Source organism: Collinsella sp. AM41-2BH, assembly GCF_003468085.1.
GTDB lineage: Bacteria > Actinomycetota > Coriobacteriia > Coriobacteriales > Coriobacteriaceae > Collinsella.
Window position 1 is genome coordinate 14770 of record NZ_QSGH01000011.1, and the last position, 56999, is coordinate 71768.

At 60.2% G+C, this 56999-nt stretch carries 45 protein-coding genes and 4 tRNA genes; 22 read left to right on the forward strand and 27 right to left on the reverse strand.

Annotation, left to right across the window (positions count from 1 at the left end):
* The 4 genes from DW899_RS06735 to DW899_RS06750 all read right to left on the reverse strand — a co-directional run.
* A partial coding sequence (locus tag DW899_RS06735; RefSeq protein WP_199570292.1) for an N-acetylmuramoyl-L-alanine amidase occupies positions 1-1850 on the reverse strand: 1850 nt, incomplete at its 3' end.
* A 173-nt stretch (positions 1851-2023) separates the two neighbouring features.
* Positions 2024-3100 (reverse strand): hypothetical protein, encoded by a 1077-nt coding sequence (locus DW899_RS06740; RefSeq protein WP_117800419.1) that lies wholly within the window; start codon positions 3098-3100, stop codon positions 2024-2026.
* 70 nt (positions 3101-3170) lie between these two features.
* Positions 3171-4199 carry a glycosyltransferase gene (locus DW899_RS06745; RefSeq protein WP_117800420.1) on the reverse strand — a complete coding sequence of 343 codons (1029 nt, stop codon included), beginning with the start codon at positions 4197-4199 and terminating at the stop codon, positions 3171-3173.
* 7 nt (positions 4200-4206) lie between these two features.
* The gene (locus DW899_RS06750) at positions 4207-5310 is read right to left on the reverse strand and encodes a glycosyltransferase (RefSeq protein WP_117800421.1); all 1104 of its coding nucleotides are present in this window, start codon (positions 5308-5310) and stop codon (positions 4207-4209) included.
* 111 nt (positions 5311-5421) lie between these two features.
* Here DW899_RS06750 and DW899_RS06755 point away from each other — a divergent pair, with 111 nt between their 5' ends.
* Positions 5422-6567: an acyltransferase gene (locus DW899_RS06755; protein ID WP_117800422.1), complete on the forward strand. Its 1146-nt coding sequence runs from the start codon at positions 5422-5424 to the stop codon at positions 6565-6567.
* 156 nt (positions 6568-6723) lie between these two features.
* Complete coding sequence (locus tag DW899_RS06760; protein ID WP_117800423.1) at positions 6724-7743, forward strand: glycosyltransferase; 1020 nt, start codon at positions 6724-6726, stop codon at positions 7741-7743.
* A 24-nt stretch (positions 7744-7767) separates the two neighbouring features.
* Here the strand turns inward: DW899_RS06760 and DW899_RS06765 are convergent, their stop codons facing one another.
* The 3 genes from DW899_RS06765 to DW899_RS06775 form a co-directional block, all read right to left on the reverse strand.
* Positions 7768-9564, reverse strand: a complete 1797-nt coding sequence (locus DW899_RS06765) for an AAA family ATPase (RefSeq protein WP_147349733.1) — start codon at positions 9562-9564, stop codon at positions 7768-7770.
* A 202-nt stretch (positions 9565-9766) separates the two neighbouring features.
* Positions 9767-11380, reverse strand: a complete 1614-nt coding sequence (locus DW899_RS06770; protein WP_117800425.1) for a hypothetical protein — start codon at positions 11378-11380, stop codon at positions 9767-9769.
* Between the two features lie 139 nt (positions 11381-11519).
* A complete protein-coding gene (locus tag DW899_RS06775; protein WP_117800426.1) occupies positions 11520-11951 on the reverse strand; it encodes an Rrf2 family transcriptional regulator in 432 nt (143 codons plus the stop codon).
* A 224-nt stretch (positions 11952-12175) separates the two neighbouring features.
* Here DW899_RS06775 and sufC point away from each other — a divergent pair, with 224 nt between their 5' ends.
* Genes sufC through sufU form a run of 5 tightly spaced genes read left to right on the forward strand, consistent with a single transcriptional unit; the run spans position 12176 to position 17421 of the window.
* Positions 12176-12976: a Fe-S cluster assembly ATPase SufC gene (gene sufC / locus DW899_RS06780; RefSeq protein ID WP_117800427.1), complete on the forward strand. Its 801-nt coding sequence runs from the start codon at positions 12176-12178 to the stop codon at positions 12974-12976.
* Between the two features lie 12 nt (positions 12977-12988).
* The gene (gene sufB, locus DW899_RS06785) at positions 12989-14401 is read left to right on the forward strand and encodes a Fe-S cluster assembly protein SufB (RefSeq protein WP_117800428.1); all 1413 of its coding nucleotides are present in this window, start codon (positions 12989-12991) and stop codon (positions 14399-14401) included.
* Positions 14401-15672 carry a SufD family Fe-S cluster assembly protein gene (locus DW899_RS06790; protein ID WP_117800429.1) on the forward strand — a complete coding sequence of 424 codons (1272 nt, stop codon included), beginning with the start codon at positions 14401-14403 and terminating at the stop codon, positions 15670-15672. Before sufB ends, DW899_RS06790 begins: the two co-directional genes overlap by 1 nt.
* Positions 15669-16994: an aminotransferase class V-fold PLP-dependent enzyme gene (locus tag DW899_RS06795; protein WP_199411429.1), complete on the forward strand. Its 1326-nt coding sequence runs from the start codon at positions 15669-15671 to the stop codon at positions 16992-16994. Before DW899_RS06790 ends, DW899_RS06795 begins: the two co-directional genes overlap by 4 nt.
* Positions 16987-17421 (forward strand): Fe-S cluster assembly sulfur transfer protein SufU, encoded by a 435-nt coding sequence (sufU, locus tag DW899_RS06800; protein ID WP_117583738.1) that lies wholly within the window; start codon positions 16987-16989, stop codon positions 17419-17421. Before DW899_RS06795 ends, sufU begins: the two co-directional genes overlap by 8 nt.
* 65 nt (positions 17422-17486) lie before the next feature.
* On the opposite strand, the gene DW899_RS06805 is transcribed toward sufU, so the two are convergent.
* Positions 17487-18287: a transposase gene (locus tag DW899_RS06805; RefSeq protein WP_117800430.1), complete on the reverse strand. Its 801-nt coding sequence runs from the start codon at positions 18285-18287 to the stop codon at positions 17487-17489.
* A 403-nt stretch (positions 18288-18690) separates the two neighbouring features.
* Here DW899_RS06805 and DW899_RS06810 point away from each other — a divergent pair, with 403 nt between their 5' ends.
* The 4 genes from DW899_RS06810 (at position 18691) to DW899_RS06825 (ending at position 22755) form a co-directional block, all read left to right on the forward strand.
* A complete protein-coding gene (locus DW899_RS06810; RefSeq protein WP_006235554.1) occupies positions 18691-19425 on the forward strand; it encodes an iron-sulfur cluster assembly scaffold protein in 735 nt (244 codons plus the stop codon).
* 18 nt (positions 19426-19443) lie between these two features.
* Positions 19444-20448, forward strand: a complete 1005-nt coding sequence (locus DW899_RS06815) for a GGGtGRT protein (protein ID WP_117800431.1) — start codon at positions 19444-19446, stop codon at positions 20446-20448.
* A 256-nt stretch (positions 20449-20704) separates the two neighbouring features.
* A complete protein-coding gene (locus DW899_RS06820; RefSeq protein ID WP_117800432.1) occupies positions 20705-22231 on the forward strand; it encodes an FAD-dependent oxidoreductase in 1527 nt (508 codons plus the stop codon).
* A gap of 161 nt (positions 22232-22392) precedes the next feature.
* Positions 22393-22755, forward strand: coding sequence for a BRO family protein (locus DW899_RS06825; protein WP_117800433.1), 363 nt, complete (start codon positions 22393-22395; stop codon positions 22753-22755).
* A 284-nt stretch (positions 22756-23039) separates the two neighbouring features.
* On the opposite strand, the gene DW899_RS06830 is transcribed toward DW899_RS06825, so the two are convergent.
* The 3 genes from DW899_RS06830 to DW899_RS06840 all read right to left on the reverse strand — a co-directional run bounded on the left by DW899_RS06830 (position 23040) and on the right by DW899_RS06840 (position 23333).
* A tRNA-Lys gene (locus DW899_RS06830) sits at positions 23040-23115 on the reverse strand.
* Between the two features lie 43 nt (positions 23116-23158).
* Positions 23159-23234 (reverse strand) — tRNA-Lys (locus tag DW899_RS06835).
* A 22-nt stretch (positions 23235-23256) separates the two neighbouring features.
* Positions 23257-23333: transfer RNA gene (locus DW899_RS06840), tRNA-His, on the reverse strand.
* Between the two features lie 166 nt (positions 23334-23499).
* Here DW899_RS06840 and DW899_RS06845 point away from each other — a divergent pair.
* Positions 23500-24681: a pyridoxal phosphate-dependent aminotransferase gene (locus DW899_RS06845; RefSeq protein WP_117800434.1), complete on the forward strand. Its 1182-nt coding sequence runs from the start codon at positions 23500-23502 to the stop codon at positions 24679-24681.
* A gap of 17 nt (positions 24682-24698) precedes the next feature.
* Positions 24699-25136, forward strand: coding sequence for an ROK family protein (locus DW899_RS06850; protein ID WP_233539934.1), 438 nt, complete (start codon positions 24699-24701; stop codon positions 25134-25136).
* 114 nt (positions 25137-25250) lie between these two features.
* On the opposite strand, the gene DW899_RS06855 is transcribed toward DW899_RS06850, so the two are convergent.
* From DW899_RS06855 to argS, 4 genes are all read right to left on the reverse strand, one after another.
* Positions 25251-25700, reverse strand: coding sequence for a VanZ family protein (locus DW899_RS06855; RefSeq protein ID WP_117800435.1), 450 nt, complete (start codon positions 25698-25700; stop codon positions 25251-25253).
* Positions 25701-25707: 7 nt separating this feature from the next.
* Positions 25708-27108 (reverse strand): hypothetical protein, encoded by a 1401-nt coding sequence (locus DW899_RS06860; RefSeq protein WP_117800436.1) that lies wholly within the window; start codon positions 27106-27108, stop codon positions 25708-25710.
* Positions 27109-27421: 313 nt separating this feature from the next.
* Positions 27422-29968 carry a transcription termination factor Rho gene (gene rho / locus DW899_RS06865; protein WP_233539935.1) on the reverse strand — a complete coding sequence of 849 codons (2547 nt, stop codon included), beginning with the start codon at positions 29966-29968 and terminating at the stop codon, positions 27422-27424.
* Between the two features lie 529 nt (positions 29969-30497).
* Positions 30498-32351 carry an arginine--tRNA ligase gene (gene argS / locus DW899_RS06870; protein ID WP_117800437.1) on the reverse strand — a complete coding sequence of 618 codons (1854 nt, stop codon included), beginning with the start codon at positions 32349-32351 and terminating at the stop codon, positions 30498-30500.
* A gap of 342 nt (positions 32352-32693) precedes the next feature.
* Between argS and DW899_RS06875 the strand changes: the two genes are divergently transcribed.
* Positions 32694-33179: a CarD family transcriptional regulator gene (locus DW899_RS06875; protein ID WP_022094807.1), complete on the forward strand. Its 486-nt coding sequence runs from the start codon at positions 32694-32696 to the stop codon at positions 33177-33179.
* A 117-nt stretch (positions 33180-33296) separates the two neighbouring features.
* Positions 33297-33896 (forward strand): HD domain-containing protein, encoded by a 600-nt coding sequence (locus tag DW899_RS06880; protein ID WP_117800438.1) that lies wholly within the window; start codon positions 33297-33299, stop codon positions 33894-33896.
* Between the two features lie 71 nt (positions 33897-33967).
* On the opposite strand, the gene DW899_RS06885 is transcribed toward DW899_RS06880, so the two are convergent.
* Complete coding sequence (locus DW899_RS06885) at positions 33968-35254, reverse strand: glutamate-5-semialdehyde dehydrogenase (protein WP_117770210.1); 1287 nt, start codon at positions 35252-35254, stop codon at positions 33968-33970.
* Between the two features lie 112 nt (positions 35255-35366).
* On the opposite strand from DW899_RS06885, the gene DW899_RS06890 reads away from it, so the two are divergent.
* The gene (locus DW899_RS06890; RefSeq protein ID WP_117800439.1) at positions 35367-36785 is read left to right on the forward strand and encodes an alpha/beta fold hydrolase; all 1419 of its coding nucleotides are present in this window, start codon (positions 35367-35369) and stop codon (positions 36783-36785) included.
* A 198-nt stretch (positions 36786-36983) separates the two neighbouring features.
* Here the strand turns inward: DW899_RS06890 and proB are convergent, their stop codons facing one another.
* The 5 genes from proB to DW899_RS06915 form a co-directional block, all read right to left on the reverse strand.
* Positions 36984-38111 carry a glutamate 5-kinase gene (proB, locus tag DW899_RS06895; protein WP_117800440.1) on the reverse strand — a complete coding sequence of 376 codons (1128 nt, stop codon included), beginning with the start codon at positions 38109-38111 and terminating at the stop codon, positions 36984-36986.
* An 81-nt stretch (positions 38112-38192) separates the two neighbouring features.
* The gene (locus DW899_RS06900) at positions 38193-39698 is read right to left on the reverse strand and encodes a nicotinate phosphoribosyltransferase (protein WP_117635036.1); all 1506 of its coding nucleotides are present in this window, start codon (positions 39696-39698) and stop codon (positions 38193-38195) included.
* An 84-nt stretch (positions 39699-39782) separates the two neighbouring features.
* Positions 39783-40223, reverse strand: coding sequence for a hypothetical protein (locus DW899_RS06905; protein WP_117635034.1), 441 nt, complete (start codon positions 40221-40223; stop codon positions 39783-39785).
* Positions 40224-40287: 64 nt separating this feature from the next.
* Positions 40288-40360 (reverse strand) — tRNA-Ala (locus DW899_RS06910).
* A gap of 151 nt (positions 40361-40511) precedes the next feature.
* Positions 40512-41450 carry a radical SAM protein gene (locus DW899_RS06915; protein ID WP_117757743.1) on the reverse strand — a complete coding sequence of 313 codons (939 nt, stop codon included), beginning with the start codon at positions 41448-41450 and terminating at the stop codon, positions 40512-40514.
* 524 nt (positions 41451-41974) lie between these two features.
* On the opposite strand from DW899_RS06915, the gene DW899_RS06920 reads away from it, so the two are divergent.
* Complete coding sequence (locus DW899_RS06920) at positions 41975-43174, forward strand: MraY family glycosyltransferase (RefSeq protein WP_117800441.1); 1200 nt, start codon at positions 41975-41977, stop codon at positions 43172-43174.
* Positions 43175-43333: 159 nt separating this feature from the next.
* Complete coding sequence (gene trpS / locus DW899_RS06925) at positions 43334-44383, forward strand: tryptophan--tRNA ligase (protein WP_117800442.1); 1050 nt, start codon at positions 43334-43336, stop codon at positions 44381-44383.
* Positions 44384-44714: 331 nt separating this feature from the next.
* Here trpS and DW899_RS06930 read toward each other — a convergent pair whose 3' ends face one another.
* The 5 genes from DW899_RS06930 to pckA all read right to left on the reverse strand — a co-directional run bounded on the left by DW899_RS06930 (position 44715) and on the right by pckA (position 49329).
* Positions 44715-45035, reverse strand: coding sequence for an MGMT family protein (locus DW899_RS06930; protein ID WP_089572047.1), 321 nt, complete (start codon positions 45033-45035; stop codon positions 44715-44717).
* A 79-nt stretch (positions 45036-45114) separates the two neighbouring features.
* Complete coding sequence (locus tag DW899_RS06935; protein WP_117800443.1) at positions 45115-45969, reverse strand: DegV family protein; 855 nt, start codon at positions 45967-45969, stop codon at positions 45115-45117.
* Between the two features lie 119 nt (positions 45970-46088).
* Positions 46089-46538: a MarR family winged helix-turn-helix transcriptional regulator gene (locus tag DW899_RS06940; protein WP_022093866.1), complete on the reverse strand. Its 450-nt coding sequence runs from the start codon at positions 46536-46538 to the stop codon at positions 46089-46091.
* Positions 46539-46711: 173 nt separating this feature from the next.
* Positions 46712-47431, reverse strand: coding sequence for a B3/4 domain-containing protein (locus tag DW899_RS06945; RefSeq protein WP_117635003.1), 720 nt, complete (start codon positions 47429-47431; stop codon positions 46712-46714).
* Positions 47432-47658: 227 nt separating this feature from the next.
* Positions 47659-49329 (reverse strand): phosphoenolpyruvate carboxykinase (ATP), encoded by a 1671-nt coding sequence (pckA, locus tag DW899_RS06950; protein WP_199570294.1) that lies wholly within the window; start codon positions 49327-49329, stop codon positions 47659-47661.
* Between the two features lie 379 nt (positions 49330-49708).
* Here pckA and DW899_RS06955 point away from each other — a divergent pair, with 379 nt between their 5' ends.
* The gene (locus DW899_RS06955) at positions 49709-51283 is read left to right on the forward strand and encodes a lipopolysaccharide biosynthesis protein (RefSeq protein ID WP_233539936.1); all 1575 of its coding nucleotides are present in this window, start codon (positions 49709-49711) and stop codon (positions 51281-51283) included.
* A 354-nt stretch (positions 51284-51637) separates the two neighbouring features.
* Here DW899_RS06955 and DW899_RS06960 read toward each other — a convergent pair whose 3' ends face one another.
* A complete protein-coding gene (locus DW899_RS06960) occupies positions 51638-52477 on the reverse strand; it encodes a metallophosphoesterase family protein (protein WP_117790707.1) in 840 nt (279 codons plus the stop codon).
* A gap of 253 nt (positions 52478-52730) precedes the next feature.
* On the opposite strand from DW899_RS06960, the gene DW899_RS06970 reads away from it, so the two are divergent.
* The 3 genes from DW899_RS06970 (at position 52731) to DW899_RS06980 (ending at position 56919) form a co-directional block, all read left to right on the forward strand.
* The gene (locus DW899_RS06970) at positions 52731-54332 is read left to right on the forward strand and encodes a potassium/proton antiporter (RefSeq protein ID WP_117800444.1); all 1602 of its coding nucleotides are present in this window, start codon (positions 52731-52733) and stop codon (positions 54330-54332) included.
* 226 nt (positions 54333-54558) lie between these two features.
* The gene (gene serC, locus DW899_RS06975; protein WP_117800445.1) at positions 54559-55683 is read left to right on the forward strand and encodes a 3-phosphoserine/phosphohydroxythreonine transaminase; all 1125 of its coding nucleotides are present in this window, start codon (positions 54559-54561) and stop codon (positions 55681-55683) included.
* 72 nt (positions 55684-55755) lie between these two features.
* Positions 55756-56919 carry a phosphoglycerate dehydrogenase gene (locus tag DW899_RS06980; protein ID WP_117800446.1) on the forward strand — a complete coding sequence of 388 codons (1164 nt, stop codon included), beginning with the start codon at positions 55756-55758 and terminating at the stop codon, positions 56917-56919.
* The last annotated feature ends 80 nt before the right edge of the window (positions 56920-56999 follow it).

Here is a 56999-nt window from a genome sequence, read left to right on the forward strand (position 1 = left end):
CTAAACGAGCCTTCGCCGCAAGAGAACGCTTCGGCCCCATCCAGAATGCACCAAGCTTTGACAGTCTTCTTTCCAAAGACATCTTGTAAATCATTTAACTGGATAGTAGAAATCCAAGAATCGCCAGACCGTTTAGCCGGAATCCATTGGGACTTTCCACCCTCGGATAATATTTGATATGAAACCGCATTCGGCTCTATTGCCCATTGTCCAGCGTCAACGGTAACTTGAGTCTCAGTTAAATCGAAAGACAGCGAGCACTTATTGTCACCAAACGTCTTAGAATCCGCTTCAAAAGTCTCATTGTTCACCGTAACGTAAGCGCTGACTTTAAAAACGCCATATTCCCTATCAAAATCAAAGGACGCACTCCACCTGTGGTCCTTCTGATCGTATGCTTGAACCCAATCAACGCGCCCCGAGGGAGATTCAACCTTAAACGCAGCATTTGTGGGCTCTCCACCAGAGCATTTCAAGGTCATATCGATCTTTTTACCTGATTTTTTATATTCAAGCGAGCCATTAAACCATGCTGATTTGGGGAACTGGGAAATGATGGCATCCGCGTCAGCTTCGCCAAGTCGCTTGCAGCCTTCGTCGCTAAAATAATTCCAGACATCACCGGCATTTGAAATGAAGCCATGTTCAATTAAGATGCCAGGAATACCCTGTTCACGCGCGCAGCGAATGACAGCAAACTCATCGCCAACCTCCATCTGAAAGACGCCACGATAGCTTAATCCAAGGGCCTGCAGGTTATTCATCACTTTTTGAGCGAGCTCAACAGAAGCCTGTGTATAGCTAGTGCCGTTTGCCGTAGGCGCATACACCTCCGCTCCATGGGCTCCAGCCCCACCAGAATTAATGTGAAAGCTAACGAATGCCTGCGCTCCCTGACTTACACAACGCTGGACACGGTAAAGGAAATCGTTTCCACTATATGAACCGCTTTGTTCGCGAGACATTATTACTTTAAAACCATATTGTTCGAGCTTAGCTTTGCACGCAACCGCAATCTTCCAAGTAAGATCAGCCTCACTCTTTCCATTGCCCTGAGCACCAGGATCCGTGCCGCCATGACCTGGATCAAGCGCTATCACACGAATACCTCTTGATACCGAATCAGCGGCCGAAATCGAGCTGTCCCCATTCGCGGCAGCAAGGGCGTCACCAATCGTGGCAGCCTGAACAACGTTGTCAGAATCATCTAAATAGTAGAAGGATGCATCGTCGCTGCCTTCAGCCTGATCGTCGTCCGCAACGGCATTTGCATCGATGTCGAACATATATCCGCATTGCATCAAATCGACTTTGTGCTCCACATCGTCGCCCTGCAAATGATATGTAATCGAAATCAAATCATATCCGCACTCGGCATAATCCTTTCCGAACTGGAAAGCGGCTGTATTGGCATTAACTGCAGAAGATTCAACGAAAAAGGTATGACCCGTAGTGGACTCAAGCTCGAGCGTCGCATCAGCAACAACATCAGAATCATTTGGAGTAGCAAAGGCAATCACCTGGTCTACGCCAACTGGAAGCTGCGGGTAAGCGATATATAGATACTGATACGAGTCGTCCGAAACATCGCCGCTCTCTTCCGTTCCAACGGAAGCACTATTATCTTCTACGGCAAGGTCATCAACCTTATCCTGATCATCGGAAAGAGATGATCCGGAGCCGCTTGCCGAGTTTGAATTGCTTGCACTATCAGCGACCTCAGCAGATGAATCCTGCTGAGCAAGCTCTGCATTGATTGCACAGGCGGTAGTAACCGGCCCAATCATAGGATTGAGTCCAATAACCAACATTGCAACGAATACAACAAGTAGTTGCAGGTGACGTTTCATGCCAGCCCCCATCAAATTCAGCTTCAAATGATGCGCGTAAATTATATTACAGGCGATACCTTAGAAAGCTGTTTGCGCCAAGTCCCCATTCCATTCTGGCCAGCGAAGAACCTAAAGGCACTAAGTGTATCGACCCAGAAATCGAAGCCAGCGTAATAGGGACAAAAAGCAGCCTAATAATTCATCGCGAGCCAAGTCGCAAAATCAACGATAACGGTCTCTAGAAGATCGCCCAACAATCGCTTTTTTAACATCGCATTGGAATTGAATACAGGATATTCCCTGTTAGCGTGAACGCCATCGCATCGCAATATATAGGCATAACGACACACCAAAAGGGCAACCCTTCTAGTGCGAAGCCTGTCAGTTCCGGCTTCAGGCAGAAGTTCAGTTATCTTGGTTTTTAGGAAACTCTTGCTTGGATAATCAGCACAACCCCTGTCACGCATATAGATTAGAGACTGCCTATCAATACAGCGCAGATTATCCAATTGATATGGCTTTACTTTCTTCTTATCCTTATTCGCAATATGCAATGCACTTGAACGCGCGGCCGTCAGCAATTTCCATCCGACGAAGTCCTCATAGCTTATATCATCAAAAATGTCATCAAATTTAATTAAAGAGCGTGATAACACATCATGCTCAATGAATAGCTGATTCACTTTGTTCAGCATCTGAATATCCCTCGTTGCGCCAGAATCAGCTGCCCCAGCATAGCCGCGATAAAGAGCATTAAAAGCGCCCCAAAGGAGCTTAAGTCTCTCTTCCGGATAACCGGCTCCCGATGCAGCCCATGAGTAGCTAATTGCTATATGCAGAGATTTTGCAACCGCATCGTTTTGAAGGCTTCGTCCTACAACTCTGTCTGGATATCCTGCTCCGCTAAATGTAGAAAGGGCATCGCTAAGTTCGTGCGGGACCTCAAGCTCTATAGCGTCTTTCCTATCAACCGAGCACGACACGGCGGCAATGCCAACCGATTGTTCCATCCCTTCCATACACGCCAAAGACAGAAGCAGCCAACGAAGATAGCCAACCCTAGTTTTACAAAGATACTTCGCTTTGGAATAACTCCGTACGCGTTCAAACGAAATCACAACAGCCCTGTCGTTTATCGTGACGATATCAGGGTTAGTTTTTGATATGGCCTTTTCGAAATGAATTGGTTTACTGAGTCCAATGGGATGCTCGAATGGGAGCACGATTTCAATCTGCACTCTTTGTTTACGTTTCCCCAATTCGGCCATTCCATCACCGTCCAGTTAGTAAGCGCTGCCAGAAAAACTGATAGAAACAAAAGAATGGAATCAATTAACCCTACGCAAACCGCTCGATACAAGCTTTTAGCCCACGGGTCGCGAGATACAGCTGTGCGGCGTCAACGATCGAAATCTTTGACCCGTTCGCCAGCTTGCGCGCAACATGACGAACGGCTCCCTTAGCAGGCAAACTAGTCCAATCTTGGCCCGCATGATTCGCGAACTCGTCCTTAACGCGAGCGGCAACCGCGGCATAATCCTCGGCATCCAATCGCGCGAGATCAAACACAATCAAATCCAGGAACCACGTCACAAGCTCTCCGGGGCACAAACCCAAAAGCCCGCGCCTGTCCCAGCGCTCCAGTACTTCATGCAGCACCAGCAAATGAGCATTGACCTTGTCCATGCGCTTGGCGCCGGCGTTAAACACATGCGTCAGCGACTTCTCCTGCATCACGTAGTGATACAGACGATCAGGTGCAAGAACCGTCCTGGCAGACAACGGATACGATTCAAACTGAAACACAACGTCCTCGGCAAACCGGACATTTTCGGCAAAACGCAAAGACTCACGCTCAATCAGCTCGTGAGAGTATGCCGCACGCCAGACATAGGGCTGCGCATTCGCCGAAAACAGCAGCGCTGGATCAAATGGCTCAAACACGCACGCCTCAGGAGAAAGCAATTGCTTAATGCGCTTCGAGGCCAGCTCGGCAGGCTCGCACTCGGCTCCAAACACAACAATCTCTGGATGCTCCTCGGCAAACGTACCAACCAATAATTCGGCAAGATTAGGCTCGACGTAATCGTCCGAGTCAACGAAATCGATAATGTCGCCGCGCACGACATCCATGCCGGCATTACGGGCAGACGACAGCCCCCCGTTAGACTTCTCGACAACGCGCACGCGAGAATCCATTCGAGCATATTCATCAATAATCGCTGCGGAACCATCCGGCGAGCCATCGTTCACGACAATGATCTCGATATCCGTACAAGTCTGATTCAAAAGGGAGTCAAAACAACGAGGTAGGAATTCCTGGGTGTTATAAACGGGGACGATAAATGAGACCTTCGGGTTTACCATAATTCCCCTATTTCTTAATTGCGTCCAGGACGAATGCCACGACCACGCCCGGGCCACCGACGCGCGCATAATGCTTCGCGCGGCCCATCGCGCCGGCACTAGCAAAGCCCGAAGACTCAGCTAGCCACTTTTGCGGATCGTTGACAATGGCCTTCAGGTTTGCGCGCTTCCACGGTTTAAGATCCGTGAGCTCAAACTCATGGGCCTCAAGCGCCCCACGGAATTCCTGAGCCATACGGCCCAAAAACTCAGCATAAAACTTGGGATTCAGGCGAATGTAGCTCCACATATACGAATCGTATTTAATGATATTTGCAAACCTAAGCAGCTTGGCAACGTCCTGCGAAGAGTGCGTCTCGGCATAATCCTCAACAATCCAGCGATGAATCTCGGCATACTCATCGTTAACGCAATGAACTTTATTGGGCGAATTGACCGAAGAGCCCTCGTTATCCTGGCGATATGAAAGCACGGAATCATGCAGGTAAACCGCAGTATCGGCAAGGGCGAGCACCTTAAAGGTAAACGAGGCGTCCTGAAACGCAGCGCCAGGCGTCGGCAAGAAACGAATGGCATTACGGTTCAAAAAGTCTCGACGATACACCGCAGACCAAATCGATGGCTTAAGCGAGAAGGCATCGACGGCGTCGCTCGGGTGAACCGGCTTGCCGCAGTCCTTGGCTTTAAAGAGCTCCATCAGCTCTCGGCGCTCCTCGGGCTTCGACCAATACAGGTCAAAATTCGCCTTCGCAAAGTCAGCGCCATTGCGCTCGGCCGCTGCTACGAGCTTCTCCAGCGCATCGGGCGCCATGAAGTCATCGGACTCCAGAATGCCTACGTACTTGCCGCGCGCCATCTCGAGCCCGCGGTTCATCGAGTCGCCGTAGCCGCTGTTGGCCTTGTCGATCATCTTCACACGCGCGTCGCGCTCCATGTACTCGCGGATAATCGACGGCGAATTGTCGGTAGAGCCGTCGTTGATGCAGATGATTTCGATGTCCTCGAGCGACTGCGCCACGGCGGAATCGAGGCACTCGCGCAGGTAGCGTTCAACGTTGTAGATGGGAATAAGCAGCGACAGGACAGGGCTGCCAGAGGAATTAGTAGACAAATGTGCTCCTTAGGAAATACCTGACGTTAATGGTATCAAAGGGTCGTCCCGCCCGCGGGCGTTTATATAATCTATGGAGCCCGCGGAGGCAAACCGATACGAAAGGACGTCATGCAGCCCAAAGCCGCACGCAACATATCCATCGAGGCACTGCGCTTGGTCGCGGTCGCTGGGATCGCCATATTCCACACGTTTCAGTGGACCTTTCAAGCCACTTGCGTCGGCATCGTGGAATATGCGCCGCTTGCCGCCTTTCCCTATTCGGGACTGCTGGGGTTCATTAACCTGCTGGGCTGTTGGGCCAATGAGGTCTTCTTTATGATCTCGGGTTACTTTCTCATCGCTTCTTCCGCGCGTGCTTGGGACGGTGGAGCAACGTGGAAGTCGCAAATGCAACGGACGGCGCAGCGCCTGGGCAAGGCCATCTTGCCCACTGTGTTTTATTGCCTCGTGGCGCTCGCGTGGTCCACGGTCGTCTCCCCCATTCCCGATGTAGCCCTCAACACGCACTACTGGTATACCCTGGGACTCGAGTTTATTTGGGTCTATGCCGCCACGGTCTTCATGGCGCAATGGTTTGGACTGGCTAAGAGTCGACTCTCCCAAAAGAGCTGCACGATGACGGTCATCGCCGTTGGCATCCTCGCATTTGTTGTTAACGGGTATTTGGCCGCCATGAGTGCGACAAGCGGCGGTGAGTTTTCTTGGCTGCAGAAGCTCATGAGCGCCGTCACGTACGTTATCGCGTTTTTGATCGGCGGACTGCTCCGCGACGTAACCGACGCCATGGATTCGGACAGGGCGGGCACCTTGGGCATGCGCTCGCTCGGAACGGTTTTGGTGCTCACCATCGTCCTGGAAGGCGAACTCTCCTTCACCGGCAACCTCACGGCGATGGCAACCCTCTCCTACAAATCAACCTCGTTGATCTCGTTTGCCCTCGCTGCCGTCTCCTTGCTCTTTGCGGCAACCCGACGCAGTGCCTCAGGCAATCCGCGGACTGCAGATGCCATCGTCGCCTTATCGACCGCCACGCTCGGTTTCTATGTGATGCAGTCGCTCACCAGTAGCCTGTGGCGTCCCGTATTCAATGCGTTGCTCGTAAACATATTGGTCATCCAAAACAGCCCGGCAGCTATATGCATCGTCACGGGTACCGTCATTAGCATCGTCTTTGCCTTAGCGCTCCTCATCATCGATGCAGCTAGAAGCCTAATCGTTCGCAAGCTCAAGCAGCGATCAACACATCAACGTTGAGTATCGCAGCCGTCACGCCCGTGGCAGGTTCCTGCGTTTTATCCAAACCTTGCCAACATGGCGCAGCGACCCTTTACAATAGGTGCCGTCCAATGGACGTAATCGATAGCTTCCGCGCGACGCATGTCTGCCGTGCGTGAAAGGATATATTGCCCCATGCCTTCAACTCTCCCCGCTCCCATCGACAAGCTCGCCATCGTCGTCGTCACTTATAAACGCCAGGAACTCTTGGCCAACCTGTTCGACTCTATGACCGAGCTCACGGCCGCGCCCTGGCGCATCGTGATCGTCGACAACGAGAATTCGCGCGAGACCGAAGCCATGTGCGCCGCACTCAACGAGCGCCTGGCCAACCTGTGGGGCATCGACACCGAGCAGCCCGACGCGCAGGGCGGCACCGACCGTGTTATCTACGCGCCGCAGCTTGAAAACGGTGGCGGCGCGGGCGGCTTCTCCGCCGGCACCAAATGCGCCTACGACCTAGGCGCCCAGTGGTTCTGGGTGATGGACGACGACGTGCTCGTCATCCCGGAGGGCATCGAGCGCCTGGCCAAGTGGACCGACCGCTACGACGTCATCCAGGGTTCGCGTCTAGACTTCGACGGCGGCGCCTTCTTTTGGCAGTACCAGCTCATCCTTTCGCTCGGCATCCCCAACCCCGTCGCCAAGTGGGACCTGGGCCCCGAGGGCTACCGCGCCATGAACCAGCTGTGCTTTGAGGGCGGCCTGTTCTCGCGTCGCGTAGTCAACAAGATCGGCCTGCCCGACGCGCGCTTCTTCATCTACGGCGACGACGCCTGTTACGGCTATGTCGCCAGCCAGCACTTCCCCGCCGCCGTGGTAGCCGACGTGGTGCTCAAGCGCGCCCGCGCCGTCTCCAACTGGGACATCGCCGGCAAACGCCAGCTCAACTCCACGAGCGACACCAACCGCTACTACATCATGCGCAACCGCGGCTTTTTGGCCCGTTACATGCAAATCTACGGCGACTACCACCCCGTGCTGTTCCGCTTGGGCAACGCCGCGACCTTCTGCAAGGAAGCCATTCGCTTGGCTGCGGTCGACAAATGCTTTAAGACCGGCATCCCAGCGCTGCGCCGCGGCATGAAAGACGCCCGCAAGATCATCAAGGATCCCGACTGGAAGCCCATGCCGCCCCTGGAGGACGCGAAGTAACAGAAGCCGAAAACACCCCGCCGTTTAAAGCCTCTGGCACACTACGGATACATGCCGCCCGTCAAAGCCAAAGCCCCAGCGCACGCGGCCGATACCTGGTCGCGGCACGCGAATCTCGTCGATACGCTCGCGTTCTATGTCGAGCAGCGCCTGGACAGCCAGCAACTCCAGGCCCAGCGCGTCCACACCGGGGTCGTACATCAAGTTGATCGTTATCAACGGACGTTCGTCGAGCATGCCGAGGGTATCGGCCACATCGAGCATCCTTCCCGTAGGGAACACCTGCATATCCCAGCGATCCGCCCCGCGCTTTCGATTGGATGACGGATTGGCATACCCCGGCATACCAAAGCAGAGCCCTTGCAACAGCAGGTGGTATGGCAACGGCGAATCCGTCTCGACCACGCCGACTCCCGCGTCACCTAGAATTCGTCGCAGCGCCTGTCTCACCGTGTCTTCGTCACCGCGACACAACCCGTCACAAAACGAATCGACGTCGCGCACATCCTCGGCGGCGCAATCAAACCATTCAATAATCACGAGGCGCAGCGCCTGGCGAAGCTCGCTATTGGGCAGCCGCAGAGCGCGGAGGCGAGCGTCATGCTCCGGCTCCTCAGTCATATCCGTCGTTAGGAAGCCGGACAGGTATAACGCGGTCCACAGGTCATCGTCAGTCGAGGCATCCGACCCGACGGCACCCATTCGAAGCGAAACTTTAACGCTTCCATGAGCCTCGAGCAAATTGAACAAAGTCGCAAGCTGATCGAGACTCCAATCACCAACCGTCCTGCTCAGGCTATCAGCGTATCCGTATAAATCAGCCCGCACCGGCGGCGTGCAACCGCGGTTCAAGAAATCAATCACGCGCGCCGGACACGAGCAATAAAACCCGCCAAATCGGTATCCCTCGAACCATTCACGCGCGTCATCCAGGAATTCCCCGCGTCCAGCATGGCCTAGCAGAGCCTGAATCTCAGCATCCGAAAAGCCAAACCACCGATCGCACCACGTCGAGAGCGACGTCGACAGACAATACGAGCAGCCGCGCGAAGAAAGTGCCGTCTCGGCAGGACCGGGATACTCCCCCATAAGACACGCCAGCCGCAACGAATCCCCCGCAGCGGCAATGGCGTCGAAAATCACGCGGTCGAATAGCCAAGCTGGATCGGTGCCAGAAGCACCCCTCGCGATCGCACGGCCCAAGCACGCCGCGTCGTACCCATCAACGAGCAATACAACCTGCTCATCGCAGGCCGTCTCCAGCAGCTCAATGAGCACACCAAGCGCCGAGTCAACCTCGGCCTCGCTCGCCACGCCACGCGCAACGCGTTCGATGTGACGCACCTTATCTCGAACTAAATCCGGAGCCTCCAAGAGCGCCAACAGACGAGCGCATTCGCCCGAAAGAGTATCGCGCACGACGTCGGCAACAGCGGCGCCACGCCTCGCAGCACCAGAAAAGTCCAGCGATATCACCGGATAGCAGGCGTACTCGTCCCGATAGCGCCCGCCGTCCGCGTCCCAAATCAAAGTATCGGCAAACAAGCTCCGACCAGCGAGACCGACCGCGGGACGCTCCAGAAAGGCCTTGAGCATCGACAAGTTCATACTTTTGCCAAAACCATCGGGTCGGCAGCACACCATAACGGACGCATCGCAATCCAGCACATCGGCAATAAACATGGTCTTGTCGACCAGTGTGCAGCGACCAAGAGCCTCCACATAGTCGTGCATACCAATGGGTAAAACCGCATCATCGGCACCACCGATCAAACGCGCACCAAACCCGGTGGCACCACCATCATTTGCCTGTTCAAGCACCAAAACGTTCCCCCTAAATCACAGCACGACGCCAATTGTAATGACCAGCTCGCACGTACTGATGCCGCCACGCAAACATATCGGGCAACGGTAGCAACATGAGGCGTGAGGGGGCATAACTAATCGTTGCACAACAAAACGGGGCCCGATGCATTCGCACCGGACCCCGTCCCGACTCTTTAGTTATCTGGTAACCGAGAGGTTACTCCTCCGAGCCGTCCTCCCCAGCAGCCTTACGCTGCTGATCGAGCTTATGCTTGCCACTCACAATAGACGTGGCGCCCAGCGTGGCCAAGCTTGCACTGGCAAGGCTCGCCATCACGATGAGGTCGCCCGTCTTGGGCATGTTGCCGCCCGAGGAATTGGTCGTGGTCGAAGTCGCGGTGGTCGTAGTAACGACCTTATCCTTACCCTCAGTCTTCTGAGGGTCGGCGTCAGACTGCTTCGCGTCCTTAGCGGCGGAAGCATCAGAAGCACCGCCGGCTTTGGAGTCGGATCCCTGGCCAGACGCTCCCCCACCAGAAGAAGAGCCGCCGTTAATGCCCGCCATTAAAGACGATCCCAGCATGGAGCCAAGCTGCTCTCCAGTAGAAGGCTTGTTTTCCGTCGAGGAATCGCCGGCATCGGAGCCCTCGCCAGAACCGCCCTCGGAAGCATCGGAGCCAGAACCGTTAGAGGACCCAGCATCGGCAGAAGAATCGTCGGCGCCACCCGAAGCCCCCGCACCGCTGGAGCCAGAAGTCGACGAATCGCCCGGGGCATCGCCGCCCGCAGTGCCACCAGACGTCGCCCCACCGTTACCGGCGCCATCAGTGCCCGCATCAGTCGAGGGCGCATCCGCATCGTCGCTATCGCCCGCATCGCCATCGGTACCAGGCGTCGGTGCGGCGGGAGCGGCCGGCGCCATGCTCGGACCGGGCGCCGGCGTAGGCTCAGGCTCCACGGGCGTTGCCGCAGCGGCCTCGTCCTCGGCAATATAGACCAGACAGTCCTTGAGCTCGTTGCGGTAGCGGTTCTTCCAGCCCTCATGATACTGGGGCTGGCTCGAATACTTGGTCGCCACGTTATTGACCACACTGTTGGAAAGCGCCGTCACAAACTCGCGATCAGTCATACTGTTAGAAAGGTTTGCCCAACGGAAGAAGTCCCTGCAACCACCGGTGCCGCACATGTTGGTGATGCTCCACACCATGCCCTTAACGCAATCGGCACGGCCCGAAATATCAATGCCCAGGCCGCTCTTGAGCCACGCCTCGGTCACCGCATAGTACGAGTTGTACGCATACGCATCCTGCAGAGCCGAGAACTCAACAGGGTCGGTGTTATAAGCACCTTGGAAAGCCTCCTGCGCAATACGGCCCAACTCGGTGAGCTGGCCGTTCTCGTACATGGCATTGCTCGTGTTGGAAATCTCGCTGCCGCGATCAATCGCATCCTTGAGCATGCTGTATTTTTCGGGGTTGTAGTTGTAGGCCTGCTTCATAAACGGAATGAGCGACCAACGACGGTCGAACTGGTAATAACCCAGCGCGTTATAGCCGTCGCCATACGAAAAGCCCTGGTTATAGTTGCCATGGCTCTCGTACTTGGTAAAGTACTTCATCTCGGGGGTCACGTTAACAAACGAAACGCCCTGGACCGACCTCAGCACGCCCGAGAAGGACTGCTGGGTATAGAGACCCTTATCGATATCGGTCGCATCCGAGGCAACGCCCGGTGTGGGCTCCTCGGCGGCAGCGGGTGCGGGTGCGGTAACGGCGCCAAACGAAAGCGCCAGCGTCAGGCCCGCGACAATAGCAGAATGCTTGGGCTGCATAAGATCCTCCCTGCATTGGTGTAGTTAAAGTGCAGTTTGCAAAGATAGAAATAAGTATTGCAGCTCGCCCGTTGTTGCACAACAACCCCTCGGTAAACGGCAACAACCCTCCGCGAAATCTTAAGGAATTGCGCTCAACCTACAGCCTGATGTCAAAGTTAATCTCGGGGACGGCAGCAAGGTCGGCTAACGTCACGCCGTCGACGTACTTTTCGATCACGTCGTCCAGACCGCGCCAGAATTTGACGGTCGAGCAAAGATCGCTGCGGGCGCAGCTGTTGTCGATGCCATCGCACGCCACCGGAGCCGTGCTGCCCTCGACGGCGCGCAGGATGTCGCCGGCACGCACCTCGGCCGGGTCCTTGGCCATCATGTAGCCGCCGCCCTTGCCGCGCACGCTCTTAAGTAGGCCCGCCTTCATGAGCGGACGAACCAGCTGCTCCAAATACTTTTGCGAGATATGCTCGCGGTCGGCGACCTCGCGAAGGGCAATCTTGCCCTCGGCGTCACCAAGCGCCGCGATATAGATCATCAGTCGGAGGGCATAGCGGCCCTTGGAAGAAATGAGCATACCTACCCTCCCATCGCATCTGGGACAACATAACCAGGTTTGTTTGTCCCAAATCTTAAGTAAGTGGGACAAACACAACAGGTTATTTTGTCCCAGAATTTGAAAAGTCGAGTGGATTAGTCGGGTTTTCCCTTGACTAACGCCGAACCCATAGTAACTTTATTCAGAGAAGATTCCTAGGGTTTAGTACACCTATGAGTACACCATATACAGAGAGGGACAGCATGAGCGCAAATCCGCTGCTTTCCATCGAGGGTCTGACCGCCTCCGTGGACGAGAAGACCATCCTCCACAACGTCAACCTCAACGTCGCCGCCGGCGAGACCCACGTGCTGATGGGACCCAACGGCGCCGGCAAGTCTACCCTCGGCCACCTGGTCATGGGCGACCCCGTCTACACCGTCAACGACGGCCGCATCATCTTTGACGGCCAGGACATCACCGAGCTCACCACCGACAAGCGCTCGCGTGCCGGCCTGTTCCTGAGCTTTCAGGCCCCGGTCGAGATCCCGGGCGTGCCGCTGTCGAGCTTTTTGCGCGCCAGCATCGCCGGCCGCCCCGGTCTGGAGATGAAGGGCAAGGAGTTCCGCCGCCGCGTCAAGGAGCTCGCGGCCGAGCTCAACATGGATACCGCCTATCTCAACCGCGAGCTGGGCGTGGGCTTCTCGGGCGGCGAGAAGAAGAAGGTCGAGATGCTCCAGCTTCTGCTGCTGCAGCCCAAGCTCGCCATTCTGGACGAGACCGACTCAGGCCTGGACGTCGACGCGCTTTCCACCGTCAGCCACGGCATGGACGCCTACCGCAAGAGCTGCGACGGCTCCATGCTCATCATCACGCATAACACGCGCATCCTGGAGCACTTGGATGTCGACCGCGTCCACGTTATGGTCAAGGGTCACATCGTGCGCGAGGACGACGCCTCGCTCATCCCCTGGATCGACAAGAACGGCTTTGAGACCTTCGAGCGCGAGGCCGCCGAGCAGCGCGCCCAGGCCGAGGCCGCCGCTGCCGAGCAGAAGGCGTAAAGGGGCGACGCAATGACCAAGAACCGCACCGAGGTCGCGGACATCGACCGCAGCCTCTACGACTTCACCTATGGCGAGGAGGGATTCGAGCGCCTCGACGCCGGCATTACGCCCGACATCGTGCGCGAGATCAGCGCCAAGAAGGACGAGCCAAAGTGGATGCTTGACCTGCGCCTCAAGTCCCTCAAGATCTTCAACCGCTTCCCCGATCCGACGTGGGGCCCCTCCATCGAGGGCCTGGACATGGACAACATCGTCACCTATGTCAAGCCCAACACCGACCAAAAGCACGACTGGGAGTCGGTGCCCGACGACATCAAGAACACCTTTGAGCGCCTGGGCATCCCCGAGGCCGAGCGCAGCTATCTGGCGGGCGTCGGCGCGCAGTACGACTCCGAGCTGGTCTACCACAACATGCAGGATACGGCGTCCAAGATGGGCATCGTCTACTCCGGCATCGAGGAGGCCCTGCACGATCCGCAGTGGGAGCCGCTCATCCACGAGAAGTTTATGACGCTCATCCCGCCCACCGACCACAAGTTTGCGGCCCTGCACGGTGCCGTATGGTCGGGCGGCTCGTTTGTCTACGTGCCCAAGGGCACCAAGCTTGATTTCCCGCTGCAGAGCTACTTCCGCCTCAACGCTAAGGGCGCCGGCCAGTTTGAGCACACGCTTATCATCGTCGAGGACGATGCCGACCTGCACTTTATTGAGGGCTGCTCCGCGCCCAAGTACAACGTGGCCAACCTCCACGCCGGCGCCGTCGAGCTCTTTGTTGGCAAGCGTGCGCACCTGCGCTACTCGACCATCGAGAACTGGTCCAAGAACATGTACAACCTCAACACCAAGCGTGCGCGCGTGGACGAGGACGGCGACATCGAGTGGATCAGCGGCTCCTTCGGCAGCCACGTGGGCTACCTCTACCCTATGAGCGTGCTCAACGGCCGCCGCGCCCGCTCGAGCTTTACCGGCATCACCTTTGCCGGCGCCGGGCAGAACCTCGACACCGGCTGCAAGGTCGTGCTTAACGCCCCCGAGACCTCGGCGACCGTCGAAACCAAGGGCATCTCCAAGAGCGGCGGCATCCAGACCTTCCGCAGCTCCATCGTGGCCACGCCCAAGGCCGAGGGTTCCAAGGCAACCGTGAGCTGCCAGTCGCTGATGCTCGACGACCAGAGCCGCTCCGATACCATCCCCGCCATGGACATCCGCGCCAAGAATGTCGACATCGGCCACGAGGCAACTATCGGCCGCATCGGCGACGACAAGGTGTTCTACCTGATGAGCCGCGGCATCTCGGAGGAAGAGGCCCGCACCATGATCGTTAACGGCTTTGCCAACCCGGTCTCCAAGGAGCTGCCGCTGGAGTACGCCGTCGAGATGAACAACCTGATCAAGCTCGAGATGGAAGGAGCGATCGGATAATGAAACAGACCACGAACAACGCTGCCACCACGCTCGAGCAGGTTAATGCGATGCCCGCAGCAACCTGGGGCTGGTTGAAAATGAACCAGACCAAGCTTGTGCTTTCGGACGAGCTTGCCGCCGCACCCGCCGAGGCCGTTGAGGTCGAGGGGCTGGACGAGCAGTTCTCCGGTGCGGCCGACGCCTTCGACGCCGCCATGGAAGCCATGGCCGAGCGCTTCCCCGAGCGCCGTGCCGCTGCCCCCGGCGACGCCGCCGACCGCGCCCGCATCACGCCCGAGACCGAGCTCGACGTGCCCGCCACCTCTGTCTACCAGGCCGGCGCCATCAAGCTCGAGGAGGAGCTCTCCCCTGCCGAGGCCTTCGAGACCGGCATGGGCGAGGCTGCCTATGCGTATCTGACCGAGCACGCCACCAAGCGCATCGTCATCGATGTTCCCGCCTACCAGCACGCCGCCGTTACCGTGCGCGTGAGTGGCGTCGACGCAGCGGCTGCGATTGCCGCCATCGACGTCGTCGCCCGCCCGCAGGCAACGCTCGACCTCGCCCTAGCCCTGGACTCCCCCGTTGCCGGCGAGGGCGTCGTGGGCTCCGTGCTGCGTGTGTGCGCCCACGAGTACGCCACCGTCAACGTGACCTGCACGCAGACACTCGACGACAGCTGGATCGCACTCGACGACACCGGCCTGTTCCTAGACGAGGGCGCGCGCGTCAACGTGCAGCACACTGTCCTGGGTGCCGGCGCCAGCGCCACCGGCCTTGCCGGCGACCTGCTGGGCGATACCGCCAAGGTGACCATCGATACCGATTACCTGGGCGCCCGCGAGCAGGTGCGCGACTTTAACTACGAGCTGCGCCACCGCGGTCGCAAGACCGAGTGCGAAATCGACGCCAACGGCGTGCTGACCGGCACGTCCAAGAAGGTCTACCGCGGCACCATCGACCTCGTGCACGGCTGCAAGGGTGCAACCGGCACCGAGCGCGAGACGGTGCTCTTGGCTAACAAGGGCGTCGACAACAAAACCGTTCCCGTCATCCTCTGCGACGAGGACGACGTCGCCGGCAACCACGGCGCCACCATCGGCCACGTCCGCGACGAGCAGCTGTTCTACCTCGCCTGCCGCGGCCTTGACCAAAACGCAGCCGAGGACCTGTTCATCCGCGCCAAGCTGGAGGACGCTGCGCTTTCCGCCACCGACGAGCGCACCCGCGCCGCCGTCGTCCGCCTGGGCAACAACCTGATCGACAACTTTGAGGAGGAGCTCGCATGATCGATACCGAGCACGTTAAATGTGACACCTGTACCGCACCGGAGCCTATGGAGCTCGACGCCAGCGACGAGGCTTCGCGCGGCTGGCCCACCGTAGATATCGAGACCAACCCCTACAAGGGCCAGTTCCCGCTGTTCCAGCAGCACCCCGAGATCGCCTTCCTCGATAGCGCCGCCACCGCGCAGCGCCCTGCCTGTGTGCTCGACGCCGAACGCGACTTCTACCAGCGCATGAACGCCAACCCTCTGCGCGGCCTGTACTCGCTGTCCGTCGAGGCCACCGACGCCATCGCGAAGGTCCGCCAACAGATCGCCGACCTCATCGGCGCCTCACAGGCCAACGAGGTCGTCTTCACCCGCAACACGAGCGAGTCGCTCAACCTGGTCGCTAAGAGCTTTGCACCCACAGTGCTCGAACCGGGCGACGAGGTCGTCATCACCATCATGGAGCACCACTCCAACCTGATTCCGTGGCAGCAGGTCTGCCGCGAGACCGGCGCCAAGCTCGTCTACCTCTACCCCACCAAGACCGGCCAGCTCACCACCGAGGAGGTTCTTGCCAAGGTGGGTCCCAAGACCAAGATCCTAGCCGTGGGACAGGTCTCCAACGTGCTGGGCGTCGAGAACCCGGTCAAGAACCTCGGCAAACTCGTGCACAAGTACGGCGGCTACCTGGTCGTCGACGGCGCGCAGTCGCTGCCGCACATGCCGGTCGATGTGGCCGACCTGGGCGCCGACTTCTTTGCCTTTAGTGCGCACAAGGCCATGGGCCCCATGGGCATCGGCGTGCTGTGGGGCAAGATGGACCTGCTCAACGCCATGCCGCCCATGCTTACCGGCGGCGAGATGATCGATTCGGTCACCGAGCAGGACGCTGTCTGGGCTCCCGTCCCCGAGAAGTTCGAGGCCGGCACGCAGGACGCCGCCGGCATCTTCGCCACGGGCGCCGCACTCGATTACCTGGTCAACACGGTGGGTTACGAGAACATCCAGGCCCGCGAGCAGGCACTCGTCCACTACCTGATGGGCGAGCTCATGCAGCTCGACTTTGTCCAGATCATCGGCTCCATCTACTGGGATAACCACCACGGGGTCGTGAGCTTTAACGTCAAGGGCATCCACCCGCACGACGTCGCGAGCATCATGGACATGGACGGCGTGTGCATCCGCGCCGGCCACCACTGCGCACAGCCGCTGCTTACCTGGCTGGGCGTCGAGAACCTTGCCTGCTGCCGCGCCAGCGTGGCCTTCTACAATGACAAGGCCGACATCGATAAGTTCATCGCCGGACTGCATCACGTTTGGAGCACGTTTAATGGGTAATCTGTACACCTCCACCACGTTTATGGAGCACAACTCGCACCCCGACTACAAGTACGAGATGGACGCCCCCACGCACGAGCACGACGGCATCAACCCCAGCTGCGGAGACGAGCTCACCTTGCAGCTACGTGTCGAGAACAACGTGATCGAGGAGGCCTCCTTTACCGGCCACGGCTGCGCCATCAGCCAGGCAAGCGCCGACATCATGGCCGACCTCATCACCGGCGAGACCGTCGAGGAAGCTCGCCGCTTGGCAGAGCTCTTCCTCGCCATGATCCGCGGCGAGCAGCTCTCCGAGGAGGACTTGGAAGACCTGGACGAGGCCGCCCAGCTCCAGGACATCTCGCACATGCCCGCCCGCGTCAAATGCGCCGAGCTCGCCTGGCGCACCCTCGACGGCATGCTCACGGGACAAAATAATCAGTAGTATTTGTCCCAAATCTTAAAAATTTTGTTGGCCGAATCGCTTGACAAGAGTGGTTCGGCCATTTTCTATTCCGAGCCCTCAGCCTGAGCCTTCACTCGCGCATAAGCGCGCACGATACGAGAGACGGTACTCTTGCTGATTCCCGTATACCGTTCGATCTCGCGCAGCGTGTAGCCGACATTGTGCAGGGCGAAAATGATTCCGTCTCGCCGCGAGGGTGCTACGGTCTTGAGTTCGTTGAGCGGCACGCCCAGGCGCTTCGCCATCTTGTCGGCAAACGCACGCCGCTCCCACTCCGTCTCATCCATATCGTGAATCACCGGATCGGAACCATCGGGCATCGACAGAGAATAATCCAGAAACCCCTTGGCAGACTCAAAGAGCTCAAGCACGCAAGAAGGGTCGGAAAATCCCCTCGTCGTATCGTTGTCATACGCTCGCAGATACTCGGCAAAGCTGCTCCAGGGATAACGCTCAATCAGGGCGATACCCGCCTCCTGCGGATTAGCGTGAACATAGCGAATGGCGGCCATTAGATAACGGTCGGTATCGAGCGAGCGCCGGTCAAAACGGTTCTGGAACAGATGGCCTGTGCGCCCCGTGCGTTTATTGAACCGCCGCGCGTACGTCAAAAGCAGCCGGTGCATGGCTGCGCTCATCGCGTCCTCGTAATCTGCAAGCACCAAATGCACGTGATTGCCCATAAGGCACCAGGCAATAACCGTCACACCCTCCTCGCGGCAGCAGTCGCGCATCAGCTCCAAAAACTCCCACCGGTCTTCATCGCCCTCAAAGATGAGCTGCTTGCCCATACCGCGGGCACAGACATGGTAAAAGCCGGTAACCGTTCTCCAAACGCGCTGCATGGCGCTCCCTTCGCCGGGATCTGCTTGCCATCCAATACAGCACGATTGAAGCGTGCCATCAAAACATTCACGCAAAACAATACACTCGCGCGGCCAAAGGCAGTAAACGGGCGGCGAACGGCACCATTGCAACAGGTCAGCCCCTACAACGCTTACAAGAGCTGACCAAAAGCTTGCCCAAGACGGACCCCCTCTACGGAAGTTCGCGACCACAGAACATAGAGTTAAAACGCTTCAATTGAAAGTTCCGCGCTTCTCGCTACGAAAACTGAGCCGTTCGCCGAATATTCCGTGCATTTCGCGGTATTATAGGGGCTGCATGTCATGTCCCTTTCGAAGGGTCGCCCGGCAATCGCCAGCCACGACCCCCAGACGGGACGCCAACACGATAGAGAGGAGAGGCATGCAGTACTCACAGGAAGTGGAGAACATGTGCCCCGTTGCCAAGGGTGCATACCACGGCCCCGCACCCATCCCCGAGGAGGGCAAGTGGGTCCAGGCTAAGGAGATTTCCGACATCTCCGGTCTTACGCACGGTGTGGGTTGGTGCGCACCTCAGCAGGGCGCCTGCAAGCTCACGCTGAACGTCAAGGACGGCATCATCGAGGAGGCCCTCGTTGAGACCATCGGCTGCTCGGGCATGACCCACTCTGCCGCCATGGCTTCCGAGATCCTTCCCGGTAAGACCATCCTCGAGGCCCTCAACACCGACCTCGTCTGCGACGCCATCAACGTTGCTATGCGCGAGATCTTCCTGCAGATCGTTTACGGCCGCAGCCAGACCGCGTTCTCCGAGGGCGGCCTGCCCGTGGGCGCCTCCCTCGACGACCTCGGCAAGGGCCTTCGCTCTCAGGTCGGCACCATGTTCGGCACCAAGGCCAAGGGCGCTCGTTACCTCGAGCTCGCTCAGGGCTACGTCACCCGCATGGCTCTCAACGACAAGAACGAGATCATCGCGTTCGAGTTCCTGAACCTCGGTAAGTTCACCGACGCCGTCAAGGCCGGCAAGACCCCCGAGGAGGCCATCGCTGGCGCTATGGGCCACTATGGTCAGTGGGAGAACGCTGCCAAGTACATCGACCCGCGCACCGACGAGGAGACTCACTCCGTCGCCAGCGTGTTCCCGGTTCACGAGTAGAAAGGGAGGGAAATAACTATGACTGTTACGTTCGAAGGTTACGAGCGCCGCGCTGACAAGATCAACAAGTGCCTCGCCGACAACGGCATCGCCTCCCTCGAGGAAGCTCTGCAGATCTGCACCGACAAGGGCTTCAACCCGCGTGAGATCGTCAACAACACCCAGTCCATCGCCTTCCAGAACGCTGAGTGGGCCTACACCCTCGGCTGCGCTCTCGCTGTCAAGCGTGGCGCCAAGTCCGCTTCTGAGGCTGCCGCCATCATCGGCGAGGGCATCCAGGCCTTCACCGTTCCCGGCTCCGTCGCCGAGGACCGCAAGGTCGGTCTGGGCCACGGCAACCTGGGCGCTATGCTGCTCTCCGACGACACCGAGTGCTTCGCCTTCCTGGCTGGCCACGAGTCCTTCGCTGCTGCTGAGGGTGCTATCGGCCTGGCTCTGAACGCCAACAAGGCTCGTAAGAAGCCGCTGCGCGTTATCCTCAACGGTCTGGGCAAGGACGCTGCTCAGATCATCGCCCGCATCAACGGCTTCACCTATGTGAAGACCCAGTTCGACTACTACACGGGCGAGCTCAAGGTCGTCGAGACCATCCCCTACTCTGATGGTCCCCGCGCTGCCGTTAACTGCTACGGCTCCGACGACGTCCGCGAGGGCGTTGCCATCATGTGGCACGAGAACGTCGACATCTCGATCACCGGTAACTCCACCAACCCCACGCGCTTCCAGCACCCCGTCGCTGGCACCTACAAGAAGGAGCGCCTCGAGGCTGGCAAGAAGTACTTCTCCGTCGCTTCTGGTGGCGGCACTGGCCGTACCCTGCACCCGGACAACATGGGCGCCGGCCCTGCCTCTTACGGCATGACCGACACCATGGGCCGTATGCACTCCGACGCCCAGTTCGCCGGTTCTTCCTCCGTGCCTGCGCACGTCGACATGATGGGTCTCATCGGCATGGGCAACAACCCCATGGTCGGTGCCACCGTCGCCTGCGCTGTCGCCGTCGAGGAGGCCCTCAAGGCCTAATCGCGCCCGCGCGATGCTCACATAGTTGAGCTTTGGAGCCGCTACCCACCCGGGTAGCGGCTCTTTTTGTTTGCGCTGTCGCAGGATAGCTAATGCCGATATATCAGTTGGGGCGAAATACGAGATGTGATGAGATGGAGCGTCAGAGCGTCCACGACGCCCACCTGTCATATTTGCCCTTTACCGATTTGCCGAGTCTTTGCGGCCCCATTGCCGATCACCCGTGCGACAATGCGCCGGACGAGAAAGGAATCCGATGGAATCGACTGATGTACTGGTAATTGGATCTGGCATTGCGGGCCTTTGCGCCGCCTTCGAAGCGGCACGCACGGGCGCAACCGTCGCTGTGGCAAGCGCCGGCAAGACTATGAGTGGATCGAGCTTTTTCCCGGGCACCTGGGGTCTGGGCCTTATTGGCCCCGTCGACGAGGGCGACGAGCAGGACCTCATCGACACCATCCAGGCCGTCGGCGGCGGTGCTGCCGACCCTACGCTCGTCCATACGTTTGTCCACGGTATTCCTCAGGCCATCCAATGGCTCGAGCAGGATCTAGGTGTTGAGCTCCAGCGTCCGCAAAGTGCCGAAAGCGCCCAGCAGAAGCAGTTTATCCCCTGCTTTGACCATAAGACGCGTATGTGGCGCGGCCTCACCCGCAAGCCGCTTGAGGACGCGTGTACGGCCCAGATCGAGTCTCTCGGCATTCGCCTGCTCCCCCGCCACGAACTTATCGACCTTGTTGAGGACACAATCGGAAAGATTACCGGCGCCGTGCTCTACGACCGCGCAAACGAGCATCTCGTGCCTATGGCAGCCAAGGCCACTATCATCGCTGCGGGCGGCACGGGTGGCCTGTTCGAGCGAAGCCTCACTTCCGCTGATGTGCTCAGCTCCTCGCAGGCCATCGCGCTGGCGCACGGCGCAACACTTACTAATATAGAGTTCATGCAGATGATGCCCGGCTTCATCGAGCCCAAGCGCAACCTGGTCTTCAACGAGAAAACCTGGCGCTACGTACATGTAGACCAGCCGGTAGATATTGCCGACGACAAGCTGGACGACCTGCTCGAGCAGCGCTCTGGATATGGTCCCTTCACGTCACGCTTGGCCTCCCGCGCTATCGATCTCGTCATCGATCAGACAGGTGTCGAAGGACTGGCGCTCCACTACGACTTCCCTCGCGAGGATGTCCCAGAGTTTGTGCAGACCTTTGCCACCTGGCTGCAAGACGAGCACGGCATCGCCCCGACTGACGAGATGCGCGTTGCGATGTATGCCCACGCCGCTAACGGCGGTATCAAGATCGACATGACCGCGTACACGGGCATTGAGGGCCTCTTCGCCTGCGGTGAGGCAACAGGCGGCATGCACGGCGCCGACCGCATCGGCGGCTTGTCAAGCGCCAACGGCATCGTGTTTGGGCGCATCGCGGGCGCATCGGCAGCCCAAGCAGCGCTGGACGCTCCCGAGGCGGCCGCTCCGATGGATATCGCCCTCCCTCAGTATGGCATTGCCACAACAGATGCCGAACGCCTGACACACAGCCTTAAGCACACGATGAGTACCTATTGCATGATCAACAGGACCGAAGCAGGTCTATCCAAGGCTCTTCAACAGCTTGAAAGCCTGCAAGACGAGGCAACGGCGCTGAGCAAGCCGCATGCCAATGACAGCGAGATCGCAGCCCTCGCCCGCCTGCAATCGCAGAATCAGCTGGCAACGGAGATGGTCAAAGCCATGCGCAAGCGGACCGAAAGCCTGGGTTCGCACTATCGATCGAATTAAACTGGACACCTATCTAGAGCAGAGCACAACTAATCGATATCTATGGGCCCCGTGACCTCGAAGTGGCACGGGGCCCATTCGTGTCCGCACGGCAGCGTATCCTTATTCTGAGTACAGAGCGGGCAAAGCGCGCATAGACAATAGATCAGCGAGGAGGAGATATGGACAGTAGAGATATCGAGAAGTGGCGTGTCGAACTTGATAGCTACGCCAATGTGGAAGACGGCGTTGAGTATTGGCTCGCACGCGATTTAATGGAACCCATGGGATACACTCGATGGGAGAACTTCGCCGAAGTTGTTAAGAGGGCAAAAGTCTCGTGCGAAACAAACAAAACTCCAGTTGATTCCCATTTTCGTGACACCACGAAAATGATAACTGCCGGTGTCGCCGCTCGCGCGGTTAAAGACTACAAGCTTACGCGCTATGCATGCTATTTAATCGCCCAAAACGGAGATTCAAACAAGCAAGAAATCGCGCTCGCACAGGCGTACTTCGCCGTGCAGACGCGCCGGTTTTACTGATCCCCAGGGTAGACTCGATCTGTGAAAGTGGCTGTGCCCTTTCGGGTTCGACCCCATGCAAGGTCAACAAAAAAGCGACCAGCCGAAGCCAGTCGCTTTAACATGCTTTGGTGGGCCGTCAGGGGGTCAGCCTGCTTTGCAGGCGGCCGCTGCGGCGCTTCGCGCCTTGCGCGCTGCGCTGGTAAATGCTTACGCATTTCCTCAGCTCCGCGCCCTTTCGGGTTCGACCCCATGTGAGGTCAACAAAAAAGCGACCAGCCGAAGCCAGTCGCTTTAACATACTTTGGTGGGCCGTCAGGGGGTCGAACCCTGGACCTTGGGATTAAGAGTCCCCTGCTCTACCAACTGAGCTAACGACCCAAAGCTAAAGTCCGTTGTGACGGACTTTAGAGGAGATATCGTGTGGTGGGCCGTCAGGGGGTCGAACCCTGGACCTTGGGATTAAGAGTCCCCTGCTCTACCAACTGAGCTAACGACCCGATATCAACACGAAGCAAGAACTGGGGTGGGTAAAGGGACTCGAACCCTCGACCTACGGGACCACAACCCGTCGCTCTAGCCAACTGAGCTACACCCACCGTGTCCTGTGCGCTTCGCGCTCGACTATTATTGCAAGGAACGCCACGCGATGCAAGCCCCAATTTTCAAGAATTTTGAAAAGAGTTTTTCGAGACCATTTCGAGCAATTCCCACCGGTTTCATAGGAGTAAACTTGCCCCACTGCAAATGCTCGAAAGGACAAGCATGAAAGAACTCTCCAATCGCACGGCAACATTTACCGATTCGGTCATCCGCCGCATGACGCGCATCTCCAATAAGTACGGTGCCGTCAACCTCTCGCAGGGCTTCCCCGACTTCGATCCTCCGGCGCAGCTGCTCGAGAGCCTCAGCGCCATCGCGACCGACCCCAAGCCGCTCTATCACCAGTACTCCATCACCTGGGGCTCCCAGGCCATGCGCGAGGCGCTCGCCGCTAAGCAGGAGCACTTTATGGGCATGCCGATCAACCCCAACGAGAACATCGTAGTCACCTGCGGCTCCACCGAGGCCATGATGGCCGCCATGATGACGGTTACGAACCCCGGAGACAAGGTCGTCATCTTCTCGCCGTTCTACGAGAACTACGGCGCCGACACAATCCTTTCGGGTGCCGAGCCCATCTACGTGCCGCTCAACCCGCCCACGTTCGACTTCGATCGCGAGGTCCTCGAGGCGGCCTTCCGCGACAACGATCCCAAGGCCATCGTCCTGTGCAACCCTTCCAACCCCTGCGGCAAGGTCTTTACGCGCGAGGAGCTCACCTTTATCGCCGACCTCTGCAAAAAGTACGACGCCTACTGCATTACCGACGAGGTATACGAGCACATCGTCTACGCGCCCCACGAGCACGTCTATATGGCCACGCTGCCCGGCATGTTCGATCGAACCATCAGCTGCAGCTCGCTGTCCAAGACCTACTCCATCACCGGCTGGCGCCTAGGCTACACCATCGCTCCCGCCGAAATCACCGAGCGCATCAAAAAGGTCCACGACTTCCTCACCGTAGGCGCCGCCGCTCCCCTGCAAGAGGCCGTCGTCACCGCCCTCAACTTCGACGACAGTTATTACCAGGAGGTCCTCGACCTCTACACCGCCAAGCGCGACCTATTCTGTCAGGGACTCGACAGCATCGGCCTCACGCACAACGTGCCGCAGGGCGCCTACTACGTGATGATGGACATCTCTGAGTTTGGCTATGACAGCGACCTCAACTTCTGCGAGGATCTGGCCTCCAAGGTGGGCGTGGGCGCCGTTCCGGGCTCCAGCTTCTTCCGCGAGCCCGTCAACCACCTCATCCGCTTCCACTTTGCCAAGCGAGACGAGACGCTCAACGCAGCACTGGAGAACCTCAAGTTCCTGCGTGATAAAATCAAACCGCGCGGGTAAGGACGGCCCGGCACTAAATGCACCCCGAGGCCGGTCACATCCTGGTCACTCGCGACCCGCGCGACACCATTGGCGAGCACAGCGGCTGCCCCTTCCACGACAACTGCCTCGAGGGCCTCATCGCCGGTCCCGGCATCAAAAAACGCTGGGGTGGCAAGAGCGCCGGAGAGATGGCCGATGACCCGGAGGCCATGGACCTGCTCGCCGGCTATCTGGCGCAGGCGCTCATGACCTACATCCTGTGCTACGCACCGCAGAAGAACGTCATCGGTGGCGGCGTGGCCGATCACACCCCCATCGTGCCGCTCGCACGCAAGAAGTGCGCCGAGATGCTCAACGGCTACATCGTCACGCCCGAGATGGCCGACATTGATAGCTATATCGTCAACAACAGCCTCGAGGGCAAGCAGGGCATTATGGGCTGCCTGGCCCTGGGCGCACAGGCGCTTCAGTAGCAGACGCACCCACAGGGCGTGGCGCGCCCGGCAAATCCGACCTACGGAACGACGCCACCACGCCTCATATAAGCCCTCAAATAAAAAAGGCCGCCTAGGACCAAACAATACGTCCTAGGCGGCTTTTTTGGCGCGCATCAGCGGCCGTAAGAGATATCGGAGCACAACGCCCGTTGCCGCACCACAGCAGTCGATCATCACATCGGTGATCATGCCGGCGCGTCCCGGCACAAAGAGCTGAATCGTCTCGTCGATCGAGGGAATCAGCAGCAGGAACACCGCCGTGGGCAGCAGCACGTCAAAGGTGCGCCGGCCCTCAAAATCAAAGGCGTGCGTTGCCAAGATACCGAGCACCATATACTCGGTAAAATGCGCGCACTTGCGAACAACAAAGTTGGTCACCCATGCATATGGAAGCCCCACGCCGTGCAGGAAACCGCGGATAGCTTCCATGACTGTTAGGCTCAGCGAGCCCGACCCCGAGCCGGGAACCAGCGAATTGCCCCAGATCAAGAGCGCCATCAGGCAGGTCACGACCGCCCATTTTCGATTGATCTTAACCATGCAGAAGTTATGCCTCCGCGCGGAGCGGCGCGAAGCTGGCGGTACCGCCCTCGATAACGCTCAGATAGGCACGGCCCGTACGCTTGGCGGTAGAGGACTGCAGGCGCTCGATCTCTTCCTCGAGGATCTGATTGACGCGCTCGTGACGACGATTTTCCATAATGCCGGCGGCAATAGCCTCGGCTCGCTCGATGCTCTCACGCGAGATGCGGGCAGTATCCTCGGGGAACACAGCGCTGTGACGGCCAACATAGGCGGGGGCAGCAGGCTGAGGGGCAGTGACGGGAGCGGGGGCTGCAACAGGAGCAGGCTCGTCAATCTCATCCAGAATCGCGGTGGCGGCGGCCCACATGTCCTCGTGGCCTGAGTAATCGGCCATAGGGACATCAACCTCGAGCGAAGCGTCCGGAAGGTCGCCGGTGTCGATGCGATCTTGGGCATCAATCGATGCGGTGATGGCTGCAGGCTCATCGAGGTCATCGAGATCGATGTCCGCGACACCGGAGATGATAGGCATGCTGGCGAGGTTTGCGTTGTACGGCGCAGCCTCAGCCGCCTGCTGCTGGGCAGGAGCGCCCCAAAGCGAGCTTTCGGCGGCGCGGCGGGCGGCAACGGCCTCCTCGTCCGCGGTCATGGCTTCATCAACGTACGAATTATCGGCAGAAGCGTTCGCGTCCGCCGAGGTAGCGCTGTAGGCGTTATTGGCTGCCGCGTTGGCGACGAGTGCCACGAAAGCCGCCGTGCTGCCCGCAGGGGCGGCCTGGGAGCCAGACACGGCGCGTGCCGCGGCGGCGATGTCGTCGCGATTGAAGGAGCCGAACTGCCCGCCGTTGGTGAGCTCGTCGATGGCGACTTGATAGACGTCGCGCGAGTGTGCAGGGTCGCAGCTCACCGGCGAATCGTCGTCGAGCATACTGTCGATCATAGACCAAGCCTCGTCCTCGTCCATAGCATCTGCGGCTCGAGCAATGGTAGGGACACCATCATCGGCATGACGGCGCTGGAACGCACCAGTCAGGCCGGAAAGGAATGCCGAGGTAGACTGCTCCGACTGAGCCTGAGAAGCAGAAGTCGCAGCGTAAGGAGTCGCATCCTGCTGCTGAGCTGGAATCGAGGCGGTCTTGAACTCGCTTTGATGCTGATTGAGATTGGCGGCACCGCCCATGGCATCGGGCTGGAACAGACGCTCTTCACGCTGCGCACGATACTCGGAGATACCCAGCGAGGCGGCATAGATGCCCACGCCCGCCACCGCGCCCACGGCGAAGGGAACCGCACCCGCCACGACCGTCTCGTTCACCGACGAAAACGGCAGCGTCGCGGCATACATAACCACGGGAGCGGCAAGGCCGATCCCGCACGAAAGTCCGGCAAGGACTGCTCGTTGTGTTGCATCAGAAGAAGCCATGAGCTCTCCCCATCTCCCAGCACCCAAATCGCATCATTCAGTTGGCTGCGCGAGAGAAGATGAAGCGGGGCTATGCCCCAAAGCAACGGTATATGGTTCGTTTCATCTGCGTTTTCCGTCGCGAAGCTTAAAAGCTATTATGCGAAACCGCCCTGTCGATTGCAAGCGACGATGTCGGATTGAAACGGGAAACCTGCTGCTCGTCGGTCTTACGGTCAAAAATAAGCGCGGAGCGGCGCTATGGAAAAGGGCCGAGGCTCAAAGCCCCGACCCTTTATCGCATTGATGACTATCGCTGCGCGTGGATGACAACCTAGAACGTCTGCTCGTAGTCGCTGTGTTTTTTGGCCGAACGCACCAGGAACTCCTGGTTGGTGTTGGTGCCCTTAAGACCCTTGATAAACGATGCGGCCGCGCGCTCGGTGTTGTTCATGCCTGCAAGAATGCGACGCAGACCAAAGACAAACGGACGCATCTGCTCGTCGACCAACAGGTCCTCGTTACGCGTACCGGAGGCAACGGGGTCGATAGCCGGGAAGATGCGGCGGTCGGCCAGGTCGCGGTCGAGCTTAAGCTCCATGTTGCCGGTGCCCTTGAACTCCTCGAAAATGACCTCGTCCATCTTGGAACCGGTGTCGATGAGGGCAGAGGCCAGGATGGTGAGCGAGCCGCCGTTCTCGATATTGCGGGCTGCACCCAGGAAGCGCTTGGGCGGATACAGTGCCGCCGAATCGACGCCGCCCGAAAGGATGCGGCCCGAGGCGGGCGCCGCCAAGTTGTAGGCGCGGGCGAGGCGCGTGATGGAGTCGAGCACCACCACGACGTCGCCACCCAGCTCTACGATGCGCTTGGCGCGCTCGATGACGAGCTCTGCCACGCGGGTGTGGTTGTCGGCAGGCATATCGAAGGTCGACGCCACAACCTCACCCTTGATGGAACGCTGCATATCGGTGACCTCTTCGGGGCGCTCGTCGACGAGCAGGCAGATGAGGTGCACCTCGGGGTTGTTAATCGAGATAGACTGGCAGATCTTCTTGAGGATCGTGGTCTTGCCGGCCTTGGGCGGGGACACGATCAGGCCGCGCTGGCCCTTGCCGATCGGTGACACGATGTCGATGGCGCGACCGGTAATAGAGTCCTTGCCGTGCTCCATGCGCAGCGGCTCGTTGGGATAGACCGGGGTGAGGTCGCCGAACTTGGGACGGTTGCGAATCTGCTCGGGGTCCAGACCGTTGACGGTCGTGATTTTGGCGAGGCCGGCGCGCTTGTCGCCGCCGCGCGAAGGACGCAGCGAGCCCTCGATGACGTCGCCCGTGCGCAGGCGCGCGGAGCGGATGAGGTAGGCGGGCACGAAGGCGTCGTCGTTGGACTTCATGTAGCCATGGGCGTGGATGATGCCGGAGCTGTCCGGGCGAATCTGCAGAATGCCCTTGATGTCGCGGAAGCCCTCGGCCTTCGCAGCGGTGACGTAGATTTCCTCGACGAGCTCGGCCTTCTTCTTGCCGGTCGTCTCGATCTCGAACTCCTTGGCCTTCTCGCGAAGTTCGGCGACCTTCATGGCAGCGAGCTCCTCGCGCGAAAGCGTGGGCTCGGTGGGAGCGGCATTACGCTCCTTGTTGCGCTGTTTGCGATCGCGCTGGCGGTTGCGACGGTCGTTGTTGCGGTCGTCCTTACGCTCGTTGCGCTCGTCGTTGCGCTTGTGCTGGCGACGGTTGGGACGAGTGCCGTCTTCGCCCTCAGCGGGGGCGGCACCATCGGTTGCGGCGGTGCCAACATTGGCCGCAGCGGCGTCATTGGCCTCGGCGCCAGAATCAACCTGCGCTTCGACATCCTGCTGCTCGGACGCCTTGGCCTTAACGGACTTCTTACGACCGCGCTTGGGCTTCTCGGACGCAGGCTGTTCGACGTCCTGGGCCTTGGCGACATCAGTCGACGCATCGGCGGTCGTCTCGGCAGAATCCTCGGACGCACCCTTCTTGGCAGCCTTGGCCTTGGACGTGCGCTTAGCAGCAGTACGACGGCTGCGACCGGGACGGACATCGGCGGGCTCGGCATCGGCGGGAGCGGCCTCGGAAGTCGTAGCATCCTGGACGGGTGCATCGGCAGCGGTTGCAGACTCGGCGGTCGCCGCAGCATCCCGAGCGGCGGCGGCTGCTGCTGCGGCCTTCTCTGCCTCGACAAAGGCCTTGGGCTTGCGACCGCGACGGTGCGGGCGCAAAGCCGGATCGACAACGGGAACTTCGTTGGCCTCGACAGGCGCAGCGGGCTCAACAGGCAATGTGCCCTCCCCTGCCGCGGAACGGACCGAAGCCTCAGTGAGCTCGGGGGCTACCTGTTCCGCAACTTGCTCGGCCTTAGCAGCCGTGCGGCGGCGTGTGCGCGGTGCCGGCTTCTCGGTCGGCAGGTCGGCGGCAGGGGTCTCGATGGCGGCAGGCGTCTCGGGCACAGACGGAGCTGCAAGCTCGGTCAGAGCCGCGGCCTCGCGCTCGGCAGCACGACGGCGGGCGCGCACCACCTGAGCCTCGCTAATCTGCGCCAACGCACGTGCCTGCGCGACCTCATCGGAAATCGGCGCCGAGGAGTCAGCTGCAACGGTGCGCTTGGCGCGCGTCGTGCGCGTGGTACGGCGCTTGGGCTTGGTGACCTCCTCGCCGTCAGCGGCAGGCTTGGCCGTGCGGCTCACGAGCTTGGGCTTTGCCGGAGCAGCCTCCTCACCAGTTGCAGGCGCAGGCGTCGAAGCAGCCTTAGGCGTCTCGGGAGCCGAGGCTTGCGCGGGCGCCGCGACCTGGTCCGACGCAACCGGTGCAGCGGGAGCGGCTTGCGTCGTCGTTATTTCGTTTTCTTGCTGTTGATCAGACACAGTGTTTGCTCAACTTTCTTTTCAAGCCCTGTGATCACATGCTCCCTGCATAAACCTTCAGGGCGGCTAAACAGTCTAGTTCCGTTCAAAACGACGGACATCATTGATCTGTATCGAGATGATTGCGTCAACTACGCAGCGTTAGTGTAACACAACCGCCGCCACCTGCAACTTAGTCATTGGGGGCGTTCTTAAACGACTAGTCAAAAGGGACACTCTTTGGTCTACCACCCACAAATCAGACTGCCTCCGCCAAAACTATGGCGGTTTACTACGACGAATCGATCAACCGCGACCACTCCGAAACATGTTGAACTAAAACCGCAGGTAGATGCCTTGCGCTTTTTTGCGAAAAGCCGGCGTGGTTGGAAATTCCCAATTCATCGTAGTAAACCGGCATAGTTTCGTATTTCCAGCAGTTCCAAATTCGTCAATACGTCGGCATTTGCGAAAAAAGCCCGACCTCCGTGGGAGATCGGGCTTATAGGGCTCAGTTAAACCAAACCTACACGGTCAAATGACCCGCAGGTTACATCTGCTCGGGCGCGGAAACGCCAACGAGGGTGAGCACCAGGGCGAGCGTCACGCGGACGGCATCGCAAGCGGCCAGACGGGCACGCGAAAGCTCGGGGTCGACGGGACGGCCCTCGCTCGGCAGCACCTGGCAGGCAGCGTAGAAGCTGTGGAAGTCACCGGCGAGTTCCTCGGCAAAGTGGGTCAGACGGAACGGGGCGCGATCGCGAGCACAGCTGGCGATCAGGTCGGTGAGCTCGTTGAGCTTGCGCGAAAGGGCGAGCTCGGTCGGGTCGGTCAGCAGCGAGTAATCGACGTTCTCACCGATGGCCTTGGCGGCAACGGCCTTCATGCCCATCTCGTCGGCCTGCTCGGCGGTAACGTCGGCGGCACGGCGCAGGATGGAGCACACGCGGGCGTGAGCATACTGCACGTAATAGACCGGGTTGGAGTTGTCGCGCTTCTTAACGGCCTCGATGTCGAAGTCGACCATCTGGTTGGAGCTCTTGGAGATAAGCGTGTAACGGGCAGCGTCGGAGCCGACCTCGTCGACGAGCTCCTGAAGGGTCACCATGGTGCCCTTGCGCTTGGACATACGGACGGGCTTGCCGTTACGCAGCAGGTTGACGAGCTGGCCCAGTAGAACCTCGAACTTGCCGGGGTAACCCAGAGCGTCGCAGACGCAGCGGACGCGCTCGATGTAACCGTGGTGGTCGGCGCCCCAGATGTCGATGACGTGGTCGACGCGCTGGAACTTATCCCAGTGATAGGCGACGTCGGAGGCGAAGTAGGTGTACTCGCCGTCGGACTTGATCAGGACGCGGTCCTTGTCGTCGCCCAGATCGGTGGAGCGGAACCACAGGGCGCCGTCCTTGGTGTAGAGGTAGCCCATCTTGTCGAGCTTCTCAAAAGCGCGGTCGACGGCGGAGGTGCCGGCGGTCTCGCCCTCGGTGTCCTTCACATACAGCGAGCGCTCGGAGTACCAACGGTCAAAGTCGCAGTTGACGGCGTGGCAGAGGTCGCGCATGTTGTCGACCATCTTCACGTAGCCGCGCTCACGGAAGCTCTCCATACGCTCCTGCGGATCGGCGTCGACCCACTTGTCGCCGTCGGTGCGCCAGAACTCGGCGGCCTCGTCGATGATGTAGTCGCCGCCGTAAGAGTCCTTGCCCAAGGTCTCGGCAAAGTTGTCCTGATACGGATGGGTCTCGGGGTGCTCGTCGTTCTCGTCGGCAACAAAGGCGTCGCGGTCGGCGATCAGCAGCTTGTGAGCCTCGTCGATATCAACGCCCTGCTTGGCGATGATGTCGGCAAGCTGCATATAGCGCGTGCTGATGGAGTTGCCGAAGGTGTTCATCTGAGAGCCGTGGTCATTGATGTAGAACTCACGCTGGATCTCATAGCCGGCGTGGTCCATAACGCGGCAGAGCGAATCGCCCAGCGCGGCCCAGCGGCCGTGGCCGATGTGCATGGGGCCGACGGGGTTGGCGGAAACGAACTCGACCTGGGTCTTCAGGCCGCCGCCGACGTTGGACTTAGCGAAGTCCATGCCCTTCTCGCGAGCCTCGCCAAAGATGGCATTCTTGACGGCAACGGAGAGGTAGAAGTTGATGAAGCCGGGGCCTGCGATCTCGACCTTCTCGATCGCGGGGTCCTCGGGCATATGGGCAACGATGGCCTCGGCGATCTTGCGCGGGGCGCAGTGGGCCAGCTTGGCGGACTTCAGGGCCATGGTAGAGGTCCACTCGCCATGAGAAGTGTCAGCCGGTCGCTCGATAGCGCAATCGTCAAGTTCAAATGCGGAAAGGTCGCCGGCCTCCTGGGCCGCAGCAAGCGCAGCGCGTACCAGCTCTTCAATCTTCTCGGGCATAGATCCTCCTTGTGTTAAAGCCCCCGAGCTCTTGGTCACTCGTAGGGCAAAAGCCAGAGTTTGTAGCACTCTATCACAAGCGACGGGCACTGTCGCAGGGTAAAGCTAATAGATATTGCATATGCACAAAAATGACTACAGCTTGCATGGAGTCACTCAAAGATGCCGGTCTGCCTGCAGATTATGCAGGCGTTGAAAATGCATAAAGGTGTGAATGAGCTGCGTCTGTTATCGAATACTCTTACCTATCAGAATTGTGTGCTTTTCCTGCATAAAGTAAGGGTTTGCGCACGTCAGCGTGTTATTCTAGACATACGTAAATTCGTATAAGTTGGAGGTAGCATGTTCTCAATCGGTCAACACGTCATTCATCCGGGTCAGGGAGTCTGCACCGTCGTCGGTTTTAGGGACGACACGCCGCAGCCCATGCTGTTGCTCGAGACCAAGCAGGGACATGCGCAGACGATCCTCATGTACCCCGTGGCGCAGGCCGATCGTTTGCATGCCGCCATCTCCCAGCAAGATGCCGAGCACCTGCTGAGCCACTATGACGAGCTGGAGTGCGACACCTTTACCGAGCGTAACAGCTCGCTTGAGGAGACGCACTTTAAGCAGCAGCTCAAGCTGGGCGCGCCCGAGACGGTCCGCGTGGCAAAGACCATGATGCACCGCATTCGCCAGGCCGAGGAAGCTGATAAAAAGCCCAGCTCTTACTACATGCGCGTACTCAAGGAGGCCAAGCGCCGCTCCATTGAGGAGTTCGCCGTGGCCCTGGGCGTCACCGAAGAGGACGCCGAAGCCCGCCTAGCCCAAGCCGCCCTCAACTAACCCATCCGCGCCAAAAACCACCACAAAGGGGACAGGCACCTTTGTGGTGGTTTTTTCGTTCTAGTCGTTCTAGTAGTATTCATTCTTAGCGATACCTACGAGCACAAGGAGCCTCTTATGGCAGAGCCACTTACCGCCGGAATCACCCGCGACCGTGCGTTCAAACTGCTCAACGAGCACAACAAGGACCCGTTCCACATCACCCATGGCGAAACGGTCGAGGGCACCATGCGCTACTTTGCGCGCGAGTTCGACCCCGAGAACGAGGAGTTTTGGGGCATCGTCGGCCTGCTGCACGACCTGGATTGGGAGGAGCATGAGGATGACCCCATGAACCACACCATCTATGCGGCCGAGATCCTCGAGGGCGAGGGCGCCTCTCCCGAGCTCATTCGCGCCATCCAGACGCACACGTCCGATTTCAACACCTCGCTGCCCAAGCCCGAACTGCAGATGGAAAAGATACTGTTCGCCTGCGACGAGCTCACCGGCCTGATCGGAGCCGCCGTCGTCATGCGCCCGAGCAAGAGCGTCATGGACTTTACGACCAAGTCGCTCAAGAAGAAGTTCAAGGACAAGCGCTTTGCCGCCGGCTGCTCGCGTGACGTGATTTCGCAGGGCGCCGAGATGCTGGGCTGGGAGCTTCCCGAGCTCTTCGACCGTACCATCGCGGCCATGCAATCCTTCGCTCCCGATCGCGACACCTTCCAGGCCTAACCGCCCACGCCACCTATAACCACCGCAAAGGGGACAGGCGCCTTTGTGGTGGTTTTTCGTTTGCAACAGGTTTAGGGACGGACCTGGCCGGTGCCGCGGAGCTTGTATTTGTAGGTAGTGAGGGCCTCGGCGGCAAAGGGGCCGCGGGCGTGGAGCTTTTGGGTCGAGATGCCGATCTCGGCGCCCAGGCCAAACTCGCCGCCGTCGGTGAAGCGCGTGCTGGCGTTGGCATACACGGCCGAGGCATCGACCGCGTCCAGGAAGCGCTCGCAGGCATCCTCGTCCTCGGCAACGATGGCCTCGGAGTGCATGGTGCCGTAGCGGTTGATGTGCGCGATGGCTTCGTCCTCGTTCGCCACGACCTTCACGCTCATCTCGAGCGCCAGATACTCGCGGCCCCAGTCCTCCTCAGTCGCGGCAACATAGTCGTCGCCCTCGGCAAGCCCGGCGGCAGCGCATGCGGCGCACGTGGCCTCGTCGCCGTGAATCAGCACGCCGTGGTCGTGCAGCACGGCAACGACCGCCGGCAAAAACGAATCCGCCACGGCACGGTCGACCAGCAGCGACTCGGCGGCATTGCACACGCCCACGCGCTGCGTCTTAGCGTTGACGATAATGTTGAGCGCCTTGTCAAAATCGGCGGATTCATGCACGTAGATGTGGCAGTTGCCTGTGCCCGTCTCGATCACCGGCACAAGCGACTCGCGCACGCAGCGCTGGATCAGGCCCGCACCGCCACGCGGAATGAGCACATCGACAATACCGCGGAGCTTCATGAGCTCGCCGGTGGCCTCGCGGTCGGTGGACTCGATCATCGAGATAGCTTCGCGTGGAAAGCCCTGGGCCTCAAGCGCATCGGCCAGCAGTTCGGCAATCATGGCGCACGAGTGATAGGCCAGCGAACCGCCGCGCAGGATGCAGGCGTTGCCGGTGCGGATGCAGATGCCCGCGGCATCGGCCGTCACGTTGGGGCGCGCCTCGTAGACCATGGCAACCAGGCCCAGCGGCACACTCACGCGCGTAAGGTCCACGCCACTCGCAAGCACACGGTGATCGAGCACGCGGCCCACGGGATCGGGCAGCTCGGCGAGCTTCTCCAGGCCGGCGGCCATGCCCTCGACGCGCTCGGGCGTCAGCAGCAGACGATCGAGCAATCCGACCGAGGTGCCCGCATCACGCGCAGCGGACATATCGAGCTCGTTGGCGGCGACGATGGAGTCGATACCGTTGCGCAGTGCTGCGGCCATGGCGCGCACGGCCTCCTGTCGCTGCTCGTCGCTCGCCGTGGCAAGCGAGGCCGACGCTGCCTTAGCGGCAACGGCAAGATCGTGGACATACGTGGCTATATCGACCGACATGGACGGCCCTTTCTCCTAGAAGTTTGCAACCATGGTAGCCGATTTGCGCATGGCCTCGCCCGCGGCGGTAGAATTGGTCAACCCGAAACACCGCAACGAACGGAAGACTCACATGGCCCTCATTACTTCGTACCACGTCCCCGGCCTGTATGTCGAGGACCACAGCATCGACGTCCCCCTCGACTGGCGCGGCCTGGAGCCAATGCTCCTGGCCGTCGGCAGCACCATGCGCCGCGGCGCTATGCCGGCACCAATCGCCGGCGCGCCCGAGAGCATCAAGCTCTTCTACCGCGTGGTTTGCGCGCCCGACCGCATCAACGACGATCTGCCGCTGCTTCTGTTTTTGCAGGGCGGCCCCGGCGGCGAGAGCCCGCGTCCGCTGTCACCCACAAGCGATGGCTGGATCGAGGAGGCCGTCAAGCACTTCCGCGTGGTCCTGCCCGACCAGCGCGGCACCGGACGCAGTAGCTGCGTGGACGGACGCACGATTGCCACCTTGGGCGATCGCGCCGAGGCAGCCGGCGCCGATGCGGCCCGCTCGCAGGCGGACTTCCTCAAGCGCCACCTCGCCAGCTCCATCGTGCGCGATTTTGAGTACCTGCGCCTGGTGGGCTTTGGCGGCAAGCCCTGGGTCACACTCGGGCAGAGCTACGGCGGCTTTTTGACGTTGAGCTATCTGTCGCTCTTCCCCGAGGGCGTGGCGGCAAGCTTTACCTGCGGCGGCATCCCCCACGTGCCGGCGAGCGCAAGCGAGGTCTACGCGCACACCTTCCCGCGCATGGCTGCCAAGACACAGCAGTATTACGACCGCTACCCCGCCGACGTCGAGCGCGTGGCGGCTCTTGCCGATGCGCTCGAGGCTCAGAAGCCCGTGCTGCCCGACGGCTCGCCGATGACGGTCGAGCGCCTACAGCTCATGGGCAGCGACTTTGGCATGAAGCCGAGCTTTGAGCGCATGCATTGGATTATCGATCACGCTTTTGTTGACGGCGACGGCACGCTGACCTGCGGCGTCTCGATATCTGACAGCTTTTTGATGCGTGCCTTCGAGCGCACCAACACGCGCACGAATCCGCTGTACTGGACGCTTCAGGAGTTCATCTACGCCGACGGCGATACCATGCCCATTCGCTGGGCCGCGGCAGAGGAGAAGGCACACCGTGCCGAGTTCGACACCCTCGCGCGCCCGCTCATGTTTACCGGCGAGGCCATGTTCCCGTGGATGTTTGAGCAGATGCCCGAGCTTAAGCCGTTTAAACCCGCCATGGACCTGCTGATGGAAGACACCAGCTGGGACAAGATCTACGACCCGCAACGCCTGGCCTGCAACGAGGTGCCGCTCCAGGCCGCGGTGTATTTCGACGACATGTACGTCGATTCGGGCCTGCAGCTCGATACGCTCAGCCGCGTGGGCAACTCGCATGCCTGGGTGACGAACGAGTTCGAGCACGACGGCCTGCACGGCAGCGTGGTGTTCAAATGCCTCTTCGACGAAGCCCTCAACCGAGGAGACCTGCGCCGGATCTTCTAGCAAAGGAGTGTCCCCACCTGCCGGCACAAAAGGAACGTCCCCAAGTGCCGGCAACGACAATGCCGCAGGAAGAGGACGGAAAGCGAAAACGCCCCTAAGCAAGCAAGGTGACGTGAAAGAGGAGGGCATTGACCTTTTGGTCATGCCCGACGATTGAACGTCAGATTGCCGCTTAGGGGCGTTTGCAGCGTCAATTGGTTAGGCAAAGACGATCAGATTATCTCGATGGATCGCGGGCTTCTCGGCCAGATCTGCCAGCAGGCGGTTGCTGGCAATCTGGTCCTGACGGCGGCCGGCGGCAAGCTCCAGCACGTCCGAATCGGCCTCGGCGATACCGCGGGCGACGACCATACCGCTCGGGTCGCACACGTCGAGCACATCGCCCTCGGAAAACACGCCATCGACCTCGCGAATACCCACCGCAAGCAAGGAAGAGCCACGGCTTACCAGCGCCTTCGCAGCACCATCATCGACCGTCACCGAGCCATGTGCCTTGTCACCCAGCGCGATCCACAGCTTGCGCGGCGCGATGTCCAGGCGCTCAGCTGGCGGATCGAACAGCGTACCCACGCTCTCGCCGCGGGCCAGACGCACAAGCGCATCGGGCTCCTCGCCCGAGCAAATCACGCTTTGAATGCCCGCCGTCATCAGAATGCGGCTCGCGCGAATCTTGGTGATCATGCCGCCCGTGCCCACCGATGTGGAAGAATCGCCCGCCGAGGCGATAATCTTGGCATCGATCTTATGCACAACCGGGACGAACTCGGCCGTGGGGTCCTCGTGCGGATTGGCGGTGTAGAGGCCATCGATGTCCGAGAGCGTCACGCACAGATCGGCGGAAACCAGACAGCTCACAAGCGCCGCCAGCGTGTCGTTGTCGCCAAACTTGATCTCGTCGACGGTAACGGTATCGTTCTCGTTGACAACAGGCACCACGCCAAGCTCCACCAGGCGCAGCAGGGCGTCGCGTGCGTGCAGGTAGGACGTGCGGCGGGCCGTATCGTGGCGCGTGAGTAGCACGAGCGAGGTGAGCAGATCCCGTGCATGGAACTCCTCGTCGTAGGCCGACGAGATGATGCACTGACCAGCCGAGGCGCACGCCTGCAGGCTCGGCAGGTCGCCGACCGGCTTGTGGTCGAAGCCCAGCACGGGATAGCCACAGGCGATAGCGCCCGAGCTCACCACGACCAGGCGCCAGCCAAGCTCGCGCAGCGCTGCGGCCTGATCGGCAAGCCCGCCGATAAAGGCGCGGTTGACCTTGCCGTCGGCGCCCACCACCGTAGACGAACCGATCTTTACCACCATCGTTTTATAAGAAGTCGTCATACGTCAAACCAATCGAATGTTCAGCGAACGGGCGAACGGGCCGAGCGAGAAAATAATCCGTGTTCCTCCGTCCCCTTCGGATTATTTTGCCCAGGGGAAGGCCGAAGCCGCGGCCATGTTCTTGCGCACGAGCTCGTCGCGCACCTGAGCCAGGCCCTGTTCCATGCCCACCACATAGGTCTGCGGGTACAGGAAGCGCTTGAAAGCTGCATCCAGATGATCGAGTGCCCAAGCACAGCGCTCGCGCGCGTCCTGGATGCTCTCACGCGGAGCCACCGCGCTGCCATCGCGCACGATCGGCACCAGCAGCTCGCGATACTCAAGTTCGGACACGTCGGTCACCAGGGCGGCATCATTCACGGCCACGAGGGTATTGCCGCGCGCGGCGCCCTCCCCCGCCAGATGGTCCTCGTCGTAGATCATGTCGCAGACCGGGCCGCCAAAGCCGTCGTAATAACGGCGCACGCGTTGCACACCCGGGATCGTGCGCTTGTATGGCTGCTCAGAGAGCTTGACCACCGGCGTCCATGGATCTGCCTCGCTCGCACGGCGGGCGGAAAGCTTGTACACGCCGCCCAGCGCCGGCTGGTCATAGCAGGTCGCAAGCTTGGTACCCACGCCAAAGCTATCGATGGGCGCGCCCTGGTCGAGCAGTGACTGAATCGTGTACTCATCCAGATCGTTAGAAACCGAGATCCCCACATAGGGCAGGCCCTCGGCATCAAAACGGCCACGAACATACTTGGAGAGCTTGGCGAGGTCGCCCGAGTCAATGCGAATAGCCGACAGACGCTCGCCCACCGCCTCCATCTCCTTGGCAACCGTAATGGCATGCTCGCAACCCTCGCGTACGTCGTAGGTGTCGATGAGCAGCGTACAGTTCTTGGGGCTCGACTTGGCAAAGGCGCGGAAGGCCTCGAGCTCGGAATCGAAGCTCATCACCCAGCTGTGCGCATGCGTGCCAAAGACGGGAATACCGTAGCGGCGGCCGGCGAGCACATTGGACGTAGAGGAGCAGCCGGCAACGTAGCTCGCGCGCGCGACGGCCAAGCCGCCATCGGGACCCTGAGCGCGGCGCAGGCCAAACTCGGCAACGGGACGGCCGTCCGCCGCCAGCACCACGCGCGCCGTCTTGGTGGCGACAAGCGTCTGGAACCCAACGATGTTGAGCAGCGCCGTCTCAAGCAGCTGGCACTCCAGCGCGGGGCCGGTGACGCGAACCATGGGCTCGCGCGGAAAGACGAGCTCGCCCTCGGGCACGGCGTCGATGTTTACATGCGCACGAAAATCGCGCAGGTAGTCGAGGAATCCAGGCTTGAACATCGCGCCGCCGGCCGGGGCCTGGAGCGAGGCGAGGTAGTCGATGTCCTCGGGCGTAAAGCGCAGATTCTCGACCAGCTCGGGCAGTTCGGCGGTGCCGCACATGACGGCATAGGCGCTGCCAAAAGGATGGTCGCGGTAAAACGCGGTAAAACAACCCTGCTCATTGGCCTTGCCGCTCTCCCACAGGCCCTGGGCCATAGTGAGCTCGTACAGATCGGTGAGCATTGCAATGTCGGTGGGATGCGAGATGTCGGTCAAAGCCATGGGGCGACCTTTCGGATGCGTTGTGCAGAGGTTGAGGGTTGGAAAAGGGCAGAGTGTTCTGGCATGGCACCCAGCGCGAATGGGCTAGAGCAGGCCCATGCTGGTCAGGATCGTGTAGCCCATAAAGATGACAAACGCGATGAGGGCAAGGACAATGATGATTTTTTGAGCCGGCGCCATGCCAGGGATCTCGTTCTCGCCCGTAGGCTCCTTGGAGGTAACCATGCGCTGGGCAAAGGTCATCTCGTCACGGCTCGGCTTGGGCTCGACGGACTTGGAACGAGCGACCTTTTTAGGCTGAGGTTTAGGTGCGGTGGGCGCGGGCTTCGCGGCGGCGGGCTTGGGCGCGGGGGCGACGTTCGCGGCGGCCTCCTCGGCCTTCGCACGCTCGGCACGCAGGGCGGCCAGCTCCTCACGCTCGCGGCGTGCCTCTTCCTGGGCCTCGCGACGAGCTTTCTCGGCGCGGAGCTCTTCCAACTCGGCGCGTTCCTCGGCAGAGAGTGGTTGGGACTCAAGCTTGGCCATGGTACAGCCCTTTCTTTTAAAAAAAGCCGCCGACACAATGTCAGCGGCTTATCAAATCCAAGGGTGGAGACGAAGGGAGTCGAACCCTCGGCCTCTGCCATGCGACGGCAGCGCTCTCCCAACTGAGCTACGTCCCCAAGACAAGTTGATATTTTACCTACGGCTCGCCAACTGTCAACGCCCAATACCCAGTCTTTTTGGGACGCGGCTATTTTGACAACTTTTCGAGCAGGCGATCCTCTCGATGATTTTTTAATCCCCGTCCCAGAAAAATCATCGGCGAGCGCACTACTTTGCGCTGGTGAGGACGCCGGTGGTGTCGAACGCCGGGGTGAAGCTCTCGTCTACTGCTCCGCCTTCTTGCCAAAACATCGTCGTAAAGCCCAGGTCGTCGGCATGGTCGAGCACCTGCTCGTACTCCTCGCGCGTCACGGCGCGCGCCAGGTCGCCGCCTTGTTCGCGCATGAGGGCATTGGGCGTGTACTGGTTCATGACCGAGATCGGCACGTCGCCCACCGTCTGCCACACCAGGTCCAACACGCGGCACGAATCGTCCGCATGCCCCGGCAGCACCAGATGACGCACGATTATGCCGCGCTTCATGAGCCCGTCCCCGTCTACCAGCTCTCCCCCGCGGCGCTCAATTTCGCGCGCCATCTGGGCCAGACCCGACACAGCCACGCGCGGGTAGTCCTTAATATGAGAGAGTGACTGCGCAAGCGCCGCATTGGCATACTTAAAGTCGGTAAGCCACACGTCGACCAAATCGCCGAGCGCCGCCACGGCACTCGCACGCTCATAACCGCTCGTGTTGTAGACGATTGGAATGACCAGTCCGCGCTCCCGAGCTGCGGCAATCGCGGCCGGCAGCAGGTGAGCATAATGCGTCGCCGTCACCAGATTGATGTTATTGGCACCTTGGTCCTGCAGCTCCAGCATAATCTCGACCAGGCGCTCGGGCGAAATCTCAAGCCCAAAATTGCCCGTCGAGATCTCGTGGTTCTGGCAATAGATACATTTGAGCGAGCAGCCGCTAAAGAAGATCGTGCCCGAACCGGCCTCGCCCGAGATAGGCGGCTCCTCCCACATATGAAGCGCTGCGCGGGCCACCTTGAGCGTGTCATCGGCACCGCATACGCCGTGCGCACCCTCGTCGCGCACCGCACCGCAACGGCGCGGACACAAATGGCAGGCGGGCGAAAAAAGTTCGGTCAACGGCGTCGGCATAAAAACATGCTCCAAAACAACGATTCAGCAGCTCAAACGTAAAGGGACCAACCGCACAGACGGCTCGAGCCCAAGGCGCCGTAATCGTCCGACACGATTTTTGTAATGTCAAGACTGGAATCGATAAAGTGCCGCTTTATGATGTAGGTATTCCGCCCCCCGCGGAGCAACTGGGTGAACCGTCGCGTTTATTTAGGGAGCCCACACAGTCGTACCTAGTACAGGTATCCTTCGTTGTTAAGGACGCTGGAACAGTCGATGAGGGCACCCACCTGTTTTAGGTGGGTTCATTTTCGTAACGTGGGGGGTGGTTTTTATTTGCCGAAAACCACCATTACAGCCCATATGGATCCCCGCCGGTATCCCGACAATCCATCGACAACATCCCAATATCTGGTAAGCGCGTGATTATCGCTGCGTGCAATTCCATGCACCCCGCTTGGTCGAGTATCATGGTTCGGCTATGCCCTTTGCGCTTAGCAACCTTTGACCTTTTCCTTCGACGCTTGGCGGTTTTTAGATTCATGGCTTCATCCCCGAGCTACATACCGTATCTATGCGTGGCAGCGGCGGCCTTTATCACGACCTTCCTCACGGTGCCCCTGGTCAAGCGCTTGGCAATTAAGCTCGACGCCGTCGACTATCCTTCTAAGCGCCGCATCAACACCAAGCCCATCCCGCGTTTGGGCGGAACGGCGGTGTTTTTGGGCCTGGTCGTTGCCTGTATTGTGCAGATCCTAGGCACCTGGTACCTGGGCTGGCCGCCCGTTTTGGTGCCCCACCCCCGTCTGCACATCAGCTACCCCATACTTGCGCTTTCTTTTACCGTCATCTTTGCGACCGGCGCAATCGACGACGTCTTCCAGCTCAAGCCCAAGCAAAAGCTGGCCGGCCAGGTCCTCGCCGCGTTCATCGCTTGCTTGGGCGGCCTGCGCATCGGCGTCATCGTCAACCCGTTTGCTCCCGGCGAGATCATGCTCGGCTGGCTCGCCTACCCCATCACCATTGTCTACCTGGTGGCGTTCACCAACATCATCAACCTTATCGACGGCCTCGACGGTCTGGCCACGGGTATCTGCGGCATCGCGTCGTTCACCATGTTTTCGGTCGCCGTGCTCTCGGGCCGCATCGACGCCGCCGCGCTCTCCATTGCACTCTTTGGCTCGTGCCTCGCCTTTTTGCGCTATAACTTCAACCCCGCGAGCATCTTCTTGGGCGACTCGGGGTCGCTGCTTCTGGGCTTTGCGTTGGGTTCCATCTCGCTGCTCAACGTGAGCCGCACCGCCGCACTCACCTCGCTCATCATCCCGCTCATCGTGGCCGGCGTGCCCATCATCGACACGTTTAGTGCCATCGTGCGCCGCAAGCGCGCCCACATTAGCATCGGGCAGGCCGACAAGGGCCATATCCACCACCGCCTCATTCAAGAGGGCTACAACCAAAAGCAGGCCGTACTGCTCATCTATGCCTGGTGCATCATGCTTTCGGCCGGCGCCGCCGCCATCAATCAGGTCGAGGTCCCCATGCGCGTCCTCATCTTTACCGTGCTCGCCATTGGCTCGGCGGCCTTCGCCAAGCACCTGCACCTGTTTGAACCTGTGCTACGCCACCATTACAACAAGTGCACACACGAAGACGAGCTGGTAACCCCCGACGATCCCGCCTTTAAACAGGAGGAGCAGGCAGCCGAGGAACGTAAAGAAGAGCGCCACCACAAGCTCTAGGATAAGCTGTCGAGAATGCGTCCAGGCGCCGCTGGCCAAGCGCAGCCGCGCCGCACCCATCGCACAAGCCGCCCCTCTCCTGCCCCTCTCCTACTTACGCCCCGCCCCTCCAATAAACGCGTTATCATCTTGACCCATGAACATACGTTAGGAGCAATCATGCCAAACGAGAACAGCTACGAAGTCGCGCTGCAAAAGAGCAACGCCATTCGCGAGGGCCTGGCCAAGACGCCCGAGAAGTTCACCATGCTTACCGGCGACCGCCCCACCGGACGCTTGCACCTAGGCCACTACTTTGGCACCCTCAAGGGCCGCGTGGAGCTGCAGAACATGGGCGCCAAGACCAACGTGCTCATCGCCGACTACCAGGTCATCACCGACCGCGACACCACCGAGCACATCCAGGACAACGTGTACAACATGGTCATGGACTACCTTGCCTGCGGTATCGACCCCGACAAGACCATGATCTACGCGCACTCCGCCGTGCCCGCCGCAAACCAGCTCATGCTGCCGTTCCTGTCGCTGGTGTCCGAGGCCGAGCTGGCGCGCAACCCCACGGTTAAGGCCGAGATGGAGGCCTCGGGCCACGAGCTCACCGGCCTTCTGCTCACCTACCCGGTGCACCAGGCCTGCGACATCCTGTTCTGCAAGGGCAATGTGGTGCCCGTCGGCCGCGACCAGCTGCCGCATATCGAGCTCACCCGCACCATCGCCCGACGCTTTAACAACCGCTACGGCAAGGTGTTCCCCGAGGTCGACGCACTGCTGTCCGAGACCCCGCTGCTGCCCGGTCTGGACGGTCGCAAGATGAGCAAGAGCTACGGCAACGCCATCAACATCTCGATGACCGCCGAGGAGACGGCCAAGCGCATCAAGAAGAGCCAGACCGATTCCGAGCGCATGATCACGTTCGATCCCGAGAACCGTCCCGGCGTGTCCGGCCTGCTTTCGACGGCCGCCATCTGCACCGGCCGTTCCGAGTTCGAGATTGCCGAGGAGATTGGCATGGGCGGCTCCGGCCAGCTCAAGAAGTACGTGACCGAGGCCGTCAACGAGTACTTCGCACCGATCCGCGAGCGTCGCCAGCGCTACGAGAACGATCTGGACTATGTGAAGGACGTCCTGCACGAGGGCAACCGTCGCGCCAACGAGATCGCCGAGCAGACCTTGGCCGAGGTTCGGGACGCCATGGGCATGGTGTACTAGGCAAAGCGCCTTCGCACAACATAGACGGTGAGGCTGAATCCTCACCGAAACAGGAACAGGCCCGCTGGCAGATAGTTGCCAGCGGGCCTGTTCCCGAAGTACACCGTTGAATCGCACAGAGGGGAGGAATGCGAATCAAACTCAACAGGGCAGGCTTTTTCATCGCCTATTGCCTGCTCCGTTGCTGAAAACAATATAGTTCACCGTGGTTTACTTTGCTGCGACAAACCGCGCCGCCATACCTTCTCCATAAGTTAACCTCGGTAAACCTGCCAAAACCACCACAAAGGGGATAGGCACCTTTGTGGTGGTTTAAGCCACGGCAGAGCCGCTAGAGCCCTGCAGGCCAGCGACAGGCGGCCAAGTCGACGTGCATGTCGTCCTTAAACGCCACACCCTCCCCTAGCAAAAGCTCACGTTGAGCATCGGGACCGCCAAAAGCAAAACCATCGCATATGCGGCCATCGGCAAACACCACGCGGTGACAGGGAATCTCGCCGGGGCGTGGATTGCCATGCAGGGCATACCCCACATACCGCGCACTTCGTGGACGTCCAGCAAGCAGCGCCACCTGACCATACGTGGCGACCATCCCCTCGGGAATCTGCTCGACCACCTCGTACACCCGCTCAAAAAAGCCCTCAGACGCCATTGCTCGCTCCCTTCCACCCGGAATAGCATAAACCACCACAAAGGTGCCTGTCCCCTTTGTGGTGGTTTTGGCAGGTGGGCTAGTTAACGGGCTGGAAGAAGGCTACGGCTACGGCGCCGGGGCCTACATGGGTGCCGATGGTGGCGCCGATGGTGTGAACGGGCAGTTCGCCCTCGGTGTGGCCAGCCCACAGTGCCGCGCTGTCCTCGATATACTTCTTGAGCACCGCATCCGAAAGGCCCGTATAGCCGAGCGCCAGCGGCATGGAAAAGTCGATGCCGCCCGCCTTTTCGACCTTCTGGTTGAGAAGGTTACGTCCGTTCTTGGAACCGCGCGCCTTGCCCAGCTGTACGATCAGACCGTCCTCGGCAGCCACCACGGGCTTTACGTTGAGTAGCGTACCCACGGCACCGGCCGCAGCAGACAGGCGACCGCCGCGCACCAGGTACTCCAGCGTCTCGAGCAGGCCGATGACGACCACGCGGTCGCGCACGGCCTCGACAGCATCCGCGATCTCAGCCGCGCCGCGGCCCTCGTCCACCAAGCGCAGGGCATACTCGACCAGCACGCGCTCGCCCAGGGTAACGTTATTGCTATCCACCACGTACACATCGCCGCCCGGCGCCTCGGCAAGTGCGGTACGGGCGCACTGATTGGTCCCCGAAAGTTTGGCACCCACGGTAATAATCACCGCCTCGTCGCCGGCCTCACGTGCTTCGGCAATCGCCTGCGAAAAGGCGTACGGGTTGACCTGACCGGTCTTGGGCAGCTCGTCGCGCTCCACGAGCATCTCGTAAAAGCGCTGGTGATCGATGTCGACGCCATCCATATACACATCGGTGCCAAAGGTAACGGACAGCGGCAAGACGGACAGCGCCGGGTGCTCCGCCGGCGACATATCGCTGGCGGAATCGGTAATAATGCGGACGGACATAGCGAATCCTTTCTTGCGCAGGTCTCGCGCAGGGAATTTTGACAGCAATGTCCCGGCACGGCGTACGCGCTCAAACGGGACGATGCAGTTTTTAATGGGAAGCAAATGCCTTGGCGGCCTTAGATCTCACGCAGGGTGTTGAGAATCGTACGCAGCGACGCATACATCTGCTCGCGCTGCTCCACACCCATAGCCTTACCGGTGGTGTCGAGCACCTCGCGAATGATGCGGTCCGCCTCGCTCATGCTCTCGCCGCCCAGAGCGGTCAGGCGCACCGGGGCACGATACTTAACGGCCGCATCACCCGAGTCGTCGACCTCGACGTAGCCGCCCTCCTCCAGATGCGCGAGCGTGCGCGAGACGGCGGCACGGGTCACGCCCGCCATGCGAGCCAGGTCAGCGCCAGTCAGGCCGTCCTTGCTGCGCTCAAGATAGTACAGGCACATAACGTCGGAGCCCTTGAGGCCCAGCCTTGCGCCCTCGGATGTCTTAATGCGCTGGATCTCCTTGTAGAGCCCGCTGATCAGTCCGACAAAGTCCTCGAAACGTGTCTCGTCGTTCTGCTGCATGGGAGACGACCGCCTTTCGCTTACATGATGCTAACGGGTAAACATCTTAGCCGCACGAGGCAACACCCATACCCAAATATCCCATTTGTTAACCCATCAACATAAAAACCACCACAAAGGGGACAGGCACCTTTGTAGTGGTTTTGACCGGCAAACATGATCCGCAGGCGTCGTTACAGTTCCACGCAGGGATTGTCGCGGGTCACAAGCGTCTTAACGACAACCGTCGCTCCCAGATAGCGCTCGAGCAACTCGGCGAGACGATCAACGGCAGCCTGGCAATCCCCCATCCGCTCGGGCTCCACGCACTCAATCGCCAGGAATGCATCGGCCGAATCGTCGGACAGCGCCGTGCGAACGCCATCGCGCCAGTTCCAGCAGCGGCATACGGCGCCCGCATCATCGATGTAGGCGAGCTCGCCGGGCAGCGTCGGGTCGTCCGTTTCCTCGCCAAGTGGCAGGAACGCATCGCCGCCGTCAGTCACCTTCAAGCGAAGATCCCCCTCAATCGTATGCAGGTCCTCGCCGCCAACGGGCAGCGCGTAGGTCAGCGACACCGTGTTGTAGATGTCCACCGCGGGCGTAATGTGGCCCACCGGTTTGCCCTTGAGCACGCGCTTGAGCAGGTTCTCAATTGAGCAACGCGCGCCCTTTTTGGTCTTGAACAGCCGATAAGCCTCGCGCCATGCCTTGACCGGTGCGTTCTCGCTGATAGTATCGCTGGTCAGATGACGCTCCGCGTCGATATTGGCGCGGTCGAGCAACGCCGCAATCGCATCCACGTCCTCTTGAGGAATCTGAGCCGCGGGCTTCATGCCCTTTACGACCACAACACCGACAGCCGCCTGCGGAAATAGCTCCCAAAACGAATCCTCGGCAATAAAGCTCTTCATGCGCTCTCCCTTCATCGTGCGCGCCCGAGCGAGGGCGCCTAAACAAAAAGCGCCCTTACGACGGCCACCTTCAAAGTCCTACGGTGCCGCCACAAGAGCGCTTACGCTGCCCCCATCCGGAGAAGGGGGCGATATGTCAGGCGTATTGTAACCCGAGTCATTCGCCCAAGCAAAACCGCCACAAAGGTGCCTGTCCCCTTTGTGGCGGATATGGACTCGCGGCGACGCTAGTGTCGGAGTCCCAGCAGGCCGCGGCCGCGATGACGGGCGTCGGCGTGCACCTGAGCGTGCGGACCGGCGGCCTTCACGGACTCGGGCAGGTGCGAGTACTTCTTCTCGAAGTTCTCCTCGAACATCACGGCCAAGTTGTGCGCCGCCTCGTCGTAGCGCGCGGTGCTCTGCCAGTACTGGCGCGGCACCAGGATGCCGTCGGGCACGCCGTGGCACGTGGTGGGAATGTCAACGTTAAAGATATCGTCATGCACGAATTCGCTGTCCTCGATGGTACCGTCGAGGGCGCGGGCCACCAGGGCGCGCGTGTAGGCAAGCTCGATGCGATGGCCCACGCCGTAGCCGCCGCCAATCCAGCCGGTGTTGACCAGGTACACACGCGTGCGGCCGTCGGCGATGCGCTCACCGAGCATCTTGGCATAGACCATGGGGTCGAGCGGCATAAACGGCTCGCCAAACAGCGAAGAGAACGTGGGCGTGGGCTCGGTGACGCCGACCTCGGTGCCGGGGATCTTGGCCGTAAAGCCCGTCACAAAGTGATACATGGCGGCGTCGGCCGTCAGGCGCGAGATGGGCGGCAGCACGCCAAAGGCGTCGCAGGTCAAAAACAGCACGACGCTCGGAGTGGTGCCCATGCCCTTGGTCCACGCGTTGGGAATGTGCTCCACAGGGTATGCCACGCGCGTGTTGTGCGTGATCGAGATGTCGTCGTAGTTGGGCTTGCGGTTCTCGTCGAGCACCACGTTTTCGCAGATCGCGCCAAAGCGGACAGCGTTGAAGATCTCGGGCTCGTGGAAGGCGTCCAGGCCCTCGCATTTGGCGTAGCAGCCACCCTCGATGTTAAAGATGCCCATGTCAGACCAGCCGTGCTCGTCGTCGCCGATCAGCAGGCGCGTGGGATTGGCCGAAAGCGTGGTCTTGCCGGTGCCGGACAGGCCAAAGAACACGGCGGTCTCGTGCGTGACGGGATCCATACTGGCCGAGCAGTGCATGGGCAGCACGTCGTCCTCGACGGGCAGCAGGTAATTCATGACGCTGAAAATGGACTTTTTGATCTCGCCGGAGTAGCCGGTGCCGGCGACCAGAATCACGCGCTCCTGGAAGTTAATGACCACGGCGGCGCTGGAGTTGAGGCCCTTGATGGCGGGATCGCACTGGTAGCCCGGCGCGGCGAGCACACAGAAGTCCGGCTCGCCGGTGCGTGCGATTTCACGGGCAAGCGGGCGGGCGAGCATCTGCTTAATAAAGAGCGCCTGGCTGGCACGCTCGCAGGCGACAAGCAGACGACGCGTATGGTTGCGGTCGGCACCGGCCATACCGCGAGTGACGAACACGTCGCGCTCGTTGAGATAGTCGACGATGCCGGCCTTGATGGCCTCGTAGCTCTCGACAGACAGCGGGCGGTTGACGGCACCCCAGGCAATCTTGTCGTGAACATCGGGGGTGTCAACGATAAAGCGGTCATTAGGCGAGCGGCCAGTGCGCTCCCCCGTCTCGATCACCAGCGCGCCGTTGGAGGCCATACGACCTTCGTTGCGACGGATGGCGTGCTCGACGAGCTCCGCGGCGGGTAGATCGACCAGCAGACGGGGCTGATTCTCGGCGGGATCTTCGACCAGCGTAATACCAAAGTTGGACAAAACATCTGCAGGGGTAACACCAGGCATGGGGCCTCCTTTAAAAACGCGACACGAGGACACGACGCGCACTTTACTCACGTAAAGCCCGTTGTACCCGATATGCAAAAACGTTTTTGCGGCAAGGGCGGCAAGCCCGCCCAACGGTCAAAAATCGCAGGCAAGCGGCCTAGTCATTGGGGACGTTTTTAAACGACTAATCGTTGGGGACACTCTTGAACAGGCAACAACCAAGGAGCGTCCCCGGATGCCGGCACTTAGGGACGTTCCCAAAGTGCCGGCACAAAAAGAGCGTCCCTAAGTGCCGTCTACTGAATGGCGCCGCCGAAATTATCGAACAACCTGTTCAAAAACACGAACGAACACCGTCGCGTCTATACTAGAGCGCAGCAATAGAAAGGACTCCGCTTTGAGCATCACGCCCATCGATAGCATTCGCCGCGCCATCGCCCGCCGCAATGGCGTCGCCGACCCCACCGTATCGGACGGGGCGCACGGGCAGGGCGGACGCATCGAGAACGGCCTGTTCCCCGCATCGCACACCGCCGAGGAGCTCGCACGAATCCAAGAGCTAAGCCAGCGTAACGCCGGCGGTCCCGACAGCAGCCAGGCCACACGCCGTCGCCGCGAGCGCGATCGCCAGCCCGGCCCCATCCACCGCATGGTCAATGCCTGGTGGAACCGCCTGCTCGGAGCCGTCTACGGCGGCGGCTTCTCCACGCAAGAAGCCGAGTACGAAGATCACGCCACCCGTCGCGACTACCTTTGGAATACCCTGGGCACCGCCGTGTGGGGCATGGCGTTTCCGTTGCTCACCATCGTGTCCACACAGCTCGTGGGCGCCGAGGAGGCTGGCAAATTCTCCATCGCCTTTGTCACCGGCACGCTCATCATGATCGCGTGCAACTACGGCGTGCGCAATTTCCAGGTCTCGGATATCGACGAAAAGACGTCCTTTGCCTCTTACCAGCTCAACCGCTTGATCTGCGGAGCGCTCGCGCTGGCATGCGGCCTGGTATACAGCAGCGCCCGCGGCTACGATGCGCAGATGGCCACAATCGGCCTGGGCGTCTACCTGTATAAGGTGATCGACGGCATTGCCGACGTGTACGAGGGCCGCCTGCAGCAGGCCGACAAACTCTACCTGGCCGGCATGAGCCAAACGCTACGATCCGTCGGCGTCATCGCGGTCTTTAGCGTGGTACTGTTCCTCACGCGCAGCATGCCCATCGCCGCCATGGCCATGGGTGTTACCGCGATCGCCTCGCTCGTTCTGGTCACCGCGCCGCTCGCCCTGCTCGAAACCGAAAAATCGCGCCGCGTGAGCCTGCGCGAGGTCGGTCACCTGTTTATCCAGTGCGCCCCGCTTTTTGGCGCGCTGTTCCTGTTCAACCTTATCGAGAGCATGCCCAAGTTCGTGATGGAAGGCACGCTGGCCTACAAGTATCAGCTGTACTTTAATGCCCTGTTCTTTCCGGCGCAGGCTATTTTGTTGAGCATTGGATTTATCTATAAACCGCAGCTTCTGCGTTTGTCGAGCATTTGGGCTAATCCTCGCAAGCGTCGTCGCTTTGACCTGATTATTGTTGCCGTTATGGCACTGATCGTGGTCATCACCAGCGTGTGCGCCGCATTTATGGCAGGTCCCGGTATTCCCCTCATGAGCTTCATGTACGGCCTCAATTTTGAGCGCTACCGCACGCTGGCACTGCTGATGGTTGTCGCCGGCGGCGTCACCGCGGCCATCGACTTTCTCTACGCCATCATCACGGTGCTGCGCCATGCCGGCGACGTCACCAAAATCTACCTGATCTGCTTCGCCGTAAGCGTAGTGCTGCCGGTGATCCTGATCAACCTGCTGGGTCTGATGGGCGCCGTGGTGAGCTACCTAGCCATCATGGCCCTACTCCTGGTGCTGCTGATTATCGAATACGCCCACATCCGCCAACGCATCGAGCGCGACCGCAACCCCTACGGCGCCTAATTGGCGCAATGGGGGTCTCGTTGCGGACGATTTGCGACACGCAAAACTAAGTGAGTAGACTTTTGCCGAATCCCTGACCACACCGGCAAAACACAAGTCAGTGACCTGCGGTTTTGTTGAGGCAAATTTGCCGGCTGCTCGGCATTTCCAAAAAAGTCTACTCACTTAGCCAGCGGGCAGCCAAAAAAGAACCGTCGCAACGTCGTTTGACTCCGTTGCGACGGTTTTTCGAGCATTTTCGCACTGCCGAGGACGCAGACGTTCCTCATTTCTCGCGCTTACCGAGCAAGAAGGCGCTATTCTCCGAAAGTAGTCAAAAAAGCTCCGTCCCAAATTAGCTACCCTTTGCACCGATTATTCGCCTGGGTTGATATTCGCGTAGAACTCCGCACCATCATCCAGGCGCAGGATCCCGACGCGGCCGAACTCGGAGCCGGTGGCGGCGGCGCAGTCGATATCGATACGATCGGGCACGCCGGCGGTATCCTCGCCACCCAGGCGCACAATCTGCCCGCGGCCCGACTCCTCATCAAGCCCCGCCAGGCCGCCAACCTCGCAATAGCGCCCAAGCGACACCGTGGGCGTGTGGCCGCTCACCACGACCGGACCCTCGCCCTCGGCAGAAAGCAGTCCCGTCGGCGCATCCCAATAGCCGTGACGAATCCACAGCAGGTCATCGGACGACTGCACCGCGAGCATCTGCTGCAGCAGCTCGCGATCGGCACCCACCGCTCCGACGCCATCGGCACAATCGACGCCATGCTCAAGTAAAAACGCGCGCGCCGCCTTCATCTCGATTCCAGCATGTACCAGCAGATACGGGCGCTCCTCGGTCTCGGCCACCGCGTAGAGCGGCAGCGCGGCCATCCATCGCACGAGCTCCTCGTATGCCTCAAATTCCATGTCGTTGAGCTGCTCGCGCGTCGTCCAGCCACCGTTGATATCCCAGGTCTCGGCATCGAGCGGATCCTGGCCAATGATGGCATCGAGCATGATCTGCTCGTGATTGCCCTTGAGAACGCGGGCGTTAGGCAGCGAGCGCACGAGCTTAATAACGCCGACCGGATCGGGCCCGCGATCGATCATGTCGCCCAGCACGTACAGCGTGTCGTCGGACGTCAACGAGATCTTAGACAGGGCCTCGTCAAGCGCATGCACGTGTCCGTGAGCATCAGATGTCACATAGATCGCCATGGAACGCCTTTCCCTACCTTGCGACCGAAGCCCGGAACCGCAACTAAAACTTCAAGTTGAACTTAAACGTTACCCATTGTACTCCGTTGCAATAAAGCTGGAAAGGGTTTCCGAGCAGAGGCAAAGACGGCAGCCGTCTATGACGATATCGCGCACGCCCGCAATCCAACCCCATAAACCCACCATCTTTGGGTACAAATAACCGCAGACAACTGACCGTGCCACGCCAACCACCCAGGAGCGGACACCATCCATGAACCAGATCCTTCTCTTTATCGGCCTCGTTATTATTCTGTGCCTGACCATCAAGCCCGTCGGCAAAAAACTCCCCTTCCCCACCCTGCTCATCTTTATCGCGCTCGGCATGCTGTTGGGCGTCAACGGGCCGGCTCACATCGACTTTAGCGACTACGCGCTCACCGAAACCGTCTGCAGCACGGCGCTGCTGTTCATCATGTTCTACGGCGGTTTTAACACCAACATCGACCGTGCCAAGCCCGTCGCCGCGCCTGCGGTGCTGCTGAGCACGCTCGGCGTCGTCATCACTGCCGGCATTACCGGCGTGTTCGCGCACTTTGTACTGGGCTTCGACTGGATCGGCGGCCTGCTGCTGGGATCGGTCGTGGCGTCCACCGACGCGGCCAGCGTCTTTAGCGTGCTGCGCGAGCACAGCCTTTCGCTGAGGGGCGGCACCGACTCGCTGCTCGAGGTCGAATCGGGCTCCAACGACCCCGTCGCCTACATGCTCACCGCCGTGCTCGCCACACTCGCGGCCGGCGGCGACATCAACATTCCCGCACTGCTGGCCAAGCAGATTATCCTGGGCGCGGGCCTGGGCCTTGCCATCGGCTGGGCGGCGGGCCGCCTGATTGATCGAGCGCACGCAACGGCCGAGGGCGCGCAGACCATCTTCTTGTTCGCCGTGGCCATCGTCGCCTACGCGCTGCCGAGCTACCTGGGCGGCAACGGCTTTTTGGCCGTATACCTTGCAGGCATTGTGCTGGGCGCAAGCGACATCACCGGTAAGGTCGAGATGGCGCACTTCTTCGACACCCTCACCGAGATGGCAGAGATGACCATCTTCTTCTTGCTCGGCCTGCTCGTAACGCCCGCACGCCTGCCGCAGATGCTGCTGCCGGGCCTGGCGCTCATGGCGTTCATGCTCTTCGTGAGCCGCCCCATCGCCGTCGGCGTGCTCCTAGCGCCCTTTAAGACGAACCCTCGCCAGGTTGCACTCGTAAGCTGGGCGGGCTTGCGCGGCGCGGCTTCGGTCGTCTTTAGCCTCTTTGCCGTGGTAGCCGGCGTTCCCGGCGGTCACGACCTGTTTGACCTGGTGTTTGTGATTGCCGTATCGAGCATTGTGGTGCAGGGTTCGCTACTGCCGGCGGTGGCGAAGAAACTCGATATGATCGATGCGGCCGGCGACGTACGCCGCACCTTTAACGACTACCGCGACGAGGACGGCATGTCGTTTGTAAAGCTCAAGGTGGGCGCTGGCCATCCGTTTGCCGGGCGCTCGCTCGCCGATATTGGCAGCGCGACGGACATGCTCGTGGTCTTGGTGCTGCGCGACGGGGCGCACCCGGTACTGCCCAACGGCGATACCGTCATCGAGGAAGGCGACCTTCTGGTGATGGCAGCCCCAACGTTCGAAGAGCGTGCCGAGGTTACGCTGCGCGAGGTCACCGTGACGCCCCACGGTCGCCTGGCCGGTCAGCGCCTGCGCGACGTGCCGCAGGGCAAGCACCCGTTTATCGTGGTGATGCTCAAGCGCGAAGGCCAAACGATCATCCCCGACGGCGACACCCTAATATACGCCGGCGACGAAGCCGTCATCGCCACGCTGGCGTCGTAGTGACCAGGGGTTAGCTAATTTGCGACGAAGAAATCAAGCGCCTAGAGAACCTCATGCCTTCGCTCGCAGATTTGGATTTGCCCGAGGAGTAAAGCACCCCTCCCCCATGTAACCATCCTGTAAATCATAGCGGCGCACTCGAGTTTTACCGTGATGCGGTCGCGCCTGGCGCTCCACTGTGCTAAAGTATCCCGAACGTTCAAACGACTACGAGGGGACTTAGAAGATGGCGCGTGTGCACAACTTCTCAGCAGGCCCGGCCGCACTGCCCACCAGCGTGCTCGCCGAGATCGCCGACGAGATGATGGACTACCGCGGTTGCGGCATGTCCGTGCTCGAGATGAGCCATCGATCTAGCATGTACCAGCAGATCATCGACGACTCCGAGGCAACCCTGCGTCGCCTGCTGAGCATCCCCGACAACTACCGTGTCCTGTTTTTGCAGGGCGGCGCCACGCTGCAGTTTGCGGGCATCCCCATGAACCTCATGCGCCGCGGCCGCGCCAGCTACATCGTGACCGGCAACTTTGCCAACAAGGCATACAAAGAAGCCGCCAAGTACGGCGAGGCCGTGCTGCTCGCGAGCTCCGAGGACACCAATTTCGACCGCATTCCCACCATGGCCGACGTCAACGCGCGCATTGCCGCCGAGGCCACGGGCGACGGGCTCGACTACGTCTACATCTGCCAGAACAACACCATCTTTGGCACCATGTACCACGAGCTGCCCGCTTGCGGCGACGTGCCGCTGGTCGCCGATGTCTCGAGCTGCTTTCTGTCGCAGCCGCTCGACGTTGAGCGCTACGGGCTCATCTACGCCGGCGCGCAGAAAAACGCCGGCGCCGCGGGCGTGACCGTGGTCATCGTGCGCGACGACCTTATCGCCGAAGGCCCGGCCTATGCGCAGACGCCGCAGTACATGGACCTTAAGACCCAAGCCGCCAAGGACTCCATGCTCAACACGCCTAACACCTTTGGCATCTACGTATGCGGCAAGGTGTTCCATTGGGTGGAGCAGACCGGCGGGCTCGCAACCATGGCCGAGCGCAACTGGGCCAAAGCCAACCTGCTCTATGACCTGCTCGAGCACAGCGAGCTGTTCCATGGCGCCACGCAGGCCGACAGCCGCTCCATCGCCAACGTCACCTTCCGCACCGGCGACGCCGAGCTCGACGCGGCCTTTGTCGCAGGCGCGGCCAAGCACCAGATTCAAAACGTCAAGGGCCATCGCCTGGTGGGCGGCATGCGCGCCAGCGTCTACAACGCCGTAACCATGGAAGACGTGCAGGCACTTGCCTCGTACATGAAGGACTTCGAAGCGCAGCATAGTTTGAGTCCGCGATCTAACTAGCCCGCAACGCGCGGGCCGACCAGCCATCTCAAACCACCCTGTTTAGATCAAAACCTGCTAAGGAGTTTTTCCATGCGTAAGATTAAGACTATCGACGACATCACCAAAGACGGCAAAGTCGAGTTTGGCGAGGGCTACGAGTTTGTGGGCACCGCCGAGGAGGCCGACGCCATCCTGATGCGCTCCACCGACCTGCACGGCTACGAGCTGCCCGAGGGCATCCGCGCCATCGCCCGCTGCGGCGCCGGCGTCAACAACATCCCCGTCGAGGAGTACGCCAAGAAGGGCGTCGTCGTCTTTAACTCCCCCGGTGCCAACAGCAACGCCGTCAAGGAGCTCGTCCTGGGCATGCTGGTGCTTTCGAGCCGCGGCGTCGTGCAGTCGATGAACTGGGTGCGCAACAACGCCGACGACCCCGAGATTCAGGTCGATGCCGAAAAGGCCAAGAAGGCCTTTGTGGGCCGCGAGCTCAAGGGCAAGCGCATCGGTGTCATCGGTCTGGGCAACGTGGGCTCCAAGGTCGCCAACGCCTGTGTCGATCTGGGCATGGACGTCTACGGCTACGACCCGTTCATTTCCGTCGAGCACGCATGGGTGCTGAGTCGTGAGGTGCAGCGCGTGGGCACGCTCGAGGACCTCTGCCGCGGCTGCGACTACCTCACCGTGCACGTGCCCAGCAAGGCCGACACCATCGGTATGATCAGCACCGAGCAGATTAACCTGCTGGCGCCCGACGCCGTGCTCATCAACTACGCGCGCGAGACCATCATTGACGAGGACGCCGTCGACGCCGCCCTGCGCGAGGGCAAGCTCAGCTGGTTTAGCTGCGACTTTGCCACGCCCAAGACCGTCAAGATGCCCAATACGTTTATCACCACGCATTCGGGCGCCGGCACCGGCGAGGCCGAGGCCAACTGCGCCGACATGGCCATCAGCGAGCTCAAGGATTACCTGGAAAACGGCAACATCGCGCACAGCGTCAACTACCCCGCCTGCAGCATGGGCAAGGCGCGCGCCGCAAGCCGCATTGCCTGCCTGCATGCCAACGTGCCCAACATGATCGGCCAGATCACGGCCATTCTCGCCAAGGACAACGCCAATGTGCAGCGCATGACCAACGAGTCCGCTGGCGAGAACGCCTACACCATGTTCGACACCGATGAGCACCTGGACGGCAGCACGATCGAGGCGCTCAAGCAGATTCCGTCGATGTATCGCGTGCGCGTGATTAAGTAGCGCCGGCGCCAAACCTGCCAGACAGACCACGAAGCCCATTCGCCCCATTACAGTCTGAAGTGGGCCACCGATAAATTTCG

Coding starts and splice junctions, on each gene's coding strand:
- DW899_RS06740 (WP_117800419.1), bottom strand. CDS start 3,100: ATGGCCGAATTGGGGAAACGTAAACAAAGAGTGCAGATTGAAATCGTG.
- DW899_RS06745 (WP_117800420.1), bottom strand. CDS start 4,199: ATGGTAAACCCGAAGGTCTCATTTATCGTCCCCGTTTATAACACCCAG.
- DW899_RS06755 (WP_117800422.1), top strand. CDS start 5,422: ATGCAGCCCAAAGCCGCACGCAACATATCCATCGAGGCACTGCGCTTG.
- DW899_RS06760 (WP_117800423.1), top strand. CDS start 6,724: ATGCCTTCAACTCTCCCCGCTCCCATCGACAAGCTCGCCATCGTCGTC.
- DW899_RS06770 (WP_117800425.1), bottom strand. CDS start 11,380: ATGCAGCCCAAGCATTCTGCTATTGTCGCGGGCCTGACGCTGGCGCTT.
- DW899_RS06775 (WP_117800426.1), bottom strand. CDS start 11,951: ATGCTCATTTCTTCCAAGGGCCGCTATGCCCTCCGACTGATGATCTAT.
- sufC (WP_117800427.1), top strand. CDS start 12,176: ATGAGCGCAAATCCGCTGCTTTCCATCGAGGGTCTGACCGCCTCCGTG.
- sufB (WP_117800428.1), top strand. CDS start 12,989: ATGACCAAGAACCGCACCGAGGTCGCGGACATCGACCGCAGCCTCTAC.
- DW899_RS06790 (WP_117800429.1), top strand. CDS start 14,401: ATGAAACAGACCACGAACAACGCTGCCACCACGCTCGAGCAGGTTAAT.
- DW899_RS06795 (WP_199411429.1), top strand. CDS start 15,669: ATGATCGATACCGAGCACGTTAAATGTGACACCTGTACCGCACCGGAG.
- sufU (WP_117583738.1), top strand. CDS start 16,987: ATGGGTAATCTGTACACCTCCACCACGTTTATGGAGCACAACTCGCAC.
- DW899_RS06805 (WP_117800430.1), bottom strand. CDS start 18,287: ATGCAGCGCGTTTGGAGAACGGTTACCGGCTTTTACCATGTCTGTGCC.
- DW899_RS06810 (WP_006235554.1), top strand. CDS start 18,691: ATGCAGTACTCACAGGAAGTGGAGAACATGTGCCCCGTTGCCAAGGGT.
- DW899_RS06815 (WP_117800431.1), top strand. CDS start 19,444: ATGACTGTTACGTTCGAAGGTTACGAGCGCCGCGCTGACAAGATCAAC.
- DW899_RS06820 (WP_117800432.1), top strand. CDS start 20,705: ATGGAATCGACTGATGTACTGGTAATTGGATCTGGCATTGCGGGCCTT.
- DW899_RS06825 (WP_117800433.1), top strand. CDS start 22,393: ATGGACAGTAGAGATATCGAGAAGTGGCGTGTCGAACTTGATAGCTAC.
- DW899_RS06845 (WP_117800434.1), top strand. CDS start 23,500: ATGAAAGAACTCTCCAATCGCACGGCAACATTTACCGATTCGGTCATC.
- DW899_RS06850 (WP_233539934.1), top strand. CDS start 24,699: ATGCACCCCGAGGCCGGTCACATCCTGGTCACTCGCGACCCGCGCGAC.
- DW899_RS06855 (WP_117800435.1), bottom strand. CDS start 25,700: ATGGTTAAGATCAATCGAAAATGGGCGGTCGTGACCTGCCTGATGGCG.
- DW899_RS06860 (WP_117800436.1), bottom strand. CDS start 27,108: ATGGCTTCTTCTGATGCAACACAACGAGCAGTCCTTGCCGGACTTTCG.
- argS (WP_117800437.1), bottom strand. CDS start 32,351: ATGCCCGAGAAGATTGAAGAGCTGGTACGCGCTGCGCTTGCTGCGGCC.
- DW899_RS06875 (WP_022094807.1), top strand. CDS start 32,694: ATGTTCTCAATCGGTCAACACGTCATTCATCCGGGTCAGGGAGTCTGC.
- DW899_RS06880 (WP_117800438.1), top strand. CDS start 33,297: ATGGCAGAGCCACTTACCGCCGGAATCACCCGCGACCGTGCGTTCAAA.
- DW899_RS06885 (WP_117770210.1), bottom strand. CDS start 35,254: ATGTCGGTCGATATAGCCACGTATGTCCACGATCTTGCCGTTGCCGCT.
- DW899_RS06890 (WP_117800439.1), top strand. CDS start 35,367: ATGGCCCTCATTACTTCGTACCACGTCCCCGGCCTGTATGTCGAGGAC.
- proB (WP_117800440.1), bottom strand. CDS start 38,111: ATGACGACTTCTTATAAAACGATGGTGGTAAAGATCGGTTCGTCTACG.
- DW899_RS06900 (WP_117635036.1), bottom strand. CDS start 39,698: ATGGCTTTGACCGACATCTCGCATCCCACCGACATTGCAATGCTCACC.
- DW899_RS06905 (WP_117635034.1), bottom strand. CDS start 40,223: ATGGCCAAGCTTGAGTCCCAACCACTCTCTGCCGAGGAACGCGCCGAG.
- DW899_RS06915 (WP_117757743.1), bottom strand. CDS start 41,450: ATGCCGACGCCGTTGACCGAACTTTTTTCGCCCGCCTGCCATTTGTGT.
- DW899_RS06920 (WP_117800441.1), top strand. CDS start 41,975: ATGGCTTCATCCCCGAGCTACATACCGTATCTATGCGTGGCAGCGGCG.
- trpS (WP_117800442.1), top strand. CDS start 43,334: ATGCCAAACGAGAACAGCTACGAAGTCGCGCTGCAAAAGAGCAACGCC.
- DW899_RS06930 (WP_089572047.1), bottom strand. CDS start 45,035: ATGGCGTCTGAGGGCTTTTTTGAGCGGGTGTACGAGGTGGTCGAGCAG.
- DW899_RS06935 (WP_117800443.1), bottom strand. CDS start 45,969: ATGTCCGTCCGCATTATTACCGATTCCGCCAGCGATATGTCGCCGGCG.
- DW899_RS06940 (WP_022093866.1), bottom strand. CDS start 46,538: ATGCAGCAGAACGACGAGACACGTTTCGAGGACTTTGTCGGACTGATC.
- DW899_RS06945 (WP_117635003.1), bottom strand. CDS start 47,431: ATGAAGAGCTTTATTGCCGAGGATTCGTTTTGGGAGCTATTTCCGCAG.
- pckA (WP_199570294.1), bottom strand. CDS start 49,329: ATGCCTGGTGTTACCCCTGCAGATGTTTTGTCCAACTTTGGTATTACG.
- DW899_RS06960 (WP_117790707.1), bottom strand. CDS start 52,477: ATGGCGATCTATGTGACATCTGATGCTCACGGACACGTGCATGCGCTT.
- DW899_RS06970 (WP_117800444.1), top strand. CDS start 52,731: ATGAACCAGATCCTTCTCTTTATCGGCCTCGTTATTATTCTGTGCCTG.
- serC (WP_117800445.1), top strand. CDS start 54,559: ATGGCGCGTGTGCACAACTTCTCAGCAGGCCCGGCCGCACTGCCCACC.
- DW899_RS06980 (WP_117800446.1), top strand. CDS start 55,756: ATGCGTAAGATTAAGACTATCGACGACATCACCAAAGACGGCAAAGTC.